The following is a 57254-nucleotide window of genomic DNA, read 5'->3' as shown; positions in this document are numbered from 1 at the left end:
CTGTCGATGACATGACGGTGGGCACCGCGGTGCCCACCAGGCCCCGTCCTGGACCACCGGCCATCGCCGGCGGTCCAGGACGTCGGCGGTTCATGCCGCGCGGGCCGGCTGCCTCAGCAGCGGGTGGCCGTCGAGCCTCCCGCCCCGCGCACCCGCCGCGAGCCGCGCCCACCAGGCACTGGCCAGGTTCGAGGACAGCAGTACCCGGTCGGAGCGGGCGCCGAGCTCGTCCAAGGCTTCCAGAGTGAACATCCCGGTGCCGGTGAACAGGACCGCCGCATCGTCGGCGAGACCGTGGCGCTCCACCTGCTCGAGGATGGCCTCGGTGGTCACCGCGTAGGGGTCGTAGCGATCACCGGCCGGCACGGGCACCACCTGGTCGACGGCGAGTCCGGCCTTCGCCCAGTAGCCCCACGAGAGGTCGGTCAGCCACGGCTCGTAGGGAGACACGAGCGTCAGCCGATTCACGCCGAGCGTCTCGCACGCCGCGAGGATCGCCAGCGTCGAGGACAGCACCGGGAAGCCCGCCCGGTCGCTCAGTTCGGCACAGAACGCCCGGTCACCCTCGGGCGACAGCAGGTAGTGCGAAGCGCTGCAGGCCACCACCGCAGCATCAAGAGGCAGTTGACCGAAGCCGGCCAGGACATCGGGCAGCACCTCGTTGTACGTCTCGAGCATGTCCCGCAGCCCCTTGCCGGGGGTGACCGGGAAACGGGACGTATAGACATTCATTCCTGAGTCGAGGAAATGGCGGAACTCGGGCTCGGCCGTGGGGTTTTCCGGAGGAACCACAAGCCCGAGTCGCGGCACTGAAGTAACAGTCATGACGGCATCACCCATCTGTCGGTGGCTTCTTCTGAAGGCTTTTCCCCCAGGTCTCCGTGATGGTAATCGTGAACTCCCGCCACCGGCAGCGGGCATTGGCCAATCAACGGACCTCTGACATTCCGTGACGTTGCCTGACAGAGCCCGAACACGGAAGGCCTTGACGGTAGATACTCCGGCCAAAGAAGCTGGTCACAAGCGCCCAACACGATTCCCAGGGTCCGATTCCGGTAATTCAGCAGCAGGTTCCGAAGGAAAGAGTGCGTGCAATGTCAGCAGCAGAAACCCGAGAAATCCAGGGAATACAACCCCGCATTTCCGATGCGACCCTGCGGGATTCCGCCCATATGGCCGGCGTGGAGTTCAGCGCCAAGGACGCCGCGGTCATCGCCGATCTGCTGGTGAAGACCGGCGTGGAACTGGTCGAGGTGGGCATGGTGTCCGGCCCCTCCTCGAAGGACGCCGATCTCATCCTGGCCACCCACGAGGCCGTGGGCCCCGAACACAGCCTGACCCTGGTCGTGGTGAGGGACCGTCAGCAGGTTGCGTCGGCGCTGGACGAGGCCCTGCGCCTCGGCGTCAGGTCCGTCATGTTCTCCATCCCCACCTCGCAGGAGCACGCGCAGCTCAAGCTGGCCTCGCCGAGCGCGAAGTACCTGACCTCGGTCGCACGCGCCGCCATCGAGGGGGCCAAGGAGCGCGGATTCCACGTCACCTTCAGCGGCGAGGACGGTGCCCGCACCCCCAAGGAGCGGCTCGTCCCCTACGTCACCGCGGGCTTCGCGGCCGGAGCCGACCGGTTCCGTCTCGCCGAGACCGTCGCGTACCTCTCGCCCTGGCAGATGGAGGAGAAGATCGCGGATCTCACCGCGATCGACGGCTCCGAGATCGAGATCCACTCGCACAACATGCTCGGCATGGCCGTGGCCAACTCGCTGGCCGCCGTGCGGGCCGGCGCCCAGTGGATCTCGGCGACGGTCGGCGGCATCGGCGAACGGGGCGGCAACGCGCCGTTGGCCGAACTGCTGACCTCGCTGCGCGTCATCCACGGCGACACCCGCTTCGACCTGTCCCACCTCACCGAGCTGTCGAAGGTGGCGCTGGCAGGGGCGGGCCTGGGCGAGGCCTTCCAGTCCGGCCCCACCACCGAGCACGCCTTCGCCTACGAACTGCCGGGCCAGCTCACCAACCCGGAGGCCTACGAGACCCTCCCCGCCGAGCTCGTCGGCAACTCCCGCGAGCTGCGCGTCCGGTCCCGCCTGACGGTTCCGCTGGTCAAGTGGGCGCTCGCCGACGAGGGCCGCGACCTCGACGTCGATGCCTTCACCAAGTGGCTCACGGCGCGTCAGGAGCAGGACGGACGCCCGCTGCTCGACCGGGACGCCATCCGCAAGGCCGCCGTCGACTTCCTGTCCGGCTGAGTCAGCACAACGACTCACAGCTCATGTCTCACAGCTCACATCTCACAGCTCATATCTCTGGAGGAAACATGTCCACGCCCACTTCCACGCCCACTTCCACGCTCACCGGTGAATGCCCCGAGTGCGAGACCGACGTCACCACCCCGCCCATGGACAAGGGCGAAACCCTCGGCTGCCCCGAGTGCATGCTCACGCTCCGCGTCGAGGACGTCCAGGACGGCACGCTCGCCCTGCAGATGGTCGAGGTCAAGCTCCGCGACTGGGGCCAGTGAGAGAGACCGGAAGCAAGGAGCAGGAGTCCCTTCATGGGCAAAAAGATCGCCATTGTGGCGGACCGGATCGGCTGGGAGGAACGACAGCTGATCCATACGGCGCCGAACTCCGGCCTGGACATCGAGTGGATCAACGACGAGTCCCTGTGCCTCGGGGACCCGGACGCGCCGCAGCTGGGCGACTACGACGTCGTTCTCATCCGCAGCCGCAGCTACACCCGCGGCGGCCTGCTGGCCACCCAGGCCGAGGCATCGGGCATCCGTACCCTGAACTCGGCCGCGGCCATCCAGGCCTGCGAGAACAAGCTGACCCTACGCACCGTGCTGCGCAACGCGGATGTGCCGGTGACGCAGTTCCGGCTCGTCCTCTCCCGCCAGGACTTCGACAAGGCGCTGGAGGAGCTGCCCCTGCCGCTGGTGCTCAAGCCCGTCTTCGGCGGGATGGGCAAGCGGGTGGCGCTCATCCGTGACGCCGACACGGCGCAGTCCCTCTACGACTACGTCGAGGACCTCGGGCACGGCTTCGAGCAGGCCTGCCTGGTGGAGCCGTTCCTGGACAGCGGCACCTCGATCCGCTGCTTCGTCGTCGGCCGCGAACTGGTCGCCGCCGCCGAGTTCCAGAGCGCCGGAAGCGACTGGCGCAGCAACGCCGCCCTCGGCAACCGCAACCGGGCCCTGGACCACGACCCCGCGCTCGCGAAGATCGTGGACAGCGTCGTGAACGAGCTCGGCGAAGGCATCTACGGCATCGACCTCTTCAGCACGCCCGAGGGCCATGTCGTCAACGAGGTCAACCACGCGCCGGCCTTCAAGACCATCGCCCAGGCGACCGGAGTCGACATCCCCTCCGCCATCAGCCGCTATCTGCAGGAGATCCTCGCATGATCCGGGTAGGCATAGTCGGCGCCTCAGGATTCGCCGGCGGTGAACTGATCCGCCTCATCGGCCAGCACCCCGAGCTGGAACTGACCTTCCTGGGCGGGTCGTCGAACATCGGCAGGCGCCCCGCCGAACTCCATCCGGGGCTGCGCCAGGACCTGGGCCTGACCGTCGAGGCCGCCACCACGGACCTCTCCGCGAGGTGCGACGTGGTGCTCCTTGCCACGCCCGCCGAGGTGTCGGCCGAACTCGCCCCGGCCCTGGCCGAACAGGTCCCGTGCGTGATCGACCTGAGCGGCGCCTTCCGCATCCGCACCCCCGAGCTCCACGAGCGGTGGTACCCCAAGGTCGCGCGGCAGGCCGAACTGGCCGACCGCTTCGTCTACGGTGCCCCCGAGCTCGTCGGGGACCAGATGGTGGGCGCGTCGCTGATCTCGCTGCCCGGCTGCTACGCCACCGCGATCACCCTGGGCCTCGCACCGCTGACCCTCGCACTCGGTCTCGATCTCAAGACCGTGATGGTGGACGGCAAGAGCGGTTCCAGCGGCAGCGGCCAGCAGCTGCGCACCCCCGGCCTGCACCCCTACCGCAACGGCGCCATCACGCCGTACGCACCCGTCGGGCACCGGCACGCCGCCGAGGTCGGCGACTTCCTGCGGCGCGGCAAGCCGGGCACGATCGGCTCGCTGACGATGTCGGCCTACGGGGTGTCGCACGTGCGGGGACTGCTCGCCAGTTCCTATGTGCTCACCGACGACGAGGTCGACGGCCGCGAGTTGCAGCGCGCCTACGTGCGCTTCTACAAGGAGCACCGTTTCGTCCGCGTACGCAGGCACAACGAGACGATGATCCCGGTCCCCGACCCGCAGGCGGTCCTGGGATCCAACTACTGCGACGTGACCGTGCTGCACGACCCCGACGGGGGCCGCATCGTCGTCCTTTCCGCCCTGGACAACCTGCTCAAGGGCGCGGCGGGCCAAGCCGTCCAGGCGGTCAACAAGCGCTTCTCGCTTCCGGAAGAGATGGGTCTTACGATGCAGCCGCTGGTGCCGGCATGAGCAACATCCCCACAGTGGTCAAGCTGGGCGGCAGCTGCCTGGACGACATGTCCCGGGCCTGGTGGGACGACCTGGCCGAGCACGGCCGCAGCCACCCGCTGGTCCTGGTCCACGGCTGGTCCAAGCCGCTGAAGCAGCTGAGCTCCCGCTACACCGATCCGTCGGCCGTCCTGCGCGACCGCTACGGCAACCAGAGCCGGTGGACCACCCCCGAGGTGATCGCCGACATCAAGACGGTCAGCGACACCATGGGCGAGCAGGTCTTCGCCCTCCTCGAGAAGCGGGGCATCACCGCCGAACGCGTCCTGGGCAGCGACGGCCTGGTCCAGGCGGGCCAGGGCGAGCGCTGGTGGTGGCGCGAGAAGCAGCTCGTCGAACTCGACAACCTGGTGGGCCCCATCACCGATGTGAACCCCGGCGCGCTGAAGAACCCGCGGGCGGGCCACTGCCACCTGGTCACGCCGCTGGCCCGCAACACGGACGGCAAGGTGGTGAACACCGACGCCGACCGGGCTGCCGCCGCCATCGCGGGCGCGACCGAGGCCACCTCCCTGACGCTGGTCACCGACGTCGCCCACCTGCTGATCGACGGGCAGCCGGTGCGGCAGATCACCGCCGAGGCCGCGGCCGAGTTCCGCGACCGCGGCGCCACCGGCGGCATGCGCAAGAAGCTGCGGGCCGCCGGCGAGGCCCTGGAGCGGGGCGTCGACCGGGTCATCATCGGCAGCGCGCCCGTCTCGGAGCTGCTCGCTGAACGCACCGGAACCGTCATCACCCGTACGTGAGACGCCCCTCTTCTCCGGCCCGCGCGGCCGGGCGAAGGCAGCACACACACCTCAGCGACAGGAGCAGAGCACGTGGCGACATCCCGGGTTCTCGTGGTGAACAACGGAACCCTTTCCCTCAAGCAGCTGCGCAAGCGCTTTGAACAACTGGGCTCCGAGACCGACACCGTCGACGCCGCTTCGGTGCCCGACCGCCTTGATCCCCGCTACCAGGCCATCGTGCTGAGCGGAACCAAGGTGCGGGCCTACGACAGCGACTACTACAGGCCCCTCATCGATCTCGTCATGGGGGCCGACGTCCCGGTCTTCGGCATCTGCGGCGGCATGCAGATCATCGCCGTCGCCAACGGCGGGCAACTGGCCGAGGGCCCGCAGCGGGTCGGCGGCTACGACGTGCAGGTCGACAAGGAGGAGCCCCTCTTCTCCTACGTCAAGCCGACCGTGACGGTCTTCCACCGCCACACCCTGTACCTGCAGGGGGCCCCGGCGGGCTTCCGCTCCATCGGACGCTCCGAGTACGCCCCCGTCGAGTTCCTCCGCTCCGACGACGGCCGGATCTTCGGCGCCCAGGCCCACCTCGAATTCCGTGCCGACGGAATGGAAATCCTGCGCGGCTTCGCCGACATCTACCAGTGACCCCCAGCAGCACCCACTCAACCGCTTCGAACCGATCACGAGGTCCATGGCAATGAACGCTCCGAACGAAATCCCACCGCTGGAAGAACCCCAAGAGCCCCAAGACCCCGCCTTCACCGTGTCGTTGAACGGCAGCGGCGGGCCCCTCAAGGGCTGGGTCGTGGTCGACTCGCTGCACGACGGCCTGGCCATGGGCGGCACCCGGATGACCACCGGGGTCACCGAGGAGGAGGTGGCCGGTCTCGCCCGCGACATGACCCACAAGTTCACGCTCGCCGGGCTGCCCATCGGCGGTGCCAAGGCGGGCATCGTCTCCGACGGCAGCGACCGCGAGGAGACCTTCCGTACCTTCGGCCGCACCGTCAAGCCGCTGCTGCACGGCGGCATCCACCTCGGCATCGACATGGGCGTCACGCCCGCTGACCGTGCCGTCTTCTTCGACGAGGCGGGCTACGACCCGCGCTTCCGGCAGGGCGCCCCGGACATGCCGATCGACTGGCGCACCTACTACGAGCCGCTGATCGACTGCACCGGTCACGGCGTCGGCGTCGCGGCGCTCACCGCCCTGGAGGCCGGCGGCCGCACCGAGTCCGCCCGGGTCGTCGTGCAGGGCTTCGGCGCGGTGGGCCGCGCGGTCGCGCGGTTCCTCGAGGACCGCGGGCATGTGATCGTGGGTGTCGCCGACATCGCGGGCACCCTCAGCGCGGACCGGCTGCCGGTCGCCGAACTCATCGCGATCACCGACGAGTTCGGGCGGATCGACCGCTCCAGGCTCCCGCAGAACGTGACAGTGTCGACGGAATCGGACGCCTGGCTCGACGTCGACGCCGACCTGCTGATCCTCGCGGCACAGAAGTACGCACTCAACGCGGACAACGTGCACCGACTGCGCGCCGGCCTGGTCGTCGAGGGCGCAAACCTCGCCTCCGGCGCCGAGGCGAAGGAGAAGGCGCGGGCCTCCGGCGCCACCCTGGTTCCCGGCGTGATCGCCAACATCGGCGGGGCCGCGTCGGCCGCCCTGGCCGTCACCCGGGTCGTCCCCTTCGACCTGTCGGCTCCGGCGCGCAAGGAATGGGTCTTCGACTGGGTCGGCGACCGCGTGCGGCAGAACACCCGAGACCTCCTGGAGATCGCCGCGGCGAGCGCGGGCGACCCGCTGCCGCAGCTGCTCACCGCCCGCAGGAAGGACCGCCGATGACCACCGCCATACACACCGGCCCGACATCGGACTCCTGCGAGGACCGTGCGGCCGAGTACCGGCGGCGCGGCTGGTGGCGGGACGAGACCTTCCTCGACGACCTGCGCCACCAGGCGGCCAGGCGCCCGCACAAGCTGGCCGTCGCGGGACGCCGCGTCAACCAGGGCCGCACCGACACCCTCGACTACACCGAGCTCGCCCAGATGACCGAGCGCTTCGCGGGGGCCCTGCTCGAACTCGGCGTGCGGCGCGGCGACTTCGTGGCCGTGCAGCTGCCCAACCGGTGGGAGATGGCGCCCCTCCTTTTCGCCTGCATACGCGTCGGCGCGGCCATCTGTCCGATCTCGCCGATCTGCGACGAGGAGGAGCTGCGCCACCGCCTCGAACTGACCGAGGCCCGCGTGTGCGTCACCGTCCCGGAGTGGGACGGCACCCCCCTGGCCGACATCGTCACACGGCTGAGCACCGAAGTGGCCTCCCTGGAGCAGGTCGTGGTGGTCGGCGGCCGGGCCCCCGAGGGCGCCCGCGACTTCCACGAGCACTTCGTGGGCGTCAACTGGGAGGAGCGGCACGCCACCGCCCTTCAGGGCCGCGAGCTGCGGCCGGACGACCCGTTCGTCGTGCTGTTCACCTCCGGCACCACGGGCCTGTCCAAGGGCGTGCTGCACAGCCAGAACACGATCCACTCGGCGGTGCGCGGCTACGTCGACACCTTCCTCCTGGACGAGACCCTGGTCGCCGCGGTGTCCACGCCGCTGGTGCACTACTCCGGCTTCGGCCAGGGCATCCTCGCCAGCGTCATGCTGGGCGGCACCATCGCCTTCCAGGACGTCCGCAAGAACGAGGTCCTGCTCGACCTGGTGGAGCGGTACGGCGCCACCCTGCTCTACGGGCCGCCGCCGACCCTGATGGACATCGCCGAATCGCTGCGCGCCGACAGGCGGGAGGTCAACACACTGCGCCATGTGGTGACCGGCTCGGCGCCGGTGCTGCAGCCGCTGGTGGACGAGCTCCGCGACACCCTGGGCGTGCGGACGTACTCGCTGTGGGGCATGTCGGAGAACGGCCCTGTGACCATCACCAAGCTCGACTACGACCAGGACTGGGCGGCGCACAGCAACGGCCGTCCCATCGATGCGATGGAAATCCGCATCGACAACTGCAAGAACCCCGACGAGCGTGCCTCCGTGGGCCGCCTGCGGGTGCGCGGCGCCTCACTCGCCCTCACGTACCACAAGCGCGACGACCTGTTCGCGGCCGAACTCACCGAGGACGGCTGGTTCGACACGGGCGACGTGGCGCGCGAGGACGGCCGCGGCGGCATCCGCGTCCTGGGCCGGGCCAAGGACGCCATCATGCGCGACGGCGTCGTCGTCCCCATGGCCGAACTCGAGTCGACCATCGCACGCCACCCCAAGGTCTCCGAGGCCGCGCTGGTGGGCCCGACCGGCCAGGTCACCGACGAGATCCTCGCGGTCCTCGTGCACAACGGCGGCGACAAGCCCTCACTGGAGGAGATCCGGGGGCACCTGCGGGGCGCGGACACGCCCGAGCGGTTCTGGCCGGACCGCGTGGTGGTGGTCGACAAGCTGCCCAAGACCCTCACCGGCAAGGTCCGCAAGGCCGAACTGCGCAAGCTCTACGGCTGAGTGCTCCGCGGAAATCCGGTACTCGTCCGCAGATCCGCAGATCCGCAGATTCGTCGTGGCTGGTCGCGCTCGCGCCGCGGATCCGCACGTCGATACAGCCCCGCGCCCCTTCGCGGCACGGAGACCCGCCCGCCAACCGACCGTTGGAGTCAGCCATGCCCAAGACCGCCCCGGTGACCATGTCGGCGACTCTCGCCGCCGACGAGGCCATCGCCCGCCGACGCCAGGCCGGAGAGCAGGTGATCTCCATGGCCAGCGGGGAGATCGGACTGCCCGTCCTTCCCGCACTGCGGAAGAAGCTCGCCGAGGCTGCCGGCCGCAACGCCTACGGCCCCGTGGCCGGCAGCCTCGCCCTGCGCACCGCCGTCGCCGGCTACTGGCAGCGGCGCGGCCTGGCCACGGACCGCGACCTGGTCGTGTGCGGGCCCGGCAGCAAGCCCCTGCTCTTCGGACTACTGCTGGCCGTCGGCGGTGACGTAGTGGTCCCCACGCCCAGCTGGGTCAGTTACGCCGCCCAGGCCAGACTGATCGGCGTACGGCCCATCGCCGTCCCGATCCTGCCCGGCCAGGGCGGCGTACCCGACCCCGACCTGCTGCGCGAGGCGGTCACCGCGGCCCGGGGCGCCGGGCACGACCCGCGGTCCGTCGTGGTCACCACGCCGGACAACCCGACCGGCACCATCGCGGCGCCCGACACCGTACGCCGCCTGAGCGAGGCGGCCAGGGAACTCGATCTCGTCATCATCTCCGACGAGATCTACTGCGACCTCGTCTTCGACACGGCGGCGACCCCGGCCGTGTCCCCGGCGGTGTACGCCCCCGAACGCACCGTGGTCACCACCGGACTCACCAAGAACCTGGCGCTCGGCGGCTGGCGGATCGGAGTCGCCAGGCTTCCCGACAGCGATACCGGCCGCGAGCTGCACAGTCGGCTGTCCGGCGTCGCGAGCCAGATCTGGTCCAGCCCCGCGGCGCCGGTCCAGGAGGCTGCCGCCTACGCCTTCGGGGAGCCGGACGACGTGGTCGAGCACGTCGCGGCCGGCCGCCGGCTGCACGAGACGGTGGCCCACGCGATGTCACGGCGGTTCGCCGCCGCAGGCGCCGTGCTGCCACCGGTGACAGCCACCTGCTACCTGTACCCCGACTTCGAGCCGCTGCGCGACCACCTCGCGCAGGCCCACGGCGTGCACAACGGCGCCGAGCTCGCCCAACTCCTGGTCGAGCGCTACGGAGTGGGGCTGCTGCCGGCGAGCGCGTTCGGCGAACCCGATGCCTCGCTGCGGATGCGGGCCGCCACCAGCCGGCTGTACGGCGCCACCGACGAAGAGCGCACCACCGCCCTGAACGCCGCCGATCCGCTTGCTCTCCCCTGGATCCGGGCCTCGCTCGACCGCGTCGAGGAGGTCCTGGCCGACCTCCTAGCCCCGTCCGCCGAGCACGCAGGCACCCGCAGCGCCTGATCAACCGTCACCACCCCACCCGTAGAAGGGTCATCCATCATGTACATCCTGTTCGAGTGCGAGTACAAGGGCGCGCGGTACGCGGGCTTCGACAAGCCGACCCCCGGTCAGCCGCAGACCCTCTACAAGGTGTCCGACGGGCAGCTGCGAACGGCGTTCCTGACGGCCGACAACCTCGAGGCGGTCATCGCCGCCGTCACCGCGGACGCCGAGCAGATCACCGTCACCGCCGGGGACCCCGAGCTGCGCCACCTCCCGCCGCTGCTGCCCACCGCCACCGGTAACGCCCTGCTGAGCGGCTTCATGCGCACCCACAAGTCGAAGTTCGACACCGAGCCCGGCGAGGACGAGGAGTTCGTCGCCCCGAACTGGTTCTTCAAGGGCTTCGGTTCCTGGCTGAAGATGCCCGGCGAGACGCTCGTCGTTCCCGAGAAGCCGGTCGCGCTGATCGAGGAGCCCGAGATGGCTCTCGTCTACGTCAACGACGACGAGGGCAACCCGCACTACGTCGGCTACACCTTCGGAAACGACCTGTGCGACATCGGTCTGCACCGGCAGAACCCGGGCTGGAACCCGTACTGCAAGCTCTGCGACACCTCCATGGCCCCGTGGCTCTTCCTCGGCGAGCCGCCGCAGTCGGTGACCGGCCAGGTCACCATCGAGCGCGACGGCGAACCGGCCTGGGAGGGCAAGTTCTCCTGCGGCGGCGACTCGCTGTACTTCAAGGTCAAGGACATGGCGGATCACCTGTTCACGTATCCGGCGGTCCGCCGCCCCGGCCTGGTGAACTACGTGCTCCTGGGGGCCGACGAGGCCAGCTTCCACGACGGGTTCCGGATCGCCGACGGTGACCGGGTGACCATCGACGTGCAGAGCCACGACGTCGTCCTGTCGAACGTCATCCAGTACGGCGGTCAGCCCACGGCGGTCTGAAACCCCGCGTCCCGCGGCCTGCTCGCGCGGGCGGAAAGGACCTGCTCGACGCCCCGGACGCGCACTCCGGGTCGCCGAGCAGGTCCTCTTTGCGTTCCGTGACTTCTGCGTCCGCGGGGGAACAAGTTCCGCAAACCCGCTGTTGCCGCGAAGACCGCAACCCGCTGATCCAACGAGGTAGGTCACATGCGTATCGGAGAGCTGTCGGAGCGCACGCGCACGTCCCGCCGGCTGTTGCGCTACTACGAGGAGCAGGGGCTGATCGTCTCGCAGCGCTCGGCGAACGGCTACCGCCAGTACGACGCGCGCCTCGTGGACCGGGTGATGCAGATCAGGGGGCTGCTCGACGCCGGTCTTCCCACCCGGATCATCCGGCAGATACTCCCGTGTCTCGACAGTCCCCGGGCCATCCACTTCCCCGACGCCACACCGGAGATGCTCGCCGCCCTCAAGCTCGAACGCGACCGCATGACCGAGCGCATCGACTGCCTGACCCGCAACAGGGACGCCGTGGCCGATTACATCGACGTCGTGCAGAACTGCGGTGCCTCGCAGGCCGCTTGATGCAGCGAGTCACATCCGATCAGGTTGCCCGTAACCGGCACTACACGCAGTCGTGCGCGCTGCTGGTGCTCGAACCGATCACCACGTCCGCGCCCGCCACGGTCAGCTTCAGGCTGACGCTGCCCTTCGCCGCGTCACAGCTGCTGGACGACGTCGAGGTGAGCCCGGAGATGCCGATGACCGGGAGGCCGGGCAGGCCGATGGACGCGTCGGCCACGGTCGACGTCGCCGTCGCGGCGCTCGGGCCGACCTCGGTGACGACCTTCGCGCACAGCGCGTCGGCGTTCAGGACGATCGCGCTGACACCCTGTCCGCACGCCGGGGCCTTCGTCTCCGCGCCCGCCGACCGTACGGTGCCGGTGTCCGGGGTCGGGTCGATGCCGACCGGGATGAGCGGGAGCGGGACCGTGGCCGCGAGGCCGTAGGAACGGCCCTCCACATGCTGGAGCTTCAGCTTCTCGCTGTCGTCGGACTTCGTGTACGCGTCGTCGCCCGCGAAGGCCGCGGTGAGCGGGACCGTGGCGTCGTCGGTCAGGGCCTGGTCCGCCACGTCGACCGTGCAGGTCGCGGCGCCCTTCGCGTCCGTCTTGCCCTCGCAGGTCTGGGCGGTGTCGCCGACCCCGAGCTCGAAGGCCACCTCCCGTCCCTCGACCGGCTCTTCGGAGTCCTTCGTCTTCAGGACGGCGGAGAGCTTGGCGGCGGAGCCGTTGGAGATGGACTTGTCGCCGGTGTAGGCGCGCCGTTGCCCGGGGTGAGCCGGTACTCCTTGCCCTGGATGACCGGGTAGACGAGCTCGTCCGGTCCGTCCTCGCCTCCCTCTGTGGGGTAGCCGTTGTCGTCGAAGTCGTACATCTGCTGGTAGTGGAGGTGCTCGACCATGTCGGGGTCGGGGGATACGTGGCTCGCCGTTCCGATCCAGTCACCCGCCTCGACCGTCTCGCCCTCCGGCACCCGGTCGCTCATGTGGAGGTACTGGGAGAACCAGCCGTTGCCGTGGTCGATGTGCACGCCTCCGGGCTCGACGTGCGACACCTCGCCGCCCGCGGACGCCACGACATCGGCCCCCTCCGTCTCACCCTCCGTCCACTGCATGTCGATGCGCTTCTGCTCCTGGCTCCCGTCCTCCGGGCCGTGACCCTCGTACGTGAACATCGCCCACGTCTGACCGCACGTGAACGGAGCCAGGAAGTTCGGCCGGTTGTCCGGCGGATCCTCCGCTACCGCCGTCGGCATGCTCAGCACACCCGCCGCCAACACCCCGCCCAACACCACAGCCATACGTCTCTTCACAGCGTCCCCTCCCCATCAGCCATGCGCCACTTGGTGTGACCATGACCATTGGAGAGGAAGCGGAACCGCCACGACCAGGGGATTGCATCCTGCTGCAAACGGAAGCTTTGCCCCAGGCTGAGCGCGCCAACTCCCCGTCGCGCCCCGCGAGTTCCCTGCCGAGCCGGGTGGCCGCGTGCAGCACCTCGCCGCCCTGCCGCGCACTCGTGACAAGACCCGCGTCCCGCAGCGCCGCCGCGTGCCTGCTCGCGCTCGCCACCGATACGCCTATCCGCAGGGCCAGTTCACTGGTCGAGCAGGGGTGGACCAGGGCCCGGATCGCCAGCGCGCGGGTGCGGCCGAGCACCGGGGTGAGGCCGTCCGCCCGATCGGCGGGGCGCGGGCCCGCACCGCTCACCGGATACACCAGGACCGGGGGCAGCTCCGGGTCGATCAGCGTCACCGGCGTCGCGCAGAAGAAGGACGGGACGAGGGTGATGCCCCGCCCGGCGAGGTGCAGGTCCCGGTCGACGGGATAGTCGGCGGTCAGCACCGGCCACGCCCACCGGACCGTCGGCGAGAGGACGCCGAGCAGCTTCCCGACCCCGCCGTCCAGGACCCGGCGCCCGCACACGAGCTCCCGGCGCCGCTCGCGGTCGCCGTCGGCCAACTGACGTACCCACAAGGGGCGTTCGCGTACCCGGAAGGCCGAGGCGAGGTCGTCGGCGAACATCCGGCGGCCGCCCCCCGCGATCAGGTCGAGCGCGTCGGCGAAGCCCAACTGCCCCGGTGGGGTGAGGAAGTCGGGGAAGTCGCCGTGCGGCGGCACGAGTGTCGTCAGGCAGTGCAGCACGGCCCGCAGGTCGCGGGTGCGCAGCCGGTCGCGTACGTGTCCGAGCCAGGGCCCGCAGCGCGCGACGCGCCGTGGCAGCTGGAGCCGGTGGAGGCTGATCGTCAGCTCCCACATGATGTCCGGGCGCGCCGCGACCGTCGTACGCGCCAGGTCCTGTGCCGTGAAGTGAATACGCAACGCCATGCCGTCCCCCGACCATGGTTATGCGAGCGAAGGCTGTCACCGTAAGTGGCGCCGATAAACGACTGATGGACGCGAAGGGCCCCGGGACCGTGCCGGTCCCGGGGCCCAACTGGCCTGCGCTCAGGCCTACTTGCTTTCGGCCTCGCCCTTGGCGGAGGCAACCGGCTTCCGCAGCGCGAGGTTCAGCTCGCGCAGTCGCGTCTCGTCCAGCTCGGTCGGCGCGCCCATCATCAGGTCCTGCGCGTTGCCGTTCAGCGGGAACGCGATCGTCTCGCGGATGTTCGGCTCGTCCGCGAGGAGCATCACGATGCGGTCGACGCCGGGGGCGATGCCGCCGTGCGGCGGGGCGCCGAGGCTGAAGGCGCGGAGCATGCCCGCGAACTCCTGCTCGACCGTCTCGCGGTCGTAGCCCGCGATCTCGAAGGCCTTGATCATGACCTCGGGCTCGTGGTTGCGGATGGCGCCGGAGGACAGCTCGATGCCGTTGCAGACGATGTCGTACTGCCAGCCGAGGATGTCGAGGGGGTCCTTCTCCTCCAGGTCCTTCATGCCGCCCTGGGGCATCGAGAAGGGGTTGTGGGAGAAGTCGATCTTGCCGGTGTCCTCGTCCTTCTCGTACATCGGGAAGTCGACGATCCAGCAGAAGCGGAAAACGCCCTCTTCGAAGTGGCCCGCGCGCTTGGCGGCCTCGACGCGCACCGCCGACATGATCTTGGAGACCTCGTCGAACTCGCCCGCGCCGAAGAAGACCGCGTGGCCGGGGGCGAGGGAGAGGCGCTTGGTCAGCTCCTCGACGTTCGCCTCCGTCAGGAACTTGGCGATCGGGCCCGCCAGCGAGCCGTCCTCGGCGACGCGCACCCAGGCAAGGCCCTTGGCGCCCTGCTCCACGGCGTAGTCACCGAGGCCGTCGAAGAACTTGCGGGACTGGGACGCCGTGTCCGGGACCGGCAGTGCACGCACGTGCTTGCCCGCGAAGGCCTTGAACTCGGAGTCGGCGAAGATGTCCGTGATGTCGCTCAGCTCGAGCTGCGCGCGCAGGTCCGGCTTGTCGTTGCCGTACTTCAGCATCGACTCGCGGAACGGGATGCGCGGGAAGGGTGACGTGACGTGGCGGCCGTTGCCGAACTCCTCGAAGAGCTCCGTCATCAGCTTCTCGATGGGCTGGAAGACGTCTTCCTGCTCCACGAAGCTCATCTCGACGTCGAGCTGGTAGAACTCGCCCGGCGAGCGGTCCGCGCGCGCGTCCTCGTCGCGGAAGCACGGCGCGATCTGGAAGTAGCGGTCGAAGCCCGAGATCATGAGCAGCTGCTTGAACTGCTGCGGGGCCTGCGGAAGCGCGTAGAACTTGCCGGGGTTCAGGCGGGACGGGACGACGAAGTCGCGGGCGCCCTCGGGGGACGTCGCGGCGAGGATCGGCGTCGCCATCTCGTTGAAGCCGAGGGCGACCATCTTCGAGCGGATCGAGGCGATCACCGAGGAGCGCAGCATGATGTTGCCGTGCATGCGCTCGCGGCGCAGGTCGAGGAAGCGGTACTCCAGGCGCCGCTCCTCGTTCACGCCGTCGTCCGCGTTGACCGTGAAGGGCAGCGGGGCGGCCGTGCCGAGCACCTCGACCTCGGCGGCCTCGATCTCGATCTCGCCGGTGGGCAGCTCCGGGTTCACGTTCTCCGCGCCGCGCGAAACGGCCTTGCCGTCGACCCGGACGACCGTCTCCTTGGAGAGCTTGTCCAGGACCTCGGCGGCCTTGGTGCCGGGGCGGGCCACCAGCTGCGTGATGCCGTAGTGATCGCGCAGATCGATGAAGAGGATGCCGCCCAGGTCTCGGCGATTGTGCAGCCAGCCGCTCAGCCGGACGTCGGAGCCGACGTCAGAGGCGCGGAGCTCGCCGCAGGTGTGGGACCTGTACCGATGCATCGTCGTTCATCCAGTCTTCGCGAATAGGGGAGAGAGCAGACAGGCACCAAGGCTACCGTCCGGGCGGAGATCGCTTTCCGTATTACCGTCGGGGGCACTCTCCGGAGGCTCCTCCGGCACCCTCGGTGGCGCCTTCTCCGCTGATCTTCCTAAAGTGGGTCAATGCGCACTGACGATCCCCCGCAGCAGGCGGGGGACGATCCCCTGCCTCCCGTACGGGACGTCCTGACCGCCATCGCGACCGGTCTGTGGCGCTGGGACAACGCATCCGGGACCGTCACGCTCGACGCGGAGGCGGCCCGGCTCCTCGGCCTTCCCGCACGCGCACAGACCCTCACGGAGGCGGGCGTGCGCTCCCGCTTCCACCCCGTCGACTGGAACGAGATCGACGGCATCGTCCAGCTCGCCGTCGCCGAGGGCACCCTCGCCGAGGCCCGCCTGCGGATCATGGACGAGCAGGGGCGGCGGGTCCTGCGCATCGTGCGCAGCCGCTCGAAGCCGATCGTGGACGCGGCCACTCATTCGTACGAGCTGATCGGCACCCTGCAGGAAGTGACCGAGCCCCCGCCGGGCGCCGCCCATCGCAGCCCCGTCACCGGCGACTGGCGCCGCTCCCGCGAGGCATTCCTGCTCGACGCGGGGCGGGCGCTGGCCGAGGCGGGGTCGACCGAGGAGGTGCTCCGGGTCGCGGGCGGGCTCTCGATGCCGGGGTTCTCGCCGGACGGGCTCGGGGTCTTCGGGGTCGAGGGCGACCGGCTCAAGGTCATCGGGCACCACGGGCACGGGCCGGGGGACGACGAGCCCTTCTCGATGCCGCTGGACACCGACTATCCGGCCGCCGAGGTGGTCCGCACGGGCCGCGCGGTGTACCTCTCGTCGCCGGAGGAGTACCACGAGCGCTATCCGGCGACCTGGCCGCTCGCGCAGCGCTTCGAGCGGCAGTCCTGGGCGTTCCTGCCGCTGACCGTGGCGGGCCGCACGATGGGCGCCTGGCTCGCGGCCTTCGCCTACCCCGTCTCGTTCACGCCGGACGAGCGCGCGGTCCTGACGACGGTGGCCCGGATGCTGGCGCAGGCCCTGTCGCGGGCCGGGGTCGCCGAGTCGGAGCGCGAGCTCACGGAGGGCCTGCAGCGCTCGATGCTGCCGCTGCTCGGGCCGCGGATCCCGGGGATGAGCGTGGCCGCGCGGTATGTGCCGACCGGCGGCGGGCTCCAGGTGGGCGGCGACTGGTACGACATGATTCCGCTGCCCAACGGCCGCATCGCGTTCGTCATCGGCGACGTACAGGGCCATGACGTGCGCGCGGCGGGCCTGATGGGGCAGCTGCGGATCGCCCTGCGCGCGTACGCGTCCGAGGGCCACCGCCCCGACGCGGTGCTCTCCCGTGCGACCCGCTTCCTCTCCGGGATCACGGACGGCATCACGGGCGGTTCGAGCGGCGACCCGCACAGCGCCGGGGCCGATCCCCGCTTCGCGACCTGCCTGTACGTGGAGGCCGACCCGGCCACCGGCGTCCTGGAGATGGCCCGCGCGGGCCACCCGGAGCCGGCGATACGGATGGCCGACGGAACGGTCGTGCAGCGCACCGCCGCGGGCGGCCTGCCGCTCGGCATCGACCCCGACGCGGACTACCCCACGACCCGGCTCGTCCTGGAGGCCGGCGAGACGATGCTGGTCTGCACGGACGGGCTCATCGAGACCGGCGGCCACGATCTGGACAGCGGCTGGACCCGGATCCGCAAGATCCTTGAGGAGTACGACGCCGCGGGCGACGGCGAGAGCGGCGACGGCCTCGAGGGGCTCGCCGACACCCTCGTACAGGCCGTGCACGGGCCCTCGTCGCACCACACCACGGGCCCGCTCGCGGACCGCCGCGAGGACGACATAGCGGTCCTGCTGCTGCGCAGGACCGGCCACCCCGAGCTGCGCACGGCCGCGCGCCGCACCGTCCTGACGGTCGCGCAGGCCGAGCCCGAGCGGATCGCCGGGGCACGGCAGCACGTCCGGGAACTCCTTCACGACTGGGCGGACCCCGATCAGGTCGACTCGGCGGTCCTGATGGTCTCCGAGATGGTCACCAACGTCCTGGTGCACACGGACGGCGACGCCCTGCTGGTCGCCGAGGTGACCGGGGAGCCGGGTGCGCGCCGGCTGCGGGCCGAGGTCTCGGACGGCAGCGACGACCTGCCCCACAAACGCCACCCCGGCGAGCTGGCCTCTTCCGGCCGGGGCCTGGTCCTGATGGAGCTGCTCGCGGACGCGTGGGGGGTGGATCCGCGGGGCGACGGGAAGAGCATCTGGTTCGAGCTGTACGAGGGGAACGACAGCCATGAAAGACCGTCCGGGGAGGCCTAGCCCGCGCCCTCCGCATACCGCCCCCGCAGCTCCGAGAACACCCCGAAGGCCGCCGCCGTCACCGGCACGGCGAGCAGCATCCCCAAGATCCCCGCCACAGAGGCCCCCGCGGTGATCGTCAGCATCACGATCGCCGGATGCATCTGCACCGTCCTGGACTGGATCAGCGGCTGCAGCACATGCCCCTCCAGGACCTGCACGGCAAGCACCACCCCCAGCGCCCACAGAGCGATGATCACTCCCCGGTCGGCCAGCGCGACGAGCACGGCGACGGCCCCGGAGATGAACGCCCCCAGGTAGGGGATGTACGCGCCGATGAAGACGAGCGCCCCAAGCCCCCACGCCCCCGGCACCCGCAGGATCAGCAGCCCCACGGTGATGCAGATCGCGTCGATGAGTGCGATGAGGGTGGTCCCGCGCATGAAGCCCTCGACCGCCTCGAAGGCCCGGCGGCCCATCGCCTCGACGGTGTCGGCGGTGCCGCCCGGGGCGAGCGAGCGCATGGACCCCAGGGCCCGGTCGGAGTCCCGCAGGAAGAAGAAGACGAGCAGCAGCGCAAGCACAGCCATGGCGATCATCTCGCCGACGACGCTCAGCCCGCTGATCACCCCGGACGCGGCGGATCCGCCGAACTTGCCGAGCAGATCCTTCGCGTTGGACGCCATGTCCTCCAGCGAGGTCCCGGCCGCCCCGAAGTGCTTCGACAGGTCGGTCGCGGCCTGCTTCAGGGAGGCGATGATCTGGTCGCCGGTGTCGATCAGGGCCTTGACCACGACGTACATCGCGCCGCCGACGACCGCGACGACGGCCGCGCAGGTCAGACCGGCGGCCAGCGAGCGCTGCACCTTCATCTTCAGGAGCCATCGGTAGACGGGCCCGAGGAGTGCCGTGCCGAGGAGGGCGAGCAGCACCGGCGTGACGGCCGTCTTGAAGATGATGACGAGCCAGATCGCCACGGCCGCCACGCCGGTGGCGAGCAGCAGGACGACACACCAGGCGGCGGTACGCCGTACGGGCTCGGGCAGAAGGGTGCTCACCCTCCCACCCGAGCACGGCCGCAAGGGCCCCGCACTTCATGTACGGCTACCTGCCGTGCACGGCGGGCACCTCCGGGGGAACCGCGATCCGCCCCGGCCCTTCCGCCACCCGCCGCTGGGCCTACAGCCCGCCCTCAGACATCCCGTGCACCGCCGGAATCGTCCCCAGGCGGCCCTTCTGGAAGTCGTCGAAGGCCTGCTGGAGTTCCTCGCGGGTGTTCATGACGAACGGCCCGTAGTGCGCCATCGGCTCCCTCAGCGGCCGGCCGCCGAGGAGGACGACCTCCAGGTCCGGGTGGTCGGATTCCTGCTTCTCGTCCGCGCGGACCGTCAGCGAGGAACCCGCTCCGAACACGGCCGTCTGCCCCATGTGCACGGGCCTGCGGTCCGTTCCGACCGAGCCGCGTCCTGCCAGCACGTAGGCGAGCCCGTTGAAGTCCGCGCGCCAGGGCAGCGTGATCTCCGCGCCGGGACGCAACGTCGCGTGGACCATCGTGATCGGCGTGTGTGTGATGCCGGGGCCCTCGTGGCCGTCGAGCTCGCCCGCGATGACACGGAGCAGCGCGCCGCCGTCGGGCGTGCTCAGGAGCTGCACCTGACCGCCACGGATGTCCTGGTAGCGCGGGTCCTTCATCTTGTCCTTGGCGGGCAGGTTGACCCACAGCTGAAGGCCGTGGAACAGCCCGCCGGACGCCACGAGCGACTCGGGCGGAGTCTCGATGTGCAGGAGACCGGAGCCCGCCGTCATCCACTGGGTGTCGCCATTGGTGATGGTGCCGCCACCGCCGTTGGAGTCCTGGTGCACGAAGGTGCCGTCGATGATGTACGTGACGGTCTCGAAGCCACGGTGCGGGTGCCACGGAGTGCCCTTCGGCTCCCCGGCGCCGTAATCCACCTCGCCCATCTGGTCCATCATGATGAACGGGTCGAGGTACTTGTAGTTGATCCCCGCGAAGGCCCGGCGCACCGGAAAGCCCTCGCCCTCGAAGCCGCTGGGGGCGTCGGTCACGGCGAGCACGGGGCGGGCCACGGCGTCGCCGGACGCGGCCACACGGGGCAGGGTCAGCGGGTTCTCGACGGTCACTGCGGGCATGTCGGTGCCTCCTTCTCGTACGCTCAGTTTAGTTGAACGTAGAACTTCTTGCCACTGGGAACGCGAGACGCCCGGAGGGCATTCCCTCCGGGCGTCATGGCGCTGTCAGTACGAGAAGCGGCTAGCCGTACATCCTCCGCATCGCGAAGTCGACCATCTGCTCGACGGCCTTCGCGTCGAAGACCATGCGGTGCTCGCCCTCCATGTCGAGCACGAAGCCGTACCCCGTCGGCAGGAGATCGATGACCTCGGCGCCCGTGATCACGAAGTACTTGGACTCCTTGCCCGCGTACCGCCGCAGCTCCTTGAGCGAGGTGAACATCGGGATCACCGGCTGCTGGGTGTTGTGCAGGGCGAGGAAGCCGGGGTTGTCGCCGCGCGGGCAGTAGACCTTGGACGTCGCGAAGGCCTGCTGGAAGTCCTCGGCGGACATCGACCCCGTGGTGAAGGCGCGCACCGCGTCCGCGAGGGACGGGGGTGACGGCTCGGGATAGAGCGGGGGCTGCTGGGCGTACCCGCCCGCGCCGCCGGGCATCTGCTGCTGCGGCGGCGGCTGGGCCCCCGGCGGGGCGTACTGCTGCTGGGCGCCAGGGCTCTGGTCGTAGCCGTACATGACCGCAAGAGTACTGAGCCCGCGCGAGTGCTGAGTCACAGATGACCCATTAGGGGTTGCTTCTTATTACTGGCGGGTAGCATCATCGTAGCTACTAGCTGGTACTGATCCCGTTGATCCCTTTTCTGCTTACGGAGCCGTCGCCATGGGGCACTACAAGTCGAATCTCCGCGACATCGAGTTCAACCTCTTCGAGGTGCTCGGCCGCGACAAGCTGTACGGCACCGGCCCGTTCGCGGAGATGGACGTCGACACCGCCAAGAGCATCCTCGACGAGCTGCGCAGGCTCGCCGAGAACGAGCTGGCCGAGTCCTTCGAGGACGCCGACCGCAACCCGCCGGTCTTCGACCCGGCCACCAACACCGCTCCCGTACCCGCGTCCTTCAAGAAGAGCTACCAGGCCTTCATGGACTCCGAGTACTGGCGCCTCGGCCTGCCCGAGGAGATCGGCGGCACGACCTCGCCGCGCTCGCTGATCTGGGCGTACGCGGAGCTGCTGCTCGGCGCCAACCCGGCGGTGTGGATGTACTCCTCCGGTCCGGCGTTCGCGGGCATCCTGCACGAAGAGGGCAACGAGGCGCAGAAGAAGATCGCCGCGATCGCCGTCGAGAAGCAGTGGGGCTCGACGATGGTCCTGACCGAGCCGGACGCCGGTTCGGACGTCGGCGCGGGCCGCACGAAGGCGACGCTGCAGGAGGACGGCTCCTGGCACATCGAGGGCGTGAAGCGCTTCATCACGTCCGGTGAGCACGACATGTCGGAGAACATCCTCCACTACGTCCTCGCCCGCCCCGAGGGCCACGGCCCCGGCACCAAGGGCCTGTCCCTCTTCCTCGTACCGAAGTACGAGTTCGACTGGGAGACCGGCGAGCTGGGCGCCCGCAACGGCGTGTACGCCACGAACGTCGAGCACAAGATGGGCCTCAAGGCGTCCAACACGTGCGAGATGACGTTCGGCGACCAGCACCCCGCCAAGGGCTGGCTGATCGGCGACAAGCACGAGGGCATCCGCCAGATGTTCATGATCATCGAGTTCGCCCGCATGATGGTGGGCACGAAGGCGATCGCAACGCTCTCGACCGGCTACCTCAACGCCCTTGAGTACGCCAAGGAGCGCGTGCAGGGCCCGGACCTGGCCCAGTTCATGGACAAGACCGCGCCCAAGGTGACGATCACCCACCACCCGGACGTGCGCCGCTCGCTCATGACGCAGAAGGCGTACGCGGAGGGCATGCGCGCCCTTGTCCTGCACACCGCGGCGGTCCAGGACGACATCCAGATCAAGGAGGCGGCGGGCGAGGACGCGTCGGCGCTGATCGCCCTGAACGACCTCCTCCTGCCGATCGTGAAGGGCTACGGCTCGGAGAAGTCGTACGAGCAGCTGGCGCAGTCGCTCCAGACGTTCGGCGGCTCGGGGTACCTCCAGGAGTACCCGATCGAGCAGTACATCCGTGACGCGAAGATCGACACCCTCTACGAGGGCACCACGGCGATCCAGGGCCAGGACTACTTCTTCCGGAAGATCGTCCGCAACCAGGGCGCCGCGCTGAACGGCCTCGCCGAGGAGATCAAGAAGTTCCTCGCGGTCGGCACGGGCGGCGAGGCGCTTGCCGGGGCCCGCGAGGAGCTGGCCAAGGCCGCGGTCGAGCTGGAGGCCATCGTCGGTGTCATGCTGACGGACCTCGCGGCGACGGAGCAGGACGTCAAGTCCATCTACAAGGTGGGCCTCAACACGACCCGCCTCCTGATGGCCTCGGGCGACGTCGTGGTCGGCTACCTGCTCCTGCGGGGCGCGGCGGTGGCCGCCGAGAAGCTGGAGACGGCTTCGGCGAAGGATGTCGCCTTCTACCAGGGCAAGATCGCCGCGGCCAGGTTCTTCGCCACGAACGTCCTCCCGGGCGTCGCCTCCGAGCGGAAGCTCGCCGAGGGCGTCTCACTGGACCTGATGGAACTGGACGAGGCAGCGTTCTAAGCCCCCATCACACCTCTGCGGCCCGCCTTCCCCTCTGGGGGGGGGCGGGCCGTGGTGTGTCCCCGGTGGCTTCCCCTCCGGGGGGAGGCCGCTGTGTGCACACGGCGGGCATCCCCTCCGGGGGGGCGGGCCGTGGTGTACCCCCGGCGGTGGCTTCCCCTCCAGGGGGGCAGGCCGTGGTGTACCCCCGGCGGGCACTCCCTCTGGGCAGGGCAGGCCGTGGTGTGCCCACGGCGGTGGCTTCCCCCTCCAGGGACAGGCCGTGGTGTACCCCCGGCGGGCATCCCCTCCGGGGGGCGGGCCGTGGCGTGCCCCCCGGCGGTGGCTTCCCCTCCGGGGACAGACCGTGGTGTACCCCCGGCGGGCACTCCCTCTGGGCAGGGCAGGCCGTGGTGTGCCCACGGCGGCCTGTCCCGCCGCCCCATCCCGGCGCTGCGCGCCGGACCTTCCCCGCCCGCCCACCCGATTACCCCGCGCCTGACGCCTCGCGCGGGCCACGCTGTCACTCGGCGTGGGCGCATTTGTCTGCGGATCCGCTCCCTCCTTCACGGCGCTGCGCGCCGGATTACCCCACCCACCCACCCGTTCACCCCGCATCTCCGGGCAAACGGGTGGGCGGGCGGGAGAGATCCGGCGCGGAGCGGCGGGACAGGGCGGGGCGGCGCTGCAGATGAAGGGCGGCCACCCGACGGACGCAGGGTAAACGGGTGGGTGGGCGGGGAAGATCCGGCGCGGAGCGGCGGGCAGGGCGGCGCCGCAGACGAAGGAGGGCCACCCGACGACGCGGGGTGAACGGGTGGGTGGGGAAGATCCGGTGCGGAGCGGCGGGGCGGTGCCGCAGGCGAAGGGCGGCCACCCGACGACTCAGGGTGAACGGGTGGGTGGGTGGGAGAGATCCGGTGCGGAGCGGTGGGGCGGCGGTGCAGGCGAAGGGCGGTACGGAGGACGCCGGGTACAGAACCTCCCGGTTCAGGCCCCCCGCAGGCCCCGGTACCGCTAGCTAGGCTGGAAGCCATGAGCACACCCGCCCGCTTCGACCGCGGCCACTCCGAAGACCTCATGTCCTTCCTGGCGGCGAGCCCTTCGCCGTACCACGCAGTGGCGAGCGCCGCGGAGCGGCTAGAGAAGGCCGGCTTCCGGCAGGTCGACGAGACCGAGGCCTGGGACGGGACGACCGGCGGGAAGGGCGGGAAGTACGTGCTGCGCGGCGGCGCCATCGTCGCCTGGTACGTCCCGGAAAGCGCAACCCCGCACACCCCCTTCCGCATCGTCGGCGCCCACACCGACTCCCCGAACCTGCGCGTGAAGCCGAGGCCGGACAGCGGCGCCCACGGCTGGCGGCAGGTCGCGGTCGAGATCTACGGCGGACCGCTGCTCAACTCCTGGCTGGACAGGGACCTCGGTCTCGCGGGCCGCCTCTCCCTGCGCGACGGCAGCACCCGGCTCGTGAACATCGACCGCGCCCTGCTCCGCGTACCGCAGCTGGCGATCCACATGGACCGCGGGGTCGTCGCCGACGGCCTCAAGCTCGACAAGCAGAAGCACATGCAGCCCATCTGGGGCCTCGGCGACGACGTGACCGACGGCGATCTGATCCGCTTCGTCGCGGAGGAGGAAGGGCTCGCCCCCGGCGACGTAACCGGCTGGGATCTGATGACGCACCCCGTCGAGGCGCCCTCCTTCCTCGGCCGCGACCGCGACCTGATCGCGGGCCCCCGGATGGACAACCTCCTGTCGGTGCACGCCTGTACGGCCGCGCTCGCCGCCGTGTCGACGGCGGACGACGCCGGCTCCCTCCCGTACATCCCCGTACTCGCGGCCTTCGACCACGAGGAGAACGGCTCGCAGTCCGACACCGGCGCGGACGGCCCGCTGCTCGGCAGCGTCCTGGAGCGTTCCGTGTTCTCGCGCGGGGGTTCGTACGAGGACAGGGCCCGCGCCTTCGCCGGGACCGTCTGTCTGTCCTCCGACACCGGCCACGCCGTGCACCCCAACTACGCCGAGCGGCACGACCCGACGCACCACCCGCGTGCCAACGGCGGCCCGATCCTCAAGGTCAACGTCAACAACCGGTACGCGACGGACGGCGCAGGACGCGCCGTGTTCGCCGCCGCGTGCGAGAAGGCCGGCGTGCCCTTCCAGAGCTTCGTGTCGAACAACTCGATGCCCTGCGGCACGACGATCGGCCCGATCACCGCGGCCCGGCACGGCATCAAGACGGTCGACATCGGTGTGGCGATCCTGTCCATGCACAGCGTGCGCGAGCTGTGCGGGGCGGACGATCCGCACATGCTGGCCAACGCGTTGGTGGCGTTCTTGGAGGGCTGAGTACCCTGGGGGTGTTCGAAACACGCACAACGACACAGGGGTTGAGGCCAGGTGGAGTTCCAGCTGCTGGGACCGGTGACAGTCGCCGGAGGCAGCGGAACGGTACCCCTGGGCCCGGCCAAGCGCCGCAGCCTGCTCGCCGCTCTGCTGCTTCGCGCGGGTACGCCGGTCTCGGTGGACGCCCTGACCGACGCGCTGTGGGACGACGAACCTCCCGTGCACGCGCGCACGGTCATCCAGGGGCATGTGTCGCGGCTGCGCGCGCTCCTCGTGGAAGCGGGTCTCGATGCGTACGGGGTCGAACTCGCCACGCAGGGCGGTGCGTACGCCCTGCAGTTCCCGGAGACGCTGCTCGACGTCAGCCGCTTCGAGGACCTCGTCAAGCTCGCCGGGCAGCAGCGGGACCCGGCCGACGCGTCCCTGATGCTGCAGGAGGCGCTCGCGCTGTGGAACGGTCCCGCGCTGACCGGCACCGTCCCGACCGGGCCGATGCTGGCCGCGGCGCGGGGCCTGGAGGAGAGCCGCCTCGTGACCGTCGAGCAGCTCGCAGAGACGTACGGGCGGCTCGGCGCGCACGGTCAGGCGGTGGCGCTGCTGCGTACGGAGTCGGTGCAGCATCCGTTCCGTGAGGCGCTGGTGGCGGCGTTGATGCGGGCGCTGCAGCGGTGCGGGCGGCAGTCCGAGGCGCTGGAGTGCTTTCACCGGACGCGGGAGCGTCTTGCCGAGGAGATGGGGGTCGACCCCGGGAAGACGCTGCGGCGGGCCTATGCGGAGATCCTTGACGGCGAGCCGGACACGGGGAGCCATCCGACGTTGGCGGCGGCGATGCGCGCTTCTGGCGGGGGCGCCTCCCCGAAAAAAGCCTCTCCCACCCGCCCACCCGTTTACCCGGCATCGGCCCGTGAGCAAGAGCAGCCCGCCGCCGGGGCGGAGCCCGCTCCCGCAGGAGCCACCCCCGTCACCCCCGCTGTGGGCAGGCGTTCCGCAGGGCGGAACGGGTGGGCACAGCCCTCACCGCAGGGTGCCGATGAACAGCGGGTCCAGAACCTCCTCCCCCGGGCCCCCCGAAGCTTCGTGGGCCGCGAGGAGCAACTGGCGGCGCTCGAAGCGGCGGTGACCGACAGCCCGGAGGGGCCCATCGCGCTGCTCGCCGGCCCTGCCGGGGTGGGCAAGACCGCCCTCGCCCTGCACTGGGCGCATCACGCGGCCGAACGCCACCCGCAGGGCACCCTCTTCGCCGACCTGCGGGGATTCAGCGGAGGCGAGGCCGCCCAACCCGTGTGCATCCTGCGGGATTTCCTCCTGGCCCTGGGAGTCCAGCCCCAGGACGTCCCCGGCGGCACCGAAGCCGCCGCGGCCCTGTACCGCTCCCTCGTCGCGGAGCGACACCTCCTCGTCGTACTCGACAACGCACGGGACTCCGCCCAGGTCCGCCCCCTGCTCCCCGGCACCCCCCACGTGACCACCGTCGTCACCAGCCGCAACCGCCTCGACGGCCTCATCGCGTCGGACCTCGCGCGCCCCGTCCCGCTGGGCGTGCTCGGCGAGCGGGACGCCGCCGAGCTGTTCGTCCGCGCCCTGGGGCGGACCGGCGACGCGGACGCTGCCGCCGTGCGCCAGGTCGCCCGCCTCTGCGACGGCCTGCCGCTCGCCCTGCGCATCGCCGCCGCACGGCTCAGCGGCCGCCCGCAGTGGTCCGTGGCCGATCTCGCCGCCGAACTCGCCGACGGCCAGCGGCGGTTGGCGCTGCTGTCCGCCGAGGACACCGGCGTCGCGGCCGCCCTGCGCACCTCGGTCGACCAGCTGCCGAACGGCGACGCCTGGCTGCTCGCGTCGCTGGCCCGCGCGTTCACCCGGGACGTCGACGCGTACGCGGCTGCCGCCGTGGCGGGGACGGATGTCGCGGGTGCCCACGAGGGGCTCGACCGGCTGGCCGCCGCGCATCTGATCCAGGAGGAGTCGCCGGGGCGGTACGTCCTGCACGACCTCGTACGGCTCTACGCACGCAGCCTCGACGGCCCCGCGGACGCCGACCTGCGCCTGGTCGACCACTGGCTGCGCGCCCTCGACGCCGCCGTCCACGCCATCGACACCACCGGCTACCGCGACTGCGCGCTGCCCGCCGACTGCCGACCCGGACCGGTCCGCGCGTTCGCCGACCGGGACACCGCGCGCGGCTGGTTCGCGGCCGAGCAGGACGGGCTGCTCGCGGCGACCGCCGCCGCCGCGGGGCTCGGCGACGACGACCGCGCCTGGCGGCTCGCCGTACTGATCTGGCCGACGGTCCTGTGGCGCCCGCACCTCGGCTGGCGGGCCCCGCTGGAGCGCGCCCTGGAGGCGGCCGGGCGGGCCCGCAGCGACGAGGGCGTCGGGCGGCTGCACTCCACCCTGGGCGTGCTCCTCGTCGAGACCGGGCACCACGAGGCGGCCCTGGGGCACCTGGAGCGCTCCCTGGATCCGCTGCACCGCGCGGGACTTCCCGAGATCGCCGCCCAGGTCCTCGTACTCATCGGCATCGCCCGCATCCACATCGACGACCCGGAAGGCGCCCTGCGCGCCCAGGAGGCGGCCGTCCGCACGGCGCGCGACAGCGGCCACTCCACGGCGGCGATGCTCGAGCACCACCACGCCGCTCAGCTCGCCCTCGCCGACGGCGACCAGGCGGCCGCCGCCGAGCACGCGGCCCACGCCCTCGAATCGGTGCCGCCGGACGAGACCGCGGGCTGGCGGCCGCTGATCTGGGAGTCGTACGGCATCGCCCTGCACCGCGCCGGGCTGCACCACGAGGCGCGCGCCGCCCTCCTGACCGCACTCAACGTGACGAAGGAGGAGGACCTTCCGGCGCGCACCGCGGGGACGCTCACCCAGCTCGGCGAGGTGGCGTCCGTGCTCGACGGGCCCGAGCGCGGAGCGGACTACCGGCGCCTGGCGGAGGAGCTGCGGCGCTCCATTCCTGACTCCTCCACCTGATCACCGGCTCCTCTGACCTGCGCGAACGGAACGTTAGCCAGGTGTTAGCGGGACGGAAGCAGCGGGCGGCAGGCTCTTTCTCAGCAGCCCGACCGACCGTCACACGGGGGAGTCACCACCATGCGCATCGCCGCCCGCAAGAACGCCGCCTTCGCCCTCGCGGCGGTCGCGGCCCTCTCGATCTCGCTCACCGCCTGCAATGGCGACGACGTCGCCGACGACAAGGCATCCGGGCCCTCGTCGGCCGGGTCCTCCGACTCCGCGAAGGACACGACCGGAGCCGACGGCTCGTCGAGCGGCGACAAGACGGCCACCACATCGGGCGGTTCGGGTGGCTCGGACGGTTCGGACGGTTCGGACGGCGGCGAGGCCGCTCCCGCCGGTGACGACGACTGCACGCTGACCACCTCGAAGATCATCATGCAGGAGACCGGCGGCTCCGCGCCCGTCGTCCTGCTCAAGATCACCAACAACGGCGACAAGCGCTGCTCGGTCTACGGCGCCCCGTTCGTCAGCGACCCGACCGCGGGCAAGAACCTCCCGGTGGCCGAGGACACCCGGCCGCAGTCCGTCGTCGGCGTCGAGCCGAACCAGTCCGCCTACGCCTCGATCGGCCTCGCGGCCAAGGAGTCCGGCGACACCCACCGCACCAAGACCTTCAACGTCACGCTCGCCGCGAAGGACGGCAAGGGCACGGACGGCCACGCTTCGGTCGACTCCCCCGGCCCCGCGGGCCTGCTGCTCGACAGCTCATCCCAGGTCACGTACTGGCAGAGCACCTCCGAGGGCGCCCTGACGTAACGGCGTCCTCCCCCTGATCCACAGCCGGTCCGTGTCCTCACTTCCCCCCAAGTGGCACGGGCCGGCTGTGTCATTCCCGCCGCGGGGTAGTCATGGCGCCATGAGACTTCTCGTACGCGACAGGCTGTTCGGCATCGGCGACGACTACTGGATCGAGGACGACCAGGGCCGCAAGGTCTTCCTCGTCGACGGCAAGGCGATGCGGCTGCGCGAGACCTTCGAGCTGAAGGACATGCAGGGCCGCGTCCTCATCGACATCCGCGCCAAGATGCTGGCCCTGCGCGACACGATGGTCATCGAACGGGAGGGCGAGCCGCTGGCCAGGGTCAAGCGCAAACGCCTCTCGCTCCTGCGCAACCACTACCGCGTGGAGCTGGTCGACGGCACGGAACTCGACGTCAGCGGCAAGATCCTGGACCGCGAGTTCGCCATCGAGTACGACGGCGAACTCCTGGCCGACATCTCCCGCCGCTGGTTCCGCGTCCGCGACACCTACGGCCTCCACGTCGTACGCGACGACGCGGACCCGGCCCTGCTGCTGGCGGTATCGGTCTGCGTCATCCGCCTGGCAGAGAAGGAACGGGGCGACGACTAGCGCTTGGGTGTGTCCATACCGAGGAGCCTGTCCTTCAGCGCGGGGAACTGCTCCCGAGTGACAGCGACCTTCCCGGGATCCAGGTCAACGGTGAGGACCTCCTCGCCGTCCCCCGCCTCGCAGAGCACCTCACCCCAGGGATCGACGACGACGCTGTGCCCGGCCTGAGGAACACCGGCATGCGTCCCCCCGGTGCCACAGGCAAGGACGTACACCTGATCCTCGACAGCCCGCGCCCGCGCGAACAGCAGCCAGTGCTCCCGCCGCCTGGCGGGCCACCCCGCAGGGACGACGAACATCTCGGCGCCCGCGTCGACAAGCCCCCGAAAAAGCTCAGGAAAGCGCAGGTCATAGCAGGTGGCGAGCCCCACCGTGGTGGACGGAAGCCGCACAGTGGCCAGCTCGGAACCGGCCGCCATCATGACGGCCTCCCCCTTGTCGAAGCCGAACCGATGAATCTTCCGGTAGGCGGCGGCGAGTTCACCGTCGGGGGAGAAGACGAGAGAGGTGTTGTAGAGCGGCCCTTCAGGGTCCCGCTCCGGAATGGACCCGGCGTGCAGCCACACCCCCGCGTCACTCGCCGCCTTGGCCATCGCCTCGTACGTAGGACCTTCCAGCGGCTCCGCCTCCGCCGCGAACGACTCGTACGCGAAAGCGCCGGTCGTCCACAGTTCGGGAAGAACGACGAGATCCGATCCCTCCCGCGCACTCACCTCACGTACCAGTGAAGCGACGCGCGACCGGCGGGAATTGACCGGTTCGTCCTCGTCTACGGCGATCTGGATGAGGGAGGCGCGCACACTACCACCGTCCTGGCATTCGAGCTGTCAATGCAGGCCTACGATCGTCACACGAAAGCACTGCCGGGGTGCCTGTGGGCAGCGTAACTTAGCGTCCCAGACACCCACCGCCCGCGTACGACCGTCGAGGGGTCCCGTGAGTCTCCATCCCAGCCTGCAAAACTACGCCGACGCCTGGACCCAATCAGTCACGGCGATATCCGAGCTGGTGTCGCCGCTCGCCGAGGGAGAGTGGAACTGGGCCACGCCCTGCCCCGGCTGGTCGGTGCGGGACATCGTCTCGCATGTCATCGGCCTGGACTGCGAGATGCTGGGCGACCCCCGCCCCATCCACACGCTGCCCCGCGACCTGTACCACGTACAGACCGAGGGCCAGCGGTACATGGAGATGCAGGTCGACGTGCGGCGCCACCACACCGCGCCCGAGATGACCTCCGAGCTCGAGTACACGATCATCCGCCGCTCGCGGCAGCTGCGGAACGAGTCGCGTGAGCCGGATACGAAGATCCGCGGCCCGCTCGGCAGCGAGCAGACCCTCGAACTGGCCACGCGGATGCGCGCGTTCGACGTCTGGGTGCATGAGCAGGATCTGCGTACGACGCTGAAGAAGCCCGGCAACCTGGACTCGCCCGGCGCGCTCGTGGCCCGCGATCTGCTCCTGCACGGACTGCCGAAGGTCGTCGCCAAGAAGGCGGGCGCGCCCGCGAATTCGGCGGTCGTCTTCGACGTGAGCGGTGCCGTCGAGTTCCTGCGCACGGTCCGCGTCGACGCCGAAGGCCACGCCACGGTCGACAGCGCCCCCTCGCTCGGCCCGCTCGCGACGCTGAGCCTGGACTGGGAGACGTACTTCCGTCTGGCGTGCGGCCGCATCACGTACGCCTCGGTCGCCGACCGCATCAAGATCGAGGGCGACCACGGTCTCGGCGAGGCGATCCTGCGGGAGTTCGCGGTCACGCCGTAGCCGGACGCACGCCGCTCCCGCGTGTACCCGGCGGGAGCGGCTGGAGATGTGCGTGACGGTCAGACGGGGACGTGCACCGCCTCGACCCTGCTGGCCACAAGCCGCTCCCGCTCCCTGCGCACCGCACGCGTCCGCAGCCGCAGGATCTGGCTCAGGCCGATCGCCTCAAGGACGAAGACCGCCGAGAAGGCGATCCGGTAGCTGTCACCGGTCGCGTCAAGCAGAACGCCGATGGCCAGCAGCGTCGTCATGGAGGCGACGAAGCCGCCCATGTTCACGATGCCGGACGCCGTGCCCTGCCGCTCGGGCGGATTCGCGGGCCGCGCGAAATCGAAGCCGATCATGGACGCGGGACCGCAGGCGCCGAGCACGGTGCACAGCGCGATGAGCAGCCACATCGGGGCGTGGTCGCCGGGGTAGTGGATCGTGACCGCCCACATGACGGCGGTCGCCGCGACCGTACCGATGGCCAGCGGCGTACGGGCCGCGTGGTGCCGGGCGACGATCTGGCCGTAGACCAGGCCGATCACCATGTTGGACAGCACGACGAGGGTGAGCAGCGTCCCGGCCGCCGCGCGCGTGAGCCCCTGCGCCTCGACGAGGAACGGAAGACCCCACAGGAGCAGGAACACCATCGCGGGGAACTGCGTGGTGAAGTGCACCCAAAGCCCGAGCCGCGTGCCGGGCTCGCGCCAGCTCAGGGCGATCTGCTTGCGCACGAAGGCCCCACCGGTGTGCCGCACGGGCTCCGGCTCGTGGCCCTCGGGGTGGTCCTTGAGGAACAGCGTCATCAGTACGAGGACGACGACGCCGCACAGCGCGCTGCCGGCGAAGGCCGCGGTCCAGCCGACGGAGTGCAGGAGCCGGGCGAGGACGAGGGTGGAGACGAGGTTGCCCGCCATGCCGACGAGCCCCGCGAGCTGGGCGACCAGCGGGCCGCGCCGGGCCGGGAACCAGCGGGTGCCGAGCCGCAGGACGCTGATGAAGGTCAGCGCGTCACCGCAGCCGAGCAGGGCGCGGGATGCGAGGGCCATCGCGTACGAGGGCGAGAAGGCGAAGCCGAGCTGCCCGAGCGTGAACAGCACGACGCCGATGGTCAGCACCTTCTTGGTGCCGAGCCGGTCGACCAGCAGGCCGACGGGTATCTGCATGCCCGCATACACGAGCAGTTGGAGGATGGAGAAGGTCGAGAGCGCGGACGCGTTGACATGAAACCGGTCGGCGGCGTCGAGCCCGGCGACACCGAGGGAGGTCCGGAAGATGACGGCGACGAAGTAGACGGAGACACCGATCGACCAGACGAGCACGGCCTTCTTGCCGCCGGGGGGATCGCCGGGGAGGGAGACGGGACCGGAGACCGAACTCATCGGAACCTCCAGTAACGGGTGGGCGGGCGGGAAAAATGCCGCGAAGCGGCAAAAGAAAAGAGCACCCTCATCGGACCTCGCCCCGAGCAAGATTCTGGAACCACCCGACGTGCCGGGCGACGACCCTCTCCGCGGCCTCCGCATCCGCGGCCCGCAGCGCGTCAAGGATCTCCTCGTGCTCAGCAAGGGTCTTGGCAATGCGATCAGGGTGGGAGTGCATCACCGCGACCCCCATCCGCAGCTGCCGGTCCCGAAGCTGGTCGTACAGCCGGGAGAGAATCTCGTTCCCCCCGCTGCGGACGATCTCCGCATGAAAACACCGGTCAGTCACAGCGGCAGCCGAAAAATCCCCGGCGGCGGCCTGCGCCCGCTGTTCGTCGAGCAGATCTTCAAGGCGGCCGATAAGCCCCGCAGGGGCCGGCACCGCCTTGCGGACCGAATGCGTCTCCACAAGCAGCCGCGTCTCGACGACATCGGCGATCTCCTGCGCGGAGACGGGCAGGACCAGCGCCCCCTTCTTGGGGTAGAGCCGGAGCAACCCCTCGACCTCCAGCTTCAGCAGGGCCTCCCGCACCGGGGTGCGGGACACCCCCACGGCCTCGGCGAGCTCGCCCTCGGTGAGCAGCGTGCCGCCCTCGTAGCGGCGGTCGAGCACACCCTGCTTGACGTGCGTGTAGACGCGTTCGGCGGCGGGCGGCGGTTTGACGGCGGGGGTCGCGGAGGCGGTGGGGACGGCTGGGGCGGCTGGCATGCGCACAGCATAGATACAACACGTACGCATGAGCTCGTCCATTCCACGATGCGGACATCACCCCACGGGGGCGCATCCATCCACCCCCGTCGCGAGTCATACCATCGAGCGGCACCCTCATGTGGCCGCATTCCAGGGGCATTTGGAGACATAGAACTTGAACACCCCCATTAAGGGCATTCGACGCGTATCGGCCGTCATCGTCACCGCGGGAGCGGTGCTCGCGGGCGGGGCCCTCACCACGCCCGCCCACGCGGCCGCACCGCCGAAGCCGTCCATCGCCGCCAAGGGCGGCTACGTGATGAACAACGGCACGAGCAAGACCCTCTTCACCAAGGCCGCCGACACCCGCCGGTCCACCGGCTCCACCACCAAGATCATGACCGCCAAGGTGGTGCTCTCGCAGCCGAACCTCAACCTCGACTCCAAGGTCACGATCCAGAAGGCCTACAGCGACTACATCGTCAAGAACACCGCATCGTCGGCCCGGCTGATCGTCGGCGACAAGGTCACCGTCCGCCAGCTCCTGTACGGCCTGATGCTGCCGTCCGGCTGCGACGCGGCGTACGCGCTCGCCGACAAGTTCGGCAAGGGCTCCACCCGCGCGGCCCGCGTGAAGTCCTTCATCGGGAAGATGAATTCGCAGGCCAAGACTCTCGGCCTGACGAACACCCACTTCGACTCGTTCGACGGCATCGGCGGCACGGCCAACTACTCGACGCCCCGCGATCTGACGAAGCTCGCGAGCAGCGCGATGAAGAGCTCCACGTTCCGTACGGTCGTGAAGACGAAGTCGACGAAGCAGAAGGTCGCGACGAAGAGCGGCGGCTACCGCTACATGTCGTGGTCGAACACGAACAACCTGCTCGGCACCTACAGCGGCACGATCGGCGTGAAGACAGGTTCGGGCCCACAGGCCAAGTACTGCCTGGTCTTCGCCGCGACCCGTAACGGCAAGACGGTCATCGGCACGGTCCTCACGTCCACCTCCGCGGCCAACCGCACGGCGGACGCGAAGAAGCTGATGGACTACGCCTTCAAGCGGTAGGGCGCACGACGAGGGGGCCCGCCGCGTGCTGCGGCGGGCCCCCTCGTACGTTGCCGGACTTGCTACGCCCAGGTGATGAGCCGCTTCGGTTGCTCCAGGATCGCCGCCACATCGGCGAGCACCTTGGAGCCGAGCTCGCCGTCGACCAGGCGGTGGTCGAAGGAGAGCGCAAGGGTCGTCACCTGACGCGGCTTGACCTTGCCCTTGTGGACCCACGGCTGGAGCTTGATCGCGCCGACCGCGAGGATCGCGGACTCGCCCGGGTTCAGGATCGGCGTGCCCGTGTCGACGCCGAAGACGCCGACGTTCGTGATCGTGACCGTGCCGCCCTGCATCGCGGCCGGGGACGTCTTGCCTTCCCTTGCCGTGGCGACCAACTCGCCGAGGGACTCGGCCAGTTCGGGCAGCGTCTTGGCGTGCGCGTCCTTGATGTTCGGGACGAGCAGGCCGCGTGGTGTGGCGGCGGCGATGCCCAGGTTCACATAGTGCTTCTGGACGATCTCCTGATTCGCCTCGTCCCAGGCAGCGTTGACGTCCGGGTTGCGCCGGATCGCCACGAGCAGCGCCTTGGAGATCAGCAGGAGCGGGTTCACCCGCAGGCCCGTGAAGCCGTACTTGTCTGCGTCTCGCTTCAGCTCATCGACGAGCTTCATCGTCCGCGTCACGTCCACCGTCACGAACTCCGTGACGTGCGGCGCCGTGAAGGCCGAACCGACCATCGCCTGGGCGGTGGCCTTGCGGACGCCCTTGACGGGGATACGGGTCTCGCGGGCGTCGGAGCTCACGGCGGCCGCCGGGGCGGGCGCGGGGGCCTCGGTCACCGCGGGCCGGGGCGCGGCCACGGGCGCGGCGGGGGCGGGAGCGGGAGCGGCCGCTGCCACCGCCGCGTGCACGTCCTCGCGCGTGATGATCCCGTCCGGACCCGACGGCGTGACGGCCGCCAGGTCGACACCCAGATCCTTGGCGAGCTTGCGCACCGGCGGCTTGGCCAGCGGCCGCTCACCGGCAGGCGCGGAAGCGAGCGCCGACGTGCTGGTGCCGTTCAACTCGGCCTGCACGGACGCCGCGTAGTACGTACCGGCCGGCGGCTCTTCGGCCTGCTCCGGCACGGTCTTGCGCGCGCGGCGCTTCGTCGAGGACGCGGCCACCCCGTACCCGACGAGCACGGGCTGGCGCCCCTCGGGGGCCGGCTCCTCGGCCGGTTCGGCGGGCGCGGCGGCCTGGGACTCGGGCGCGGCCTCCGGCGCGGGCGTGCTTCCGCCCGACACATCGACCGTGATGATCACCTGGCCGACGTCGACCGTCGTGCCCTCGGGGAAGCGCAGCTCCCCCACAACACCGTTGAACGGAATCGGCAGTTCGACGGCGGCCTTGGCCGTCTCCACCTCGCACACGACCTGCCCGTCGGTGACGGTGTCGCCCGGCGCCACGTACCACTTGAGGATCTCGGCCTCGGTGAGCCCCTCGCCCACGTCGGGCATCTTGAACTCGGCAAGAGCGGTGTCTGTCATCGTCGTCACGACCCTCTCCCTCAGTACGCCAGCGAGCGGTCGACGGTGTCGAGCACCCGGTCAAGGCCCGGCAGGTACTCCTCTTCGAGGCGAGCCGGCGGGTACGGGGCGTGGTAGCCGCCGACCCGGAGCACCGGGGCCTCCAGGTGGTAGAAGCACCGCTCGGTGATGCGCGCCGCGATCTCCGCGCCCGTGCCCAGGAAGACCGGGGCCTCGTGCACGACGACGAGGCGGCGGGTCTTCTCCACCGATGACTGCACCGTGTCGAAGTCGATCGGGGACATGGAGCGCAGGTCCACGACCTCCAGGGACTTGCCCTCATCGGCGGCGGCCGCGGCGGCCTCCAGACAGACCTTCACCATCGGGCCGTACGCCGCGAGCGTCAGGTCGGTGCCCTCGCGCACGACACCGGCCTTGTGCAGAGGGCCGGGGATGGCGTCCTTGTCGACCTCGCCCTTGTCCCAGTAACGCCGCTTCGGCTCGAAGAAGATCACCGGGTCATTGCTCTGGATGGCCTGCTGCATCATCCAGTAGGCGTCCGACGAGTTGGAGGGCGAGACGACCTTGAGCCCCGCCACATGCGCGAACAGCGCCTCGGGCGACTCGCTGTGGTGCTCGACCGCGCCGATGCCGCCGCCGTACGGAATGCGGATGACGACCGGCATCTTGATCTTGCCGAGCGCGCGGGCGTGCATCTTCGCGAGCTGCGTGACGATCTGGTCGTACGCCGGGAAGACGAAACCGTCGAACTGGATCTCCACCACAGGGCGGTAGCCCCGCAGGGCGAGCCCGATCGCCGTACCCACGATGCCGGACTCGGCGAGCGGGGTGTCGATGACCCGGTCCTCGCCGAAGTCCTTCTGCAGCCCGTCCGTCACCCGGAAGACGCCGCCGAGCTTGCCGACGTCCTCGCCCATGATGAGGACCTTGGGGTCGGTCTCGAGCGCCGTGCGCAGCGATTCGTTGATCGCCTTGGCAAGGGGAAGTTTCTGTACGCCCATGGTTACTTGGCCTCGCCTTCAGCGAACGACGCCTGGTACGCGGCGAACTGGGCGCGCTCCTCGTCGACCAGCGCATGCCCGTCCGCATACGCGTTCTCGAAGATCGCCATCAGATCCGGATCCGGCATCGCCCGCACCACCTCTCGCACTCGCTTTCCCAACGCTTCGCTCTCCGCTTCGAGTTCCGCGAAAAATCCCTCATCCGCGTGACCTTCGGACTCGAGATAGGCCTTCAGGCGCAGGATCGGGTCCTTCGCCTCCCAGGCCACACGCTCGTCGTCGTTGCGGTACTTCGACGGGTCGTCGGAGGTGGTGTGCGCGCCCATGCGGTACGTGAACGCCTCGATCAGCGCCGGGCCCTCGCCCGTGCGGGCCCGCTCCAGGGCCCACTTGGTGACGGCGAGCACGGCGAGCACGTCGTTGCCGTCGACCCGCACACCGGGGAAGCCGTAACCCTGCGCGCGCTGGTAGAGCGGCACCCGGGTCTGCTTCTCGGTGGGCTCGGAGATCGCCCACTGGTTGTTCTGGCAGAAGAACACGACGGGAGCGTTGTAGACCGCGGAGAAGGTGAACGCCTCGGCGACGTCTCCCTGGCTTGAGGCGCCGTCACCGAAGTACGCGATCACGGCCGAGTCCGCGCCGTCCTTGGCCACGCCCATGGCGTACCCGGTGGCGTGCAGGGTCTGCGAGCCGATGACGATCGTGTACAGGTGGAAATTGTTGGTGTTCGGGTCCCAGCCGCCGTTGTTCACGCCGCGGAACATGCCGAGCAGGTTCGTCGGGTCGACCCCGCGGCACCAGGCGACGCCGTGCTCGCGGTAGGTCGGGAAGACGTAGTCGTCGTCGCGGGTGGCCCGTCCCGAGCCGATCTGGGCGGCCTCCTGGCCGAGCAGCGACGCCCACAGGCCCAGCTCGCCCTGGCGCTGCAGGGACGTGGCCTCGGCGTCGAAGCGGCGGGTGAGGACCATGTCGCGGTACAGGCCGCGCAGGTCATCGGCGGTGATCCCGGCGACGTACTGGTCGTACTCGGCGTTCTTGACCCGCTTGCCCTCGGGGGTCAGCAGCTGTACGAGCTGGGGCTCCGTGCTCTTCTTCGGCGCGGCCTTCTTGGCGCTGGCGCGCTTCCCGCCGCTCGTACTGCTGCGGCGCGGTGTGCGCGCGGCGGTGCTCTCCACGGTCACGTGTGCTCCTCCGTCGGTCCGGCCCCCGGGATTACCGGGTAAGCCAGTGCGGCTCGCCTGCTCCGTGCCCGCGCACGGGGTGGGTGCGACTCGGCCGGGAACAGGCGTGACAGGTGCCCCGGCGAGCGCCCTGCACAATGCACGTTACCCAGTGCTTCCCAATTCTGTGAAACCCCATCTGACCTGCGAATTTGCTTGGATTTCCAAGTACCTGACTGCTTGGATTTCCGAGTAAATCGAGAAAGGCGGGAACACTTCCTGGTCACAGCACTGATCACAGCCTGGCAGGGGGCCGGAACACCGGCACGTTATCCCGGCCACCCCGCGCACGGGAAGGGTTCACGGGGTACGGGTAGAGATCGTCCACCCGGGCGCACAAAGACATGGTGTGTGAGACTGACACCGTGCGCGAAGACGGAAAAATTACGGTATTCCTCCTCGACGATCACGAAGTGGTCCGGCGTGGAGTCCATGAACTGCTCTCCGTGGAGTCCGATATCGAGGTCGTCGGCGAAGCGGGCACGGCGGCCGACGCCCTGGTCAGGATCCCGGCCACGCGCCCCGATGTGGCCGTACTCGACGTACGGCTTCCGGACGGCAGCGGAGTGGAGGTCTGCCGCGAGATCCGTTCGCAGAACGAGGACATCAAATGCCTGATGCTCACCTCGTTCGCTGATGACGAGGCCCTCTTCGACGCGATCATGGCGGGCGCTTCCGGCTATGTACTCAAGGCCATTCGCGGCAATGAACTGCTCACCGCCGTACGTGATGTGGCGGCCGGAAAGTCCCTGCTCGACCCGGTGGCGACGGCCCGCGTCCTGGAACGCCTTCGCGACGGAAACAGCCCCAAGGGCGACGACCGCCTGGCGAACCTCACCGACCAGGAGCGGAAGATCCTCGACCTGATCGGCGAGGGCATGACCAACCGCGCGATCGGCGAGCGACTGCACCTCGCCGAGAAGACGATCAAGAATTACGTCTCCAGCCTGCTCTCGAAGCTGGGCATGGAGCGGCGCTCCCAGGCGGCCGCCTACGTGGCGCGCCTGCAGGCGGAGAAGCACCACTGAACGCACCCGCGCACCGGCAGGGGGGCTGTTCCACCAGGAGGGTGATCCGCCATGCGAGCTGTCGCGGTCAGGGCGTTCAAGGCCGAGCCTGAGCTGATGGAGCTGCCGGATCCGTTGCCCGGCCCCGGCGAAGTGCTGGTCAGGGTCGACTACGCCTCCCTGAACCCCTACGACTGGCAGGCCGCCGACGGCCTCCTCGACGGCCAGGCACCCCATGTCTTCCCGCTCGTCCTCGGCGTCGATTTCGCGGGCCGGGTGGACGCGGTCGGCCCGGGCGCCGAGCGCTTCCAGGTGGGCGACGCCGTCTTCGGCCAGGCGTCCAGGCCCCCGGTCGGCGCGGGCAGCTACGCCGAGTACGTGACGATGCCGCAGGACGCGGTGATCTCCGCCGTCCCGGCCGGCCTCAGCCTGGAGAGCGCGGCGGTCCTGCCGACCGCGGGGATGACGGCGGCACAGATCCTGGAGACCGCAGGGGTGCGCGAGTGCGCGAGCCTCCTGGTCATCGGCGCGACGGGCGGCGTGGGCACCCAGCTCACCCAGCTCGCGGCGGGCCGTGAGGTCCGCGTCATCGCGGCGGTGCGCGGCGACGAGCGGCACCGGATGGCCGCCCTGGGGGCCGCGGTCACCATCGACACCACGTCGCGTGACCTGGCCGCCGCGGTCCGCGACGAGTACGCGCAGGGCGTCGACGCCATGGTCGACCTGGTCTCCGGCGACCCGGAGTCCTTCGCCGCCAACGCCGCCCTGGTCCGGGCCGGCGGTGTCGCCCTCACCACCCGCTCCGCCGCCGATCCCGCGCAGTCGCCGCCCGACGTCGAGGTCGTCGACTTCGACCTCCGGGCCAGCTCGGAACTGCTCGACATCCTGGCCGCCGCGGCCGTCAAGGGGGTCCTGGAGGTCCCGATCGAGGCCGAGGTGCCCCTGGAGAAGGCTCCCCGGGCGATCGCCAAGGCCCGGGGCGGCGGGGCGCGGGGCAAGACGGTGCTTGTGCTCTGAAGGACGTACGTGCTGTGAGGGACTTACGTCCCGTTCCTCTAGGGGCGGGATCCTCTGTCCTGGCACCTCCCCGTGCCCGAGGGTGGATGCCATGCCCACCGACGAACAGGCAGCACAGGCAGCACCGACGGAGGAGGACGAACGGCTCGCCTTCGAACTGCTCGGCCGCACCGACTACGGCCGGGTGGCGACCAGCATGCGTGCACTGCCCTTCCTCGCCGTGGCCCGCCACATCGTCGTGGACGGGCGCATCCTGCTGCGGATGCACAAGGGATACGGCTACCACCAGGCCTGCATCGGCAGTGTCGTCGCCTACGGAGCGGACAATCTCAACTCGGCGAGCACGCGTACGGGGCAGTGGACCGTGCAGTTCGTCGGCGTCTGCGAGGCCATCGAGCCGACCAACGACGAGCTTGAGCTCTTCGGCCCGGGCCCGCACTACGTGGACGGCGAGCTGTACGACCCGGTCTACCTCCGCATAGAGCCCCAGCTGGCCACGGTGCACACGCTGCACCGCGGCCGGGACCGCCAGCTTCAGCGCCTTCTGTAGACGGGCCCCCGGAGGGGTAAAAAGCGGCACGCGCGCGTGGGGCCCTTTCGGGCTCCACGCGCGCGTGCCGTTGATTGAGCTGCTTCAGCCGATGCGCCGCGAAATCAGCCGTCGACGCCGCCGTCCGCGCCACCGTCGGCCCCGCCCGTGGGCGGCTCCTCCGTGATGGGCGTCGTCGGCTCGTCGGTCGGCTCCGTCGGGTCGTCCGTCGGCTCATCCGTCGGCTCGCCGGTCGGCTCCGTCGGGTCCTCGGACGGCTCGCTCTCCGTGGGCGTCGTGGGAGTGGTCGGGTCGGTGGACGGCGTCACCGGGGGCGTGTAGTCCCCCTGACCGCCCGAGCCGTCGCCCGGCACCGTCTCCTCCTCCGACGTCGACTCCTCAGGACTCTTGCTGGGCTCCTTCGACTCCGACTGCTTCGTCGGCGCCTTCGTCGGAGTGTCCTTGTCCTTCGTCTTGTTGCCGCCGGCGTTCAGCGCGAACGCGACACCCACCGCGATCGCGATGATCGCGAGCACGGCGAAGATCCACATCTTGCCGCGGCCGCCCCGCCCGTTCCCGTCGCGGTGACCGCCGTCGAAACCGCCGTCGTCACCGCCCGGCGGACGCAGCATCGGGCCCGGGATCTGCGCGGTTCCGGAGTCGCCCGGGTGCTGCATCGCGGTGGTGCCCGCGACGCCCATCGCCGGGGTGTTGCCGCCCTCGTGCATCGCCACGGGGCCGGTGTTCCACGTACCGGTGTGGCTGCCCTGCTCGCCCAGCATCTGCAGCCCGTACTGGATCAGACCGCGCATCTCCTCAGCGGTCTGGAACCGGTCGTCCGGGTCCTTGGCGAGCGAGCGCATGACGAGCCCGTCCAGCTCCGGCGGCGCCACGTCCGAGGCCTCGGACGGCGGCACGGGGATGTCCTGGACGTGCTGGTAGACCACGGAAAGCGGCGTCTCACCGGTGAACGGGGGCCGCAGCGCGAGGAGTTCGTAGAGCAGACAGCCGGTCGCGTACAGGTCGGAGCGGTGGTCGACGGCCTTGCCGAGCGCCTGCTCCGGGGAGAGGTACTGGGGCGTGCCCATGACCATGCCGGTCTGCGTCATCGTCGACTGGGCGCCGTGCAGGGCGCGCGCGATGCCGAAGTCCATCACCTTCACCGCGCCGGTGTTGGTGATGATCACGTTCGCGGGCTTGATGTCGCGGTGCACGATGCCGTGCTGATGCGAGTAGGCGAGCGCCTCGAGCACTCCGGAGACGATGATCAGGGCCTGCTCGGGGCCCGGCGCCTCCGCGTTGATCAGCAGATCGCGGATCGTCCGGCCCTCGACGATCTCCATGACGATGTACGGGACGACGTTCGGCCCGACGACGTCCTCGCCGGAGTCGTAGACCGCCACCACCGCGTGGTGGTTGAGCCCCGCCACCGACTGGGCCTCGCGCGTGAAACGGGCCTTGGAGACCGGGTCCTCGGCGAGGTCGGAGCGGAGCAGCTTGACGGCGACCGTACGACCGAGACGTACGTCCTCGGCCGCGAACACCTCTGCCATGCCGCCACGGCCGAGTCTGCGGGTCAGCCGGTACCGGCCGTCCCCGACAAGCCCGCCATTACCCCACAACTCCGGCGCATCTGACATACCGCCGCCAGTCGCCTCGGGGTCGGACGGGCCCTGAGCGCGCTGCGTCTGTGCCATCAGTCCTCGCCGTCGTTTCTGGTCGTGGTGCTTGGTGGTACTGGGGGAACCCGGGCCACGCTACAGCCTTAACGCGGCACGCCGGTTCGAGGTGGACCGGACATCAAACCCGCCACAGGCCCCGACGCGCAAACTTGTAACGCTTCCGAGACGCTTCTTGCGCGTACGGTCACGGAACGGGCATCGAGCTTGACGTGTCGGTGCCCTCGGGCAGACTTGGCCAGGAATAGCGGGAATCGATCACCGATCGCGGAGCCGTCCGGCACACCGCGCCGATGGGGGACGCACGACATGAGCAGCCAGGACGGCGCACAGGGACGGTATGCGGGGCGTTCGCTGGCCGGTGGCCGGTATCAGCTTCGCGATCTTCTCGGTGAAGGCGGCATGGCCTCCGTTCACCTGGCGTACGACTCGGTACTCGACCGTCAGGTCGCGATCAAGACGCTGCACACCGAGCTCGGCCGCGAGCAGTCCTTCCGCGAGCGCTTCCGCCGCGAGGCCCAGTCGGTGGCCAAGCTCACGCACACAAACATCGTCTCGGTCTTCGACACCGGCGAGGACGACCTCGACGGCGCGACGATGCCGTACATCGTCATGGAGTACGTGGAGGGCAAGCCGCTCGGCTCCGTCCTGGACGCGTCGGTCGCGCAGTACGGCGCGATGCCGACCGACCAGGCGCTGAAGATCACCGCCGATGTGCTCGCCGCGCTCGAGATCAGCCACGAGATGGGCCTGGTCCACCGCGACATCAAGCCCGGCAACGTAATGATGACGAAGCGCAACGTCGTCAAGGTCATGGACTTCGGCATCGCCCGCGCCATGCAGTCCGGCGTCACCTCCATGACGCAGACCGGCATGGTCGTCGGCACCCCGCAGTACCTCTCGCCGGAGCAGGCCCTTGGCCGCGGCGTCGACGCCCGCTCCGACCTGTACTCGGTCGGCATCATGCTCTTCCAGCTGACCACCGGCCGACTGCCCTTCGAGGCGGACTCGCCGCTGGCCATCGCGTACGCGCACGTCCAGGAGGAGCCGGTCGCTCCGTCCTCGATCAACCGCTCGCTGCCGCCCGCGCTCGACGCGATCGTCGCCCGCGCGCTCAAGAAGAACCCGAACGAGCGTTTCCCGACCGCGGAGGCGATGCGCGACGAGTGCCTGCGCGTCGCCCAGTCCTTCCAGACGGCCGCGCCGAGCATCGTGCCGGGCGCCCAGACCGCGAGCGGCGCGGGCGTCGGCTCCGCGGTCTTCCCGCCGGTCGACACCTCGATGCCGCAGGGCGGCAACGTCCAGACGCCGTACCAGCCGGGTCCGTACGGCCCTGCCACCCCGGCCCCGGTGACCCCGGGCTACGGCTACCCGCAGCAGGCCGGCTACCAGACCCCGCCCCCCACGAACGCGTACGCACCGCAGGCCTCGCAGACCCCGGCTCCGGCTCCGTACACGACCTCGCCGCAGCCGGCGCAGACCTCGGTCCAGGGCCAGGGCGGCTCGGGCTCCGGCTCGGGCGGCGGCAAGCGGAACATGCCGGTGGTCGTCGGCTCGATCGTCGTAGCGCTGCTGGCCATCGGCGGCGTGATCGCGGCGGTGTCGCTGGGCGGCGGCGACGAGGGCGGCAAGGACCCCAAGGAGAAGAAGTCGAACGCGCCTGTGGCGGGGCACCGGGGGCCGGACCGGACGCAGACGATCGAGACCGAAGAGTGCACCGAGCCGGAAACGGCGTACAACGACGAGAAGAAGATCAAGGTCCCCGACTTCACGTTCAGGGACTGGCGTTCCGTGCAGAAGTGCCTGCAGGCGGCCGGTTGGGAGTACGACAAGAGCGAGGTGGACGAGAACACCTACGGGGAGGACACCGTCATGACGCAGACCCCCAAGGAAGGCTCCGACGTCGACCCGGACGACGTGGAGATCCAGTTCACCGTCTCCACGGGCAACCCCGCCTGATCACCACGTGATCATCCACAGCAACGCGGAGGGCCCGGTCACCTGGTGTGACCGGGCCCTCCGCGTTTGTTCGGTGTCCGGCGACCGCCCAGACGTTCTAGAGGTAAGGCCCTCCGGAGCGCCCCGCGACGCCGCCGTCCTCGTCCTCCTCGCCACCGCCCACACCGGGCGGCAACGCGCGCCGCATCTGCTCCAGCTGCGCCCGCGCCGCCATCTGCTGCGCGAACAGGGTCGTCTGGATCCCGTGGAAGAGGCCTTCCAGCCAGCCCACCAGCTGTGCCTGCGCGATCCGCAGCTCGGCGTCGCTCGGCGTCGCATCCTCGGTGAAGGGCAGGGAGAGCCGCTCCAGCTCCTCGACGAGCTCGGGGGCGAGGCCGTCCTCGAGCTCCTTGACGGAGCTGTGGTGGATCTCCTTGAGGCGTACCCGGCTCGCCTCGTCCAGAGGAGCCGCCCGCACCTCCTCGAGCAGCTGCTTGATCATGCTGCCGATGCGCATGACTTTGGCCGGCTGTTCGACCATCTCCGTCACCGGGACCTCGTGGGAGTCGTCGTCTCCGCCGCCGCCGAGCGCCATTCCGTCCTGTCCGACAACCAGGACCTGGGGGCTCTCCTGCGACCGTTCGTTCCTCGGCATCTCCATGCCGCCATTCTCTCGCACCCGTACATCACACATCGGTGGTGCCCCCATAAGCCCGTGATCCACCGTGTACGAAGCCGTCGGCCGTGTCAGCCGCCGCGCAGCCGCACGGCGAAGAACCCCAGGCCGAGGCCGATGAGGACGAGCCCGCTGCCGAGCGGCAGAACGCTGAGGCCGGGGACGACGGGCTCCGCGGCAGTCCTCCGGGTGGCATCGGCGGCGGTGTTTTTGGTGGCGGGCTTCCGCGCCAGGGACGGCTGCGGATCGGGCTTCGGCGTGTGGGCCGGTACGGGCACCGAGGCGGGCGGGGGCGACGGCTCCGCGCGTCCCGGCCTTGCCCTGCCTTCGCCGGGGACGCTTCCGGCGAAGGTCTCGCTGGGGGAGGGCTCGACGGCGTACGCAACAGACGAGGCATACGCGGAGGGGAGAACGGTTGCGGTCAGGAACACCGCCGAAACCATCAACGGCCTGAGTCGTGGAGTCACCGAGCTGACCCCCTCCGCTACCGGATCGCCAGAAACCAGAGAGATCACTGAAGCTGGATCAAGCGTCACATAGCGGAAGGGGTCCGGCATCTCGGCGGGCCCCGGTAACGGGCCCCGTAAGGGGCGCGGGGCTGTGACATATGCGGCTCCGCCGCGTGGGCGCGACCAGCCACAACGGGCCCGCAGAAGTCAGCGAACGAGCAGCACCTTCCCGATATGCGCGCTCTCCTCCAACACCCGATGAGCGGCCGCAGCCTCCGGCATCGGTACCGTCCGGTCAACAACCGGACGCACATGCCCCGCACCAATCAGCGGCCACACATGCTCCCGCACCGCCGCCACGATGGCGGCCTTCTCCTCCAGGGGCCGCGCCCGCAGCGACGTAGCCGTGATGGCAGCGCGCTTCCTCAGGAGCGAGGCGATGTTCAGCTCGCCCTTGATGCCGCCCTGCATGCCGATGATCGCGAGGCGGCCGCTGGTCGCGAGGGTCTGGATGTTGCGGTCCAGGTACTTGGCGCCCATGTTGTCGAGGATGACGTCCGCGCCCGCACCGTCCGTGGCGTTCTTGATCTCCTCGACGAAGTCCTGCTCGCGGTAGTTGATGAGGATGTCCGCGCCGAGTTCCCGGCAGAAGTCCAGCTTCTCCTTGCTGCCCGCGGTGACCGCCACCTTGGCGCCGACGGCCTTAGCCAGCTGGATCGCCATGGTGCCGATGCCGCTGGAGCCGCCGTGCACGAGGAACATCTCGCCGGGCCGCAGGTGGGAGATCATGAAGACGTTCGACCAGACGGTCGAGGTCACCTCGGGCAGCGCGGCCGCCGTCACGAGGTCGACGCCCTCCGGCACCGGCAGCAACTGGCCCACGGGGACGACGACCTGCTCGGCGTAGCCACCGCCCGCGAGCAGCGCGCAGACCTCGTCGCCGATCTCCCAGCCGGAGACGCCGGTGCCGATGGCCCTGACGCGGCCCGAACATTCGAGTCCCGGGTACGGGGACGAGCCGGGCGGCGGGTTGTAGAAGCCCTGGCGCTGGAGCAGGTCGGCGCGGTTCACGGCACTGGCCGCGACCTCGACGAGAACCTCGCCCTCACCGGGTACGGGATCGGGGACCTCGGCCCACACGAGCGCTTCGGGCCCACCGGCTTCAGGGATCGTGATCGCATGCATGCGGGCGAGGCTACTCCCCGGCGGAGCAAGGCGGTTCGGCTACGTACGTGGCCGACGGCGAGGAGCCGATGGCGGGCTACGTACGGTTCCCGCCGCCCGGCCGCGCCGGTCGGGCGTCAGCCGTCACGGCGGCCTGCGGCGAGGCCCGCACGATGGTGATCAGCCGGTCCATCAACTGCAGTTTCCCGACGGCGGGATCGTCGTATCCCAGCACCCGGTGCCCCCGCACCACACTCACGACAAGATCGTCCGTCTCCCGGACCCCCAGGCCCACCTCGGCCTTTATGACGGGCCGCTCGACGAGGTCGAGACCGCTGCCCTGCTGGATCAGGTCCTCCATGACCATTCCGGCGCTGGGGCTGAGGCAGGAGAGCCCGAGCAGCCGCCCCGCCGCGCTCGCGCTGGTGATCACGGCGTCCGCGCCGGACTGCCGCAGCAGCGGCGCGTTCTCCTCCTCGCGCACCGCGGCCACGATCTTCGCCCCGCGGTTCATCTGCCGGGCGGTGAGGGCGACCAGGACGGCGGTGTCGTCGCGCTGCGTCGCGATGATGATCTGCCGGGCCCGCTGCACCTCGGCACGGAGCAGCACATCACTGCGCGTCGCATCGCCGATGACGCCCGCGTACCCCTCGGCGGTGGCGGCGTCGACGACCTTCGCGCTCGGGTCGACCACCACGATCTGCTCCGGCTTCAGACCGGTCGCGCGGACGGTCTGGATCGCGGAGCGGCCCTTGGTGCCGAAGCCGACGACGACGGTGTGATCACGCAAGTTGGACCTCCAGCGGTTCAGACGCCATTCCTCGCGCGTACGTTCCGTGAGCACTTCGAGTGTGGTGCCGACCAGAATGATCAGAAAGAGCACGCGCAGCGGCGTGATCAGCAGGATGTTGCAGAGCCGCGCGCTGTCGCTGTACGGGACGATGTCGCCGTATCCCGTGGTGGAGAGCGTGACGGTGGCGTAGTAGGCGGCGTCGAGGAAGTCGAGCCCGTCGTCCGAGTTGTCGTGATAGCCGCCACGGTCGATCCAGACGATGAAGGTCGTCAGGGCGAGCACCGCGAGCGCCATGAGCAGCCGCTTGCCGACCTGCCGCAGGGGCCGCTCGACGACCCGTCGCGGCAGCTTGATCCGGTGGGTCACCAGGTGATCGTCGGGGCTGCGGGCGATCGCGTCCTGGCCGTGAAGTTTCACGTGAAACACTCCCCGGCCGAGTAGCCGCCGACGGCGGGCACGGCCCAGGGCAGGTCGAGAATCTCCAGCTCCTGGCCCTCGCGAGCCCCGCCGGGCGGCACCACGGCGAGCCCCTCGGCCACTGCGACGCCGCGCAGCATCGCGGGCCCGTTGTAGTGCAGGGGTACCGCGTCGTCGGCGCGGAGCGTGACGGGGACGAGTCGGGTGTCGTGCGGGTGCCCGTGCACGTCCTCGCGTACGACAGCCGTGTACGGCACCGCCCCGGGGCGCCCCGAGAGCGTGCGCACCAAGGGCTCGGCCAGCGTCAGCAGCCCCGAGACGGCGGCGAGCGGATTGCCGGGCAGCCCGACGAGGTGCTGGTCGGGGCGGATCCGGGCGAGCAGCATGGGATGCCCCGGGCGCACCGCGACGCCGTCCACGAGGAGCTCGGCGTCGATACGGCGGAGGATCGAGTGGACGTGGTCGACCGGCCCGGCGGCGGTACCGCCGGTGGTGACGATGAGATCGGCGGTGGACGCCGTGATGGCCTGGTGCAGCGCCTCGGCATCGTCGCCGAGCCGCCTGACGCCGATGACGTCCACACCGAGTGATCGCAGCCAGGGCGGCAGCATGGGCCCGAGCGCGTCCCGGATGAGACCGTCGTGGGGGAGGCCCTCGGTCAGCAACTCATCGCCCAGGATCAGGACTTCGACACGGGGGCGGGGGACCACCGGCAGCCGGTCGTAGCCCGCGGCGGCGGCGAGGCCAAGCACCGCCGGGGTCACCAGGGCACCGGACGGCAGGAGTTGATCGCCGGAGCGGCACTCCTGGCCGCGCGGCCGGATGTCCTGCCCGTGCGTGACGTCACGACGCGGGTGCAGGCGCCCCTTGTCGTCGATGAGTCCGTGCTCCCTGCGGATGACCGCCGTGGCCTCCCTCGGGATCCGGGCCCCGGTCGCGATCCGCACCGCGTCCCCGTCGGCGAGCGACACGGGCCCCTCCTGCCCGGCCAGGATCCCCTCGTCGAGGACGGTCCAGGGGCCCGGCCCCGCGACGACCCAGCCGTCCATGGCCGAGGTGTCGAAGGAGGGCAGATCGGTGAGCGCGACAACGGGCGAGGCAAGCACGAGGCCGAGCGCCTGATCCAGGGGGACAGATGCGGGCACGGCTCCTGAGGGAACGGGCCGGGGGGCTCTCGCGGCGATGGCACGGGCGGCGGGCCAGGTGGTGATGTCGTGGGGCTTGGGGGCGTGGTTGGGGGTGGTGCTGTGCTGGGCGGGGGTGCCGTCCTTGGCGGGGGCCCTGTGCCTGCTCGGGGCGCCGGGAGAGCTCTGGGTGCTTGGGGTGCTTGGGGTGCTTGGGGTGCTTGGGGTGCCCGGCGTGCTCGGGTTGCCGCGACCGGTCGAGGTGCCGTTCCCGCCCGGCTGTTCGCCCTGCGCTGCCTGCTGACTTGGGGCGCCTTGCCCGCTGGGGGTGCCGTGCCCGCTCGGGGTGCCGTGCCCGCTCGGGGTGCCGTGCCCGCTCGGGGTGTTGCCCCCGCTCGAAGCACCCGGCGAGCCCGGGGTGCCCCCGCCCGCCGAAGCGTTGCCCTCGCCCGGCTGCGCGCCGTGCGGCTCCCGCTCGTCCGGGGCGGTCTGCGCACCCGGGACGCCGTGACCGCCGGGGGCGCCTTGTCCGCGGCGGACGTAGTCGTCGTTCACCAGGGCGAGAGCCTCGTCGAGCTCGGCGTCCGGCAAGGGCTGCCCGCTCATCCGGCGTCCGGCCGCGTGGCTGACTCGGCGTCCGGCTGCGTGGCGGACCCGGCATCCGGCTGTGCGGAACCCCCGCCCGGCTTGGGCTCGGCACCGCCGTCGGCGGCCTCCTCCGCCCACCGCGCGGCCAGCGCCGCCGCCTTGCGGGCCGCGTCAGCCACCGCTTCGGGCCCGGCTCCGGCCCCGCTCGCGGCGGCCGCGTACCCCACGAGGAACGTGGTCAGCGGGGCAGCGGGCCTGGCCACACCGTGCGCCGCGTCGCGGGCGAGGTCGAGCAGGAGGCCGGTGTCGACGTCGAGGTCGATGCCCAGTTCGTCCTTGACTGCGGAAATCCATTCATCCAACACGTGCCCATGCTCCCTGATGCGCGCCCTGGCGGCGGCGATGTCATCCCAGGTGTCGCAGTCGAAGGACGCTACGGGATCGGCGACCCGGGTCAGTGCGAGTCGCGCGGTGAGCCGCCGCAGCGGAAGCCCCGTCAGACCACCGTGCTCGTCCGCGAGTGCGTCGATCTCCCGCCGCAGCGCGGCACTGCGGTAGGCCGCGACCAGCGGCTGGTCCCGGCCACCGGGATCGGTGAGCACCGCACCGTCCACCGCACCGCCGTCCACGGGACCTTCGCCGAGCGCGGCGACCAGCCGCCGCACGGTTCGCTCCCCCAGAAACGGCAGATCGGCGGAGAGCACCACCACCCGCTCCGCCGCCGTACGCCGCAACCCCGCGTCGAGCGCGGCCAGCGGCCCCGCACCGACGGGCTCCTCGCGCGCCCACACCACGGGGCGCACGGTCGGACGGGGCCCCGCGACGACGACGGTGACCCCCGCGTCGGCACACGCGCCGAGCACCCGGTCGAGCAGCGCCCGGCCGCCGACGCGGACGCCCGGCTTGTCCGCCCCGCCGAGCCGTCTGGCGCCGCCGCCCGCCAGCACCACGGCGTCGTACGGGGCGGCTACGGCGCCCTCGGGAGCCCTTTGCGCGGTCATCCCCCGAGTATGGGCGTACCAAGGATCAATGCCACCCTTCTGTACGGGGACTCACACCACCGCACCAGGGCTCACACCACGGCCCCCGCGCCCCTCACACCTCCCGCAGCAACACCGCCGGCTGCTCCACACAGTCCGCCACGAACCGCAGGAACCCGCCCGCCGTGCCGCCGTCGCACACCCGGTGGTCGAAGGTGAGCGAGAGCTGCACGACATGCCGCACCGCCAACTCCCCTTGGTGCACCCATGGCTTGGGCACGATCCGGCCCACGCCCAGCATGGCCGCCTCGGGGTGATTGATGATCGGCGTGGAGCCGTCGACCCCGAACACCCCGTAGTTGTTCAACGTGAAGGTGCCGCCCGTCAGTTCCCCGGGCGTCAGCTTCCCGTCCCGCGCGGCCTCCGTCAGCCGGATCAGCTCCGCGTTGACGGAATCCGTGGTCCGCGTGTGCGCGTGCCGCACCACGGGGACGACGAGCCCGCGGTCGGTCTGCGCGGCGAAACCGAGGTGGACGTCGGCGAGCCTGACCACCTCGCGCGCCTCCATGTCCACGGTGGAGTTGAGCATCGGGTACCGGGCCAGCGCGGCCACGCTGATGCGGGCGAACAGGGCGAGCAGCGAGATCTTTCGGCCGTCGCTCTCCTTCACGGAGGCGTTCATCGCGGCGCGCGCCGCGAGCAGTTCCGTCGCGTCGGCGTCGACCCAGCAGGTGGCTTCGGGTATCTCGCGCCTGCTGCGGGACATCTTGTCGGCGACGAGCCCGCGGATGCCGGTCAGCGGATACCGGGACGCCGGTCCCGCGTGCACGGGTTCGCCACCCGCCTCCACCAGACGGCGGGACTCGGCGCGGCCCGCGCGGATGAGTTCGTCGTCCTCGCGCACGGCGGCCTTGCGCGCCGTGATCCGGCGCGTCACGGCCTCGCGCACCTCGTCGCTCACCTGTCCCTCGGTGAGCTCCGCCCCGTGCGTGATCGCACGCTCCGCGGCGATGGCGCCCTCCACGTCGGCCCGCGTGATCAGCCCGTCGGGTCCGGAACCCGGCAGTCCGCGCAGGTCGACGTCGTTCTCACGGGCCAGCTTCCGTACGAGAGGTGAGATCACCGGAACGGGACCATCCGCGAGCGGACGGCTGCCCGCGCCCGCCGTCTCGGGCGGGGCCGAGGGCTCTTTCGGAGCCGCCTGCGGGGGCTTCTCCTGCGGGGAGGGCCGTGCGGACCGCACCCGCCTGCGCCGCGCGGGAGCCGCAGCCGTGCCGTACCCCACCAGGACGTTCCCCGACGACTCCTCGGTCGCCGCCGCCTGCAGGGCCCGCTCCGCGGGCTCCTCCGGAGCGCGGCTCCCGGCCGGGGCACCCACGGCGACCGTCAACAGCGGTGCGCCCACCGGCAGTTCGGCCCCCTCCTCGCCGAAGCGTGCGGTCACCACGCCCCCGTAGGGGCAGGGCACCTCCACCATCGCCTTGGCCGTCTCCACCTCGACGACCACCTGGTCGACCGCGACGACGTCGCCGACCTGGACGAGCCAGCGGACGATCTCGGCCTCGGTAAGACCTTCCCCGAGGTCGGGCAGCTTGAATTCGAGCACCTGCGCCATCAGCTCTCCGCCTCCCACTGCAGCCGCGCGACCGCGTCCAGGATCCGGTCCACGCCCGGCAGATGGTGCTTCTCCAGCATCGGCGGCGGATACGGGATGTCGAACCCCGCGACGCGCAGCACCGGCGCCTCCAGGTGATGGAAGCACCGCTCCGTGACGCGAGCGGCGATCTCCCCGCCGGGCCCGCCGAAGCCGCCCGACTCGTGCACGACGACCGCGCGCCCCGTCCTCCGTACCGAAGCGCACACCGTCTCGTCGTCGAACGGCACCAGCGAGCGCAGGTCGACCACTTCGAGGTCCCAGCCCTCGGCGACGGCCGCCTCGGCCGCCTCCATGCAGACCGGCACGGAAGGGCCGTACGTGAGGAGCGTGGCGCTGCGCCCGGTGCGGCGCACCACCGCGCGGCCTATGGGCTCCACGGTCTGTGGCGCGTCCGGGTTCCAGTCGGCCTTGGACCAGTAGAGGCGCTTCGGCTCCAGGAAGACGACCGGGTCGTCGGAGGCGATGGACGCCCTGAGCAGTCCATAGGCGTCGGCGACCGTGGCGGGCGCGACGACATGGAGCCCCGGAGTCGCCATGTAGTACGCCTCGGAGGAGTCGCTGTGGTGCTCGACGCCCCCGATGCCGCCCCCGTAGGGCACGCGTACCGTGATGGGCAGCGGCATCGCGCCCCGCGTGCGGTTCCGCATCCTTGCCACGTGCGAGATGAGCTGCTCGAAGGCGGGGTAGGCGAAGGCGTCGAACTGCATCTCGACGACGGGCCGAAGACCGTACATCGCCATGCCGACGGCCGTCCCCAGGATGCCGGCTTCCGCGAGCGGTGTGTCCGTACAGCGGTCCTCGCCGAACTCCTTGGTGAGTCCGTCGGTGATCCGGAAGACCCCGCCGAGCGCCCCGACGTCCTCTCCGAGGACGTGCACGGTCGGATCCTCGGCCAGGGAGTCGCGCAGCGCGCGCCCCAGCGCCTGCGCCATGGTGGCCGGTTTGGCGGCCTTCCCGGCGGCCCGTTCGGCCGCGAGCGTGCTCATCGCGCGTTCTCCTCGCCGTCCGCGCCGACCGCGTCGTCTTCTTCGGATGCTTCGATTTCGGCCCGCAACTGTGCGGCCTGTTCACGCAGTTGCGTGGTCTGCTCGGCGTACACGTGCGTAAAGAGGTCCATGGGATCGAGCTCGGGGTCCTCGTTCATGCGCTCGCGCAGATCGGCCGCCATGACCTCGGCGTCTTCGCGGGCCACCCGCATCCCGTCCTCGTCCAGCAGTCCTCGCCCGGTCAACTCCCGCTCCAGGAGCAGGATCGGGTCGTGCTCACGCCAGGCCTCGACCTCGGCGTCCCCCCGGTAGCGCGTGGCGTCGTCGGCGTTCGTATGGGCTTCCATGCGGTACGTCACCGCTTCGACGAGGGTGGGACCGCCGCCCTCACGCGCGCGGGACACCGCATCGGCAAGCACCTCGTGCACCGCCGCCGCGTCGTTGCCGTCCACCAGGCGTCCCGGCATGCCGTACCCGACGGCCTTGTGGGCCAGGGACGGGGCCGCCGTCTGCTTGTCGAGCGGGACGGAGATCGCGAAGCCGTTGTTCTGCACCAGGAAGACGACGGGCGCCTGCCATACGGCGGCGAAGTTCAGCGCCTCGTGGAAGTCGCCCTCGCTGGTGCCGCCGTCGCCGACCATGGCGAGCGCGACCACGTCGTCGCCCTTGAGGCGCGCGGCGTGCGCGAGGCCCACGGCGTGCGGGAGTTGGGTGGCCAGCGGTGTGCACAGGGGAGCTATGCGGTGCTCCCGGGGGTCGTACCCGGTGTGCCAGTCGCCGCGCAGCAGGGTCAGCGCCTGTACGGGGTCGAGGCCACGGGCGACCGCGGCGAGCGTGTCGCGGTAGCTGGGGAAGAGCCAGTCCCGCTCCTGGAGGACCAGCGCGGCGGCCACCTCGCAGGCCTCCTGGCCGGTGCTCGAGGGGTAGACGGCGAGCCTGCCCTGCTTCGTGAGGGCGGTCGCCTGCGCGTTGTACCGGCGGCCGCGCACCAGCTCCGCGTACAGGCGGCGCAGCAGCTCTTCGTCGGCCTTGCCCGCGGCTTCCGTGCCAAGGACGCGGTACGGCTCCGCGTCGGGCAGCAGCGGCGCGGGATCGGTCCTGAGCTGCCATGCGGGTGGCGGGGTGGGCCGGTAGACGCCCCGCTGCTCCATGACCGTCATGTCGGCACCTCCATGTGGAAGCGGTCTCCTCGTGGGAGCGGCAAAAGAGGCGCGGCAATGTGAGGCGCCTCACCTACCGATTGTTCGGTCGTCGGCACATTTTGGCTACAGGCACCTCCAGGCTGTGGACAAACGGTTCTCCACAGCCTGGGATGGATGCAGTACGTCCATGGTAGGGAGGCGGGGGGACATGGCATCTGAACGAATGGCCGACGGGCACGACGGCGATCGTCCGGAAGAGCGTCTCGGCGAGCGGTCGGCCGAGCGCCAGGAAGTCCTGCCGCGCCCGCTGGACTCCATCGACCGGGACATCCTGCACATCCTGCACACGGACGGTCGCGCGTCGATACGTTCCGTGGCCGAGCGCGTCCATGTGTCACGCGCCAACGCGTACGCGCGGATCAACCGCCTCATCGACGACGGCGTGATCCGCGGCTTCGGCGCCCGGATCAACCACGAACGGGCAGGTCAGGGGGCATCCGCTTACATCACGCTCAAGATCGTCCAGAACACCTGGCGCACGGTGCGCGAGCATCTGCGCACACTGCCCGGCGCCTCCCACATCGCACTGGTCAGCGGCGACTTCGACGTACTGCTCCTTGTCCACACGCCGGACAACCGCGCCCTGCGCGAGCTGGTGCTCACCCGGCTGCAGTCCATCCCCGAAGTGCTCAGCACGCGGACGCTGCTGGTCTTCGAGGAGGACGACCTGGAGCCGGAGAGCTGAGCCGTCAGCCGTCGCTGCGCAGCCCCGCGAAGGCCAGCTGGACAACGGCGTCGGCGACCTGCTCCCCCGATGAGGCGCCACGGGCGTCGGGGCGGTACCACTCCACGATGGAGTTGATCATTCCGAAGAGCAGCCGGGTGGCGAGGCGCAGCTCGACGTCCGAGCGCAGATCGCCGTCCGCGACGGCCTCCTTGAGCAGTGCGGCGACCTGCTGGTCGAACTCCCTGCGCCGCTCCATGGCCCACCGCTCGGTGTCCGTGTTGCCGCGCACCCGCAGCAGCAGCGTCACATACGGCAGTTCGGCGACGAGCACCTCGACGGTGCGGCGCGTGACGTACTCCAGGCGCTGGACGGCACTGCCCACACGCGCGTGCTCCTCGCCGAGGATCCCGAAGAGCCCGTCGAGCGCCCGGCTCACCGCGCGGCGAAGGAGTTCCTCCTTGCCCGACACATGGTGGTAGATCGAGGACTTGGAGATGCCGGCCGCCTTGGAGAGGTGCTCCATGGACGTGCCGTCGTAGCCACGCTCGTTGAAGACCCGCACGGCCACGCCGAGCAGCGTTTCCGGGGTGTACGTGTCCCGCCGCGCGGTGGTCATGAGTATTCCTCTCGCACGGCCTGACGCCGCAGGGCCTGGGACGGTGCGTAACGCCCCGTCGGGTACTCGTCGTTCAGGAGGTCGAGCGACTCGGCCACGCGGTACGCGGTGAGGCGACGGCCCCATTCGAGCGGGCCGAGCGGGTAGTTGACGCCCAGCCGCATCGCGGTGTCGATGTCCTCGGCGCTGGCCACTTCGCGGCCCACGGCATCCAGCGCGAAGTCGACGAGCATCCACACCGTGCGGGCCACGATCATCCCCGGGGTGTCCCCGATGACGCTGACCTTCTTGCCGAGCGCCTGGAAGAGGCCGATCGCCTCCTTCAGGGCCTGCTCGCCCACCCTGCCCGACGGAGCGATGGCGATCCGGGTCGCGGCCCGGTAGTCCAGCGCGAGGTCGAAGTGGATCATGGGCTCCGCCGCGGCGGCGGCCGCGCTTCCGTCCGCCGGGGCGAGCTGCACGCCGCTGGGGAGCTCGATGAAGCCGGGGTAGCTCGGGACGCCCTTCCCGCGGCCCACTCGGATGCCCGCCTTCCTGATCAGCTCGACGAGCGCGTCCGCCGGGAAGAGGTCGCCGTGCAGGGCGACGGACTCCGGGGCCTTCGCCGGCTCCGCGGTGTGCGGCTCCGCAGGCGCGGCGTCGTCCCCGTACGCGTACCAGCCCTGTCCGGACTTGCGGCCCAGGCGGCGCGATTCGACGAGGCGGCGCTGCGCGAGCGAGGGCGTGAACTTGGGGTCCTGGAAGAAGGACTCCCACACGGAGCGGGTGACCGCCTCGTTCACGTCCTGGCCGATGAGGTCGGTGAGCTCGAAGGGGCCCATCTTGAAGCCGCCGCATTCGCGAAGCACCGCGTCGATCGTGGCCGGGTCGGCGGCGCGCTCCTCGTACAGGCGCAGCGCCTCGGCGTAGAAGGGGCGCGCGATGCGGTTGACGATGAAGCCGGGGGTGTCCGCGCTGCGCACCGGGGTCTTGCCCCAGGCCTTCGCCGTCTCGTACGCGCGCGTGGCCGTCGCCGCGTCGGTCGCGAAGCCGCTGACGACCTCGACGAGGGGGAGCAGCGGCGCGGGGTTGAAGAAGTGCAGGCCGACGAAGCGGCCGGGCTTGTCCAGGGTGCCCGCGATGGCGGTGACGGACAGGGACGACGTGTTGGTGGCGAGGAGACAGTCCTCGGCGACAATCCCTTCGAGTTCTTCGAAGAGACGCTGCTTGACGTCCAGTTGCTCCAGGATCGCCTCGATGACGAGTCCGCAACCGGCAAGGCCTGCGAGGCTCTCGACGGGCGTGATCCGGTCACCCGCGGCGGCGCGGTCGTCGGCCGTCAGCCTGCCCTTCTCGACCAGTCTGTCCAGGCGCGCGGCGATCGCGCCGGCCGCCTTCTGCGCCTGGCCCGGCACGGCGTCGTACAACCGCACGGGGTGGCCCGCGAGCAGGGCCACCTGGGCG

Annotated in this window: 51 protein-coding genes (2 of these 51 running past the window's edge); 25 read left to right on the top strand and 26 right to left on the bottom strand. The window is 70.5% G+C overall.

Annotation, left to right across the window (positions count from 1 at the left end; translation table 11 throughout):
• Window positions 1-10: the end of a response regulator transcription factor gene (locus AB0O76_RS31220; RefSeq protein WP_365497799.1), read on the top strand. It extends 749 nt beyond the left edge of the window; 10 of the gene's 759 nt are visible here — the last part of the coding sequence; its start codon lies beyond the left edge, outside the window; the stop codon is at window positions 8-10.
• 80 nt (window positions 11-90) lie between these two features.
• On the opposite strand, the gene AB0O76_RS31215 is transcribed toward AB0O76_RS31220, so the two are convergent.
• Window positions 91-825: an arylmalonate decarboxylase gene (locus AB0O76_RS31215; protein WP_365497797.1), complete on the bottom strand. Its 735-nt coding sequence runs from the start codon at window positions 823-825 to the stop codon at window positions 91-93.
• Window positions 826-1094: 269 nt separating this feature from the next.
• On the opposite strand from AB0O76_RS31215, the gene AB0O76_RS31210 reads away from it, so the two are divergent.
• The 11 genes from AB0O76_RS31210 to AB0O76_RS31160 all read left to right on the top strand — a co-directional run bounded on the left by AB0O76_RS31210 (window position 1095) and on the right by AB0O76_RS31160 (window position 11680).
• A complete protein-coding gene (locus AB0O76_RS31210; protein ID WP_365497794.1) occupies window positions 1095-2246 on the top strand; it encodes an isopropylmalate synthase in 1152 nt (383 codons plus the stop codon).
• Window positions 2247-2314: 68 nt separating this feature from the next.
• Window positions 2315-2518, top strand: coding sequence for a lysine biosynthesis protein LysW (locus AB0O76_RS31205; protein WP_365497791.1), 204 nt, complete (start codon window positions 2315-2317; stop codon window positions 2516-2518).
• A 33-nt stretch (window positions 2519-2551) separates the two neighbouring features.
• Window positions 2552-3403 carry a RimK family alpha-L-glutamate ligase gene (locus AB0O76_RS31200; RefSeq protein WP_365497788.1) on the top strand — a complete coding sequence of 284 codons (852 nt, stop codon included), beginning with the start codon at window positions 2552-2554 and terminating at the stop codon, window positions 3401-3403.
• Window positions 3400-4455 (top strand): N-acetyl-gamma-glutamyl-phosphate reductase, encoded by a 1056-nt coding sequence (argC, locus tag AB0O76_RS31195; protein ID WP_365497785.1) that lies wholly within the window; start codon window positions 3400-3402, stop codon window positions 4453-4455. The genes AB0O76_RS31200 and argC overlap by 4 nt, the downstream gene beginning before the upstream one ends.
• Window positions 4452-5240 (top strand): acetylglutamate kinase, encoded by a 789-nt coding sequence (locus AB0O76_RS31190; RefSeq protein WP_365497782.1) that lies wholly within the window; start codon window positions 4452-4454, stop codon window positions 5238-5240. Before argC ends, AB0O76_RS31190 begins: the two co-directional genes overlap by 4 nt.
• Before the next feature lie 72 nt (window positions 5241-5312).
• Window positions 5313-5876: a gamma-glutamyl-gamma-aminobutyrate hydrolase family protein gene (locus AB0O76_RS31185; protein ID WP_365497779.1), complete on the top strand. Its 564-nt coding sequence runs from the start codon at window positions 5313-5315 to the stop codon at window positions 5874-5876.
• Between the two features lie 52 nt (window positions 5877-5928).
• Window positions 5929-7074 carry a Glu/Leu/Phe/Val dehydrogenase dimerization domain-containing protein gene (locus tag AB0O76_RS31180; RefSeq protein WP_365497775.1) on the top strand — a complete coding sequence of 382 codons (1146 nt, stop codon included), beginning with the start codon at window positions 5929-5931 and terminating at the stop codon, window positions 7072-7074.
• Complete coding sequence (locus tag AB0O76_RS31175; protein ID WP_365497772.1) at window positions 7071-8723, top strand: AMP-binding protein; 1653 nt, start codon at window positions 7071-7073, stop codon at window positions 8721-8723. Before AB0O76_RS31180 ends, AB0O76_RS31175 begins: the two co-directional genes overlap by 4 nt.
• 155 nt (window positions 8724-8878) lie before the next feature.
• Window positions 8879-10183 (top strand): pyridoxal phosphate-dependent aminotransferase, encoded by a 1305-nt coding sequence (locus AB0O76_RS31170; protein WP_365497769.1) that lies wholly within the window; start codon window positions 8879-8881, stop codon window positions 10181-10183.
• Window positions 10184-10222: 39 nt separating this feature from the next.
• A complete protein-coding gene (locus AB0O76_RS31165; RefSeq protein WP_365497766.1) occupies window positions 10223-11116 on the top strand; it encodes a fumarylacetoacetate (FAA) hydrolase in 894 nt (297 codons plus the stop codon).
• Between the two features lie 186 nt (window positions 11117-11302).
• Window positions 11303-11680: a MerR family transcriptional regulator gene (locus tag AB0O76_RS31160; protein ID WP_365497763.1), complete on the top strand. Its 378-nt coding sequence runs from the start codon at window positions 11303-11305 to the stop codon at window positions 11678-11680.
• A 40-nt stretch (window positions 11681-11720) separates the two neighbouring features.
• Here AB0O76_RS31160 and AB0O76_RS31155 read toward each other — a convergent pair whose 3' ends face one another.
• The 4 genes from AB0O76_RS31155 to aspS all read right to left on the bottom strand — a co-directional run bounded on the left by AB0O76_RS31155 (window position 11721) and on the right by aspS (window position 15899).
• Window positions 11721-12317, bottom strand: a complete 597-nt coding sequence (locus tag AB0O76_RS31155; RefSeq protein ID WP_365497760.1) for a choice-of-anchor P family protein — start codon at window positions 12315-12317, stop codon at window positions 11721-11723.
• 38 nt (window positions 12318-12355) lie between these two features.
• Window positions 12356-12772 carry a M23 family metallopeptidase gene (locus tag AB0O76_RS31150; protein ID WP_365497757.1) on the bottom strand — a complete coding sequence of 139 codons (417 nt, stop codon included), beginning with the start codon at window positions 12770-12772 and terminating at the stop codon, window positions 12356-12358.
• Entirely contained in the window at window positions 12753-13985 is a 1233-nt protein-coding gene (locus tag AB0O76_RS31145; RefSeq protein ID WP_365497754.1) for a winged helix-turn-helix domain-containing protein, read from the bottom strand. Before AB0O76_RS31145 ends, AB0O76_RS31150 begins: the two co-directional genes overlap by 20 nt.
• Window positions 13986-14111: 126 nt before the next feature.
• Window positions 14112-15899 carry an aspartate--tRNA ligase gene (gene aspS / locus AB0O76_RS31140; protein WP_365497751.1) on the bottom strand — a complete coding sequence of 596 codons (1788 nt, stop codon included), beginning with the start codon at window positions 15897-15899 and terminating at the stop codon, window positions 14112-14114.
• A 162-nt stretch (window positions 15900-16061) separates the two neighbouring features.
• Between aspS and AB0O76_RS31135 the strand changes: the two genes are divergently transcribed.
• Window positions 16062-18254 (top strand): SpoIIE family protein phosphatase, encoded by a 2193-nt coding sequence (locus AB0O76_RS31135; protein ID WP_365497748.1) that lies wholly within the window; start codon window positions 16062-16064, stop codon window positions 18252-18254.
• Here AB0O76_RS31135 and AB0O76_RS31130 read toward each other — a convergent pair.
• From AB0O76_RS31130 to AB0O76_RS31120, 3 genes are all read right to left on the bottom strand, one after another.
• On the bottom strand, window positions 18251-19291 hold the full coding sequence (locus tag AB0O76_RS31130; protein WP_365497745.1) for an AI-2E family transporter: 1041 nt from the start codon (window positions 19289-19291) through the stop codon (window positions 18251-18253). The genes AB0O76_RS31135 and AB0O76_RS31130 overlap by 4 nt on opposite strands.
• Window positions 19292-19412: 121 nt before the next feature.
• The gene (locus tag AB0O76_RS31125) at window positions 19413-20384 is read right to left on the bottom strand and encodes a pirin family protein (protein WP_365497742.1); all 972 of its coding nucleotides are present in this window, start codon (window positions 20382-20384) and stop codon (window positions 19413-19415) included.
• A 121-nt stretch (window positions 20385-20505) separates the two neighbouring features.
• Complete coding sequence (locus AB0O76_RS31120) at window positions 20506-20997, bottom strand: SseB family protein (RefSeq protein WP_360775482.1); 492 nt, start codon at window positions 20995-20997, stop codon at window positions 20506-20508.
• Window positions 20998-21142: 145 nt separating this feature from the next.
• Between AB0O76_RS31120 and AB0O76_RS31115 the strand changes: the two genes are divergently transcribed.
• The 5 genes from AB0O76_RS31115 (at window position 21143) to AB0O76_RS31095 (ending at window position 29663) form a co-directional block, all read left to right on the top strand.
• Window positions 21143-22969, top strand: a complete 1827-nt coding sequence (locus tag AB0O76_RS31115; protein WP_365497738.1) for an acyl-CoA dehydrogenase — start codon at window positions 21143-21145, stop codon at window positions 22967-22969.
• A 1014-nt stretch (window positions 22970-23983) separates the two neighbouring features.
• Window positions 23984-25297, top strand: coding sequence for a M18 family aminopeptidase (locus AB0O76_RS31110; protein WP_365497735.1), 1314 nt, complete (start codon window positions 23984-23986; stop codon window positions 25295-25297).
• Between the two features lie 75 nt (window positions 25298-25372).
• Window positions 25373-28267, top strand: coding sequence for a BTAD domain-containing putative transcriptional regulator (locus AB0O76_RS31105; RefSeq protein WP_365497732.1), 2895 nt, complete (start codon window positions 25373-25375; stop codon window positions 28265-28267).
• Window positions 28268-28387: 120 nt separating this feature from the next.
• On the top strand, window positions 28388-29068 hold the full coding sequence (locus AB0O76_RS31100) for a DUF4232 domain-containing protein (protein ID WP_365497729.1): 681 nt from the start codon (window positions 28388-28390) through the stop codon (window positions 29066-29068).
• Window positions 29069-29168: 100 nt separating this feature from the next.
• Window positions 29169-29663, top strand: coding sequence for an LURP-one-related family protein (locus AB0O76_RS31095; RefSeq protein ID WP_365497726.1), 495 nt, complete (start codon window positions 29169-29171; stop codon window positions 29661-29663).
• Here AB0O76_RS31095 and AB0O76_RS31090 read toward each other — a convergent pair.
• Entirely contained in the window at window positions 29660-30463 is an 804-nt protein-coding gene (locus AB0O76_RS31090; RefSeq protein ID WP_365497723.1) for a carbon-nitrogen family hydrolase, read from the bottom strand. The genes AB0O76_RS31095 and AB0O76_RS31090 overlap by 4 nt on opposite strands.
• Before the next feature lie 136 nt (window positions 30464-30599).
• Here AB0O76_RS31090 and AB0O76_RS31085 point away from each other — a divergent pair, with 136 nt between their 5' ends.
• Window positions 30600-31424, top strand: coding sequence for a maleylpyruvate isomerase family mycothiol-dependent enzyme (locus AB0O76_RS31085; RefSeq protein ID WP_365497720.1), 825 nt, complete (start codon window positions 30600-30602; stop codon window positions 31422-31424).
• Window positions 31425-31483: 59 nt separating this feature from the next.
• Here the strand turns inward: AB0O76_RS31085 and AB0O76_RS31080 are convergent, their stop codons facing one another.
• Both AB0O76_RS31080 and AB0O76_RS31075 read right to left on the bottom strand, forming a co-directional pair.
• The gene (locus tag AB0O76_RS31080) at window positions 31484-32791 is read right to left on the bottom strand and encodes an MFS transporter (protein ID WP_365497717.1); all 1308 of its coding nucleotides are present in this window, start codon (window positions 32789-32791) and stop codon (window positions 31484-31486) included.
• A 67-nt stretch (window positions 32792-32858) separates the two neighbouring features.
• Window positions 32859-33542: a GntR family transcriptional regulator gene (locus tag AB0O76_RS31075; RefSeq protein WP_365497714.1), complete on the bottom strand. Its 684-nt coding sequence runs from the start codon at window positions 33540-33542 to the stop codon at window positions 32859-32861.
• A 157-nt stretch (window positions 33543-33699) separates the two neighbouring features.
• Here AB0O76_RS31075 and AB0O76_RS31070 point away from each other — a divergent pair, with 157 nt between their 5' ends.
• On the top strand, window positions 33700-34590 hold the full coding sequence (locus AB0O76_RS31070; RefSeq protein WP_365497711.1) for a D-alanyl-D-alanine carboxypeptidase: 891 nt from the start codon (window positions 33700-33702) through the stop codon (window positions 34588-34590).
• 62 nt (window positions 34591-34652) lie between these two features.
• Here the strand turns inward: AB0O76_RS31070 and AB0O76_RS31065 are convergent, their stop codons facing one another.
• From AB0O76_RS31065 to pdhA (AB0O76_RS31055), 3 genes are read right to left on the bottom strand one after another with little or no spacing between them, the layout of a single operon-like run.
• Complete coding sequence (locus AB0O76_RS31065) at window positions 34653-36110, bottom strand: dihydrolipoamide acetyltransferase family protein (protein ID WP_365497708.1); 1458 nt, start codon at window positions 36108-36110, stop codon at window positions 34653-34655.
• An 11-nt stretch (window positions 36111-36121) separates the two neighbouring features.
• The gene (locus AB0O76_RS31060) at window positions 36122-37102 is read right to left on the bottom strand and encodes an alpha-ketoacid dehydrogenase subunit beta (RefSeq protein ID WP_365497705.1); all 981 of its coding nucleotides are present in this window, start codon (window positions 37100-37102) and stop codon (window positions 36122-36124) included.
• Window positions 37103-37104: 2 nt separating this feature from the next.
• Complete coding sequence (pdhA, locus tag AB0O76_RS31055) at window positions 37105-38283, bottom strand: pyruvate dehydrogenase (acetyl-transferring) E1 component subunit alpha (protein WP_365497702.1); 1179 nt, start codon at window positions 38281-38283, stop codon at window positions 37105-37107.
• A 404-nt stretch (window positions 38284-38687) separates the two neighbouring features.
• Here pdhA (AB0O76_RS31055) and AB0O76_RS31050 point away from each other — a divergent pair, with 404 nt between their 5' ends.
• The 3 genes from AB0O76_RS31050 to AB0O76_RS31040 all read left to right on the top strand — a co-directional run bounded on the left by AB0O76_RS31050 (window position 38688) and on the right by AB0O76_RS31040 (window position 40896).
• Complete coding sequence (locus tag AB0O76_RS31050; protein WP_365497699.1) at window positions 38688-39350, top strand: response regulator transcription factor; 663 nt, start codon at window positions 38688-38690, stop codon at window positions 39348-39350.
• A gap of 51 nt (window positions 39351-39401) precedes the next feature.
• Window positions 39402-40346, top strand: a complete 945-nt coding sequence (locus AB0O76_RS31045) for an NADP-dependent oxidoreductase (protein ID WP_365497696.1) — start codon at window positions 39402-39404, stop codon at window positions 40344-40346.
• Between the two features lie 91 nt (window positions 40347-40437).
• Entirely contained in the window at window positions 40438-40896 is a 459-nt protein-coding gene (locus AB0O76_RS31040) for a pyridoxamine 5'-phosphate oxidase family protein (RefSeq protein WP_365497693.1), read from the top strand.
• Window positions 40897-41000: 104 nt separating this feature from the next.
• Here AB0O76_RS31040 and AB0O76_RS31035 read toward each other — a convergent pair whose 3' ends face one another.
• A complete protein-coding gene (locus AB0O76_RS31035) occupies window positions 41001-42572 on the bottom strand; it encodes a protein kinase (protein WP_365497690.1) in 1572 nt (523 codons plus the stop codon).
• A gap of 291 nt (window positions 42573-42863) precedes the next feature.
• Between AB0O76_RS31035 and AB0O76_RS31030 the strand changes: the two genes are divergently transcribed.
• Window positions 42864-44513 (top strand): protein kinase, encoded by a 1650-nt coding sequence (locus tag AB0O76_RS31030; protein ID WP_365497686.1) that lies wholly within the window; start codon window positions 42864-42866, stop codon window positions 44511-44513.
• A 97-nt stretch (window positions 44514-44610) separates the two neighbouring features.
• On the opposite strand, the gene AB0O76_RS31025 is transcribed toward AB0O76_RS31030, so the two are convergent.
• The 9 genes from AB0O76_RS31025 to pdhA (AB0O76_RS30985) all read right to left on the bottom strand — a co-directional run bounded on the left by AB0O76_RS31025 (window position 44611) and on the right by pdhA (AB0O76_RS30985) (window position 54486).
• Window positions 44611-45153 carry a bacterial proteasome activator family protein gene (locus tag AB0O76_RS31025; RefSeq protein WP_365497683.1) on the bottom strand — a complete coding sequence of 181 codons (543 nt, stop codon included), beginning with the start codon at window positions 45151-45153 and terminating at the stop codon, window positions 44611-44613.
• A gap of 86 nt (window positions 45154-45239) precedes the next feature.
• A complete protein-coding gene (locus AB0O76_RS31020; protein WP_365497680.1) occupies window positions 45240-45599 on the bottom strand; it encodes a hypothetical protein in 360 nt (119 codons plus the stop codon).
• A 225-nt stretch (window positions 45600-45824) separates the two neighbouring features.
• On the bottom strand, window positions 45825-46802 hold the full coding sequence (locus AB0O76_RS31015) for an NAD(P)H-quinone oxidoreductase (RefSeq protein WP_365497677.1): 978 nt from the start codon (window positions 46800-46802) through the stop codon (window positions 45825-45827).
• Window positions 46803-46878: 76 nt separating this feature from the next.
• Window positions 46879-48000 (bottom strand): potassium channel family protein, encoded by a 1122-nt coding sequence (locus AB0O76_RS31010; protein ID WP_365497674.1) that lies wholly within the window; start codon window positions 47998-48000, stop codon window positions 46879-46881.
• Complete coding sequence (locus AB0O76_RS31005) at window positions 47988-49721, bottom strand: molybdopterin-binding protein (RefSeq protein WP_365497671.1); 1734 nt, start codon at window positions 49719-49721, stop codon at window positions 47988-47990. The genes AB0O76_RS31010 and AB0O76_RS31005 overlap by 13 nt, the downstream gene beginning before the upstream one ends.
• Window positions 49718-50704 carry an NTP transferase domain-containing protein gene (locus AB0O76_RS31000; protein ID WP_365497668.1) on the bottom strand — a complete coding sequence of 329 codons (987 nt, stop codon included), beginning with the start codon at window positions 50702-50704 and terminating at the stop codon, window positions 49718-49720. The genes AB0O76_RS31005 and AB0O76_RS31000 overlap by 4 nt, the downstream gene beginning before the upstream one ends.
• Before the next feature lie 94 nt (window positions 50705-50798).
• Entirely contained in the window at window positions 50799-52298 is a 1500-nt protein-coding gene (locus tag AB0O76_RS30995; RefSeq protein ID WP_365497665.1) for a dihydrolipoamide acetyltransferase family protein, read from the bottom strand.
• A complete protein-coding gene (locus tag AB0O76_RS30990) occupies window positions 52298-53326 on the bottom strand; it encodes an alpha-ketoacid dehydrogenase subunit beta (RefSeq protein ID WP_365497662.1) in 1029 nt (342 codons plus the stop codon). Before AB0O76_RS30990 ends, AB0O76_RS30995 begins: the two co-directional genes overlap by 1 nt.
• Window positions 53323-54486 carry a pyruvate dehydrogenase (acetyl-transferring) E1 component subunit alpha gene (pdhA, locus tag AB0O76_RS30985; protein ID WP_365497659.1) on the bottom strand — a complete coding sequence of 388 codons (1164 nt, stop codon included), beginning with the start codon at window positions 54484-54486 and terminating at the stop codon, window positions 53323-53325. Before pdhA (AB0O76_RS30985) ends, AB0O76_RS30990 begins: the two co-directional genes overlap by 4 nt.
• Window positions 54487-54676: 190 nt before the next feature.
• Between pdhA (AB0O76_RS30985) and AB0O76_RS30980 the strand changes: the two genes are divergently transcribed.
• Window positions 54677-55213: an Lrp/AsnC family transcriptional regulator gene (locus tag AB0O76_RS30980; protein ID WP_365497656.1), complete on the top strand. Its 537-nt coding sequence runs from the start codon at window positions 54677-54679 to the stop codon at window positions 55211-55213.
• Between the two features lie 4 nt (window positions 55214-55217).
• On the opposite strand, the gene AB0O76_RS30975 is transcribed toward AB0O76_RS30980, so the two are convergent.
• Both AB0O76_RS30975 and AB0O76_RS30970 read right to left on the bottom strand, forming a co-directional pair.
• Entirely contained in the window at window positions 55218-55811 is a 594-nt protein-coding gene (locus tag AB0O76_RS30975; RefSeq protein WP_365497653.1) for a TetR/AcrR family transcriptional regulator, read from the bottom strand.
• Window positions 55808-57254, bottom strand: the 3' portion of a protein-coding gene (locus AB0O76_RS30970) for a 3-hydroxyacyl-CoA dehydrogenase (protein ID WP_365497651.1). It continues 65 nt past the right edge of the window; only the last 1447 of its 1512 coding nucleotides appear in the window; the start codon falls outside the window, past its right edge — the gene reads right to left on this strand; the stop codon is at window positions 55808-55810. The genes AB0O76_RS30975 and AB0O76_RS30970 overlap by 4 nt, the downstream gene beginning before the upstream one ends.

The sequence above is a fragment of the Streptomyces sp. NPDC086554 genome, assembly GCF_040686095.1.
Taxonomy (GTDB): Bacteria; Actinomycetota; Actinomycetes; order Streptomycetales; family Streptomycetaceae; genus Streptomyces.
Note: the sequence above shows the minus strand (reverse complement) of the source record. Positions and strands in the feature narration are given on the sequence as shown.

Coding starts and splice junctions, on each gene's coding strand:
- aspS (WP_365497751.1), bottom strand. CDS start 15,899: ATGCATCGGTACAGGTCCCACACCTGCGGCGAGCTCCGCGCCTCTGAC.
- AB0O76_RS31045 (WP_365497696.1), top strand. CDS start 39,402: ATGCGAGCTGTCGCGGTCAGGGCGTTCAAGGCCGAGCCTGAGCTGATG.
- AB0O76_RS31135 (WP_365497748.1), top strand. CDS start 16,062: ATGCGCACTGACGATCCCCCGCAGCAGGCGGGGGACGATCCCCTGCCT.
- AB0O76_RS30980 (WP_365497656.1), top strand. CDS start 54,677: ATGGCATCTGAACGAATGGCCGACGGGCACGACGGCGATCGTCCGGAA.
- AB0O76_RS31170 (WP_365497769.1), top strand. CDS start 8,879: ATGCCCAAGACCGCCCCGGTGACCATGTCGGCGACTCTCGCCGCCGAC.
- AB0O76_RS31120 (WP_360775482.1), bottom strand. CDS start 20,997: ATGTACGGCTACGACCAGAGCCCTGGCGCCCAGCAGCAGTACGCCCCG.
- AB0O76_RS31015 (WP_365497677.1), bottom strand. CDS start 46,802: ATGCATGCGATCACGATCCCTGAAGCCGGTGGGCCCGAAGCGCTCGTG.
- AB0O76_RS31005 (WP_365497671.1), bottom strand. CDS start 49,721: ATGAGCGGGCAGCCCTTGCCGGACGCCGAGCTCGACGAGGCTCTCGCC.
- AB0O76_RS30990 (WP_365497662.1), bottom strand. CDS start 53,326: ATGAGCACGCTCGCGGCCGAACGGGCCGCCGGGAAGGCCGCCAAACCG.
- argC (WP_365497785.1), top strand. CDS start 3,400: ATGATCCGGGTAGGCATAGTCGGCGCCTCAGGATTCGCCGGCGGTGAA.
- AB0O76_RS31095 (WP_365497726.1), top strand. CDS start 29,169: ATGAGACTTCTCGTACGCGACAGGCTGTTCGGCATCGGCGACGACTAC.
- AB0O76_RS30975 (WP_365497653.1), bottom strand. CDS start 55,811: ATGACCACCGCGCGGCGGGACACGTACACCCCGGAAACGCTGCTCGGC.
- pdhA (WP_365497659.1), bottom strand. CDS start 54,486: ATGACGGTCATGGAGCAGCGGGGCGTCTACCGGCCCACCCCGCCACCC.
- AB0O76_RS31180 (WP_365497775.1), top strand. CDS start 5,929: ATGAACGCTCCGAACGAAATCCCACCGCTGGAAGAACCCCAAGAGCCC.
- AB0O76_RS31165 (WP_365497766.1), top strand. CDS start 10,223: ATGTACATCCTGTTCGAGTGCGAGTACAAGGGCGCGCGGTACGCGGGC.
- AB0O76_RS31145 (WP_365497754.1), bottom strand. CDS start 13,985: ATGGCGTTGCGTATTCACTTCACGGCACAGGACCTGGCGCGTACGACG.
- AB0O76_RS31100 (WP_365497729.1), top strand. CDS start 28,388: ATGCGCATCGCCGCCCGCAAGAACGCCGCCTTCGCCCTCGCGGCGGTC.
- AB0O76_RS31200 (WP_365497788.1), top strand. CDS start 2,552: ATGGGCAAAAAGATCGCCATTGTGGCGGACCGGATCGGCTGGGAGGAA.
- AB0O76_RS31080 (WP_365497717.1), bottom strand. CDS start 32,791: ATGAGTTCGGTCTCCGGTCCCGTCTCCCTCCCCGGCGATCCCCCCGGC.
- AB0O76_RS30995 (WP_365497665.1), bottom strand. CDS start 52,298: ATGGCGCAGGTGCTCGAATTCAAGCTGCCCGACCTCGGGGAAGGTCTT.
- AB0O76_RS31115 (WP_365497738.1), top strand. CDS start 21,143: ATGGGGCACTACAAGTCGAATCTCCGCGACATCGAGTTCAACCTCTTC.
- AB0O76_RS31075 (WP_365497714.1), bottom strand. CDS start 33,542: ATGCCAGCCGCCCCAGCCGTCCCCACCGCCTCCGCGACCCCCGCCGTC.
- AB0O76_RS31160 (WP_365497763.1), top strand. CDS start 11,303: ATGCGTATCGGAGAGCTGTCGGAGCGCACGCGCACGTCCCGCCGGCTG.
- AB0O76_RS31000 (WP_365497668.1), bottom strand. CDS start 50,704: ATGACCGCGCAAAGGGCTCCCGAGGGCGCCGTAGCCGCCCCGTACGAC.
- AB0O76_RS31060 (WP_365497705.1), bottom strand. CDS start 37,102: ATGGGCGTACAGAAACTTCCCCTTGCCAAGGCGATCAACGAATCGCTG.
- AB0O76_RS31035 (WP_365497690.1), bottom strand. CDS start 42,572: ATGGCACAGACGCAGCGCGCTCAGGGCCCGTCCGACCCCGAGGCGACT.
- AB0O76_RS31110 (WP_365497735.1), top strand. CDS start 23,984: ATGAGCACACCCGCCCGCTTCGACCGCGGCCACTCCGAAGACCTCATG.
- AB0O76_RS31205 (WP_365497791.1), top strand. CDS start 2,315: ATGTCCACGCCCACTTCCACGCCCACTTCCACGCTCACCGGTGAATGC.
- AB0O76_RS31175 (WP_365497772.1), top strand. CDS start 7,071: ATGACCACCGCCATACACACCGGCCCGACATCGGACTCCTGCGAGGAC.
- AB0O76_RS31125 (WP_365497742.1), bottom strand. CDS start 20,384: ATGCCCGCAGTGACCGTCGAGAACCCGCTGACCCTGCCCCGTGTGGCC.
- AB0O76_RS31215 (WP_365497797.1), bottom strand. CDS start 825: ATGACTGTTACTTCAGTGCCGCGACTCGGGCTTGTGGTTCCTCCGGAA.
- AB0O76_RS31040 (WP_365497693.1), top strand. CDS start 40,438: ATGCCCACCGACGAACAGGCAGCACAGGCAGCACCGACGGAGGAGGAC.
- AB0O76_RS31210 (WP_365497794.1), top strand. CDS start 1,095: ATGTCAGCAGCAGAAACCCGAGAAATCCAGGGAATACAACCCCGCATT.
- AB0O76_RS31190 (WP_365497782.1), top strand. CDS start 4,452: ATGAGCAACATCCCCACAGTGGTCAAGCTGGGCGGCAGCTGCCTGGAC.
- AB0O76_RS31150 (WP_365497757.1), bottom strand. CDS start 12,772: ATGCAGTGGACGGAGGGTGAGACGGAGGGGGCCGATGTCGTGGCGTCC.
- AB0O76_RS31025 (WP_365497683.1), bottom strand. CDS start 45,153: ATGGAGATGCCGAGGAACGAACGGTCGCAGGAGAGCCCCCAGGTCCTG.
- AB0O76_RS31030 (WP_365497686.1), top strand. CDS start 42,864: ATGAGCAGCCAGGACGGCGCACAGGGACGGTATGCGGGGCGTTCGCTG.